The organism is Ruegeria sp. P8 (assembly GCF_056534665.1).
In genome coordinates, this window is the sequence record NZ_JBQERC010000012.1 from 1 (window position 1) to 53,937 (window position 53,937).

General features: G+C 58.0%; 60 protein-coding genes (1 of these 60 only partly in view). 39 read left to right on the forward strand and 21 right to left on the reverse strand.

Going from position 1 to position 53,937, the window contains the following annotated elements; genetic code table 11:
- The first annotated feature begins 314 nt into the window (after window positions 1–314).
- The 7 genes from ACR0BZ_RS13885 (at window position 315) to ACR0BZ_RS13915 (ending at window position 6,055) form a co-directional block, all read left to right on the forward strand.
- The gene (locus ACR0BZ_RS13885) at window positions 315–1,469 is read left to right on the forward strand and encodes a phosphoserine transaminase (RefSeq protein ID WP_480920504.1); all 1,155 of its coding nucleotides are present in this window, start codon (window positions 315–317) and stop codon (window positions 1,467–1,469) included.
- A gap of 97 nt (window positions 1,470–1,566) precedes the next feature.
- The gene (gene serA / locus ACR0BZ_RS13890) at window positions 1,567–3,162 is read left to right on the forward strand and encodes a phosphoglycerate dehydrogenase (protein WP_480920505.1); all 1,596 of its coding nucleotides are present in this window, start codon (window positions 1,567–1,569) and stop codon (window positions 3,160–3,162) included.
- A gap of 120 nt (window positions 3,163–3,282) precedes the next feature.
- Window positions 3,283–4,011, forward strand: a complete 729-nt coding sequence (locus tag ACR0BZ_RS13895; RefSeq protein WP_480914615.1) for a metallophosphoesterase family protein — start codon at window positions 3,283–3,285, stop codon at window positions 4,009–4,011.
- Between the two features lie 35 nt (window positions 4,012–4,046).
- Window positions 4,047–4,925, forward strand: coding sequence for a phosphoserine phosphatase SerB (serB, locus tag ACR0BZ_RS13900; RefSeq protein WP_480920506.1), 879 nt, complete (start codon window positions 4,047–4,049; stop codon window positions 4,923–4,925).
- A 41-nt stretch (window positions 4,926–4,966) separates the two neighbouring features.
- A complete protein-coding gene (locus ACR0BZ_RS13905) occupies window positions 4,967–5,296 on the forward strand; it encodes an ArsR/SmtB family transcription factor (RefSeq protein WP_480506475.1) in 330 nt (109 codons plus the stop codon).
- Window positions 5,284–5,712, forward strand: a complete 429-nt coding sequence (locus ACR0BZ_RS13910; RefSeq protein WP_480833068.1) for an SRPBCC family protein — start codon at window positions 5,284–5,286, stop codon at window positions 5,710–5,712. Before ACR0BZ_RS13905 ends, ACR0BZ_RS13910 begins: the two co-directional genes overlap by 13 nt.
- Before the next feature lie 22 nt (window positions 5,713–5,734).
- The gene (locus ACR0BZ_RS13915) at window positions 5,735–6,055 is read left to right on the forward strand and encodes a YciI family protein (protein ID WP_267364302.1); all 321 of its coding nucleotides are present in this window, start codon (window positions 5,735–5,737) and stop codon (window positions 6,053–6,055) included.
- A 5-nt stretch (window positions 6,056–6,060) separates the two neighbouring features.
- Here ACR0BZ_RS13915 and ACR0BZ_RS13920 read toward each other — a convergent pair whose 3' ends face one another.
- The gene (locus ACR0BZ_RS13920; protein WP_480920507.1) at window positions 6,061–7,059 is read right to left on the reverse strand and encodes an asparaginase; all 999 of its coding nucleotides are present in this window, start codon (window positions 7,057–7,059) and stop codon (window positions 6,061–6,063) included.
- A gap of 179 nt (window positions 7,060–7,238) precedes the next feature.
- On the opposite strand from ACR0BZ_RS13920, the gene ACR0BZ_RS13925 reads away from it, so the two are divergent.
- From ACR0BZ_RS13925 to ACR0BZ_RS13945, 5 genes are all read left to right on the forward strand, one after another.
- Window positions 7,239–7,775: an invasion associated locus B family protein gene (locus tag ACR0BZ_RS13925; RefSeq protein ID WP_480474205.1), complete on the forward strand. Its 537-nt coding sequence runs from the start codon at window positions 7,239–7,241 to the stop codon at window positions 7,773–7,775.
- 164 nt (window positions 7,776–7,939) lie between these two features.
- A complete protein-coding gene (locus tag ACR0BZ_RS13930; protein WP_209598391.1) occupies window positions 7,940–8,107 on the forward strand; it encodes a hypothetical protein in 168 nt (55 codons plus the stop codon).
- Between the two features lie 108 nt (window positions 8,108–8,215).
- Window positions 8,216–8,593: a lysozyme inhibitor LprI family protein gene (locus tag ACR0BZ_RS13935; RefSeq protein ID WP_480920508.1), complete on the forward strand. Its 378-nt coding sequence runs from the start codon at window positions 8,216–8,218 to the stop codon at window positions 8,591–8,593.
- 93 nt (window positions 8,594–8,686) lie between these two features.
- Entirely contained in the window at window positions 8,687–9,874 is a 1,188-nt protein-coding gene (rlmN, locus tag ACR0BZ_RS13940; RefSeq protein ID WP_480871169.1) for a dual-specificity RNA methyltransferase RlmN, read from the forward strand.
- Window positions 9,875–10,160: 286 nt separating this feature from the next.
- Window positions 10,161–10,781 (forward strand): cytochrome P460 family protein, encoded by a 621-nt coding sequence (locus tag ACR0BZ_RS13945; protein WP_480920509.1) that lies wholly within the window; start codon window positions 10,161–10,163, stop codon window positions 10,779–10,781.
- Here ACR0BZ_RS13945 and ACR0BZ_RS13950 read toward each other — a convergent pair.
- From ACR0BZ_RS13950 to ACR0BZ_RS13960, 3 genes are all read right to left on the reverse strand, one after another.
- The gene (locus tag ACR0BZ_RS13950; protein ID WP_480920510.1) at window positions 10,778–12,436 is read right to left on the reverse strand and encodes a U32 family peptidase; all 1,659 of its coding nucleotides are present in this window, start codon (window positions 12,434–12,436) and stop codon (window positions 10,778–10,780) included. The genes ACR0BZ_RS13945 and ACR0BZ_RS13950 overlap by 4 nt on opposite strands.
- 64 nt (window positions 12,437–12,500) lie before the next feature.
- On the reverse strand, window positions 12,501–12,839 hold the full coding sequence (locus ACR0BZ_RS13955; protein WP_267363720.1) for a hypothetical protein: 339 nt from the start codon (window positions 12,837–12,839) through the stop codon (window positions 12,501–12,503).
- Window positions 12,836–13,756 (reverse strand): DnaJ C-terminal domain-containing protein, encoded by a 921-nt coding sequence (locus tag ACR0BZ_RS13960; RefSeq protein ID WP_480506463.1) that lies wholly within the window; start codon window positions 13,754–13,756, stop codon window positions 12,836–12,838. The genes ACR0BZ_RS13955 and ACR0BZ_RS13960 overlap by 4 nt, the downstream gene beginning before the upstream one ends.
- A 160-nt stretch (window positions 13,757–13,916) precedes the next feature.
- Between ACR0BZ_RS13960 and ACR0BZ_RS13965 the strand changes: the two genes are divergently transcribed.
- Window positions 13,917–14,300, forward strand: a complete 384-nt coding sequence (locus tag ACR0BZ_RS13965; protein WP_267363718.1) for a hypothetical protein — start codon at window positions 13,917–13,919, stop codon at window positions 14,298–14,300.
- Here the strand turns inward: ACR0BZ_RS13965 and ACR0BZ_RS13970 are convergent, their stop codons facing one another.
- Both ACR0BZ_RS13970 and ACR0BZ_RS13975 read right to left on the reverse strand, forming a co-directional pair.
- A complete protein-coding gene (locus tag ACR0BZ_RS13970) occupies window positions 14,301–15,401 on the reverse strand; it encodes a cystathionine gamma-lyase (RefSeq protein ID WP_480920511.1) in 1,101 nt (366 codons plus the stop codon). It abuts the gene before it with no gap.
- A gap of 3 nt (window positions 15,402–15,404) precedes the next feature.
- Window positions 15,405–16,247: an LOG family protein gene (locus tag ACR0BZ_RS13975; protein ID WP_480920512.1), complete on the reverse strand. Its 843-nt coding sequence runs from the start codon at window positions 16,245–16,247 to the stop codon at window positions 15,405–15,407.
- A gap of 79 nt (window positions 16,248–16,326) precedes the next feature.
- Between ACR0BZ_RS13975 and ACR0BZ_RS13980 the strand changes: the two genes are divergently transcribed.
- From ACR0BZ_RS13980 to dapD, 3 genes are all read left to right on the forward strand, one after another.
- Window positions 16,327–17,238, forward strand: a complete 912-nt coding sequence (locus tag ACR0BZ_RS13980; RefSeq protein WP_480920513.1) for a threonine/serine dehydratase — start codon at window positions 16,327–16,329, stop codon at window positions 17,236–17,238.
- 44 nt (window positions 17,239–17,282) lie between these two features.
- Window positions 17,283–17,882 carry a GntR family transcriptional regulator gene (locus ACR0BZ_RS13985; protein ID WP_209598385.1) on the forward strand — a complete coding sequence of 200 codons (600 nt, stop codon included), beginning with the start codon at window positions 17,283–17,285 and terminating at the stop codon, window positions 17,880–17,882.
- A 109-nt stretch (window positions 17,883–17,991) separates the two neighbouring features.
- Window positions 17,992–18,819, forward strand: coding sequence for a 2,3,4,5-tetrahydropyridine-2,6-dicarboxylate N-succinyltransferase (gene dapD, locus ACR0BZ_RS13990; RefSeq protein WP_480920514.1), 828 nt, complete (start codon window positions 17,992–17,994; stop codon window positions 18,817–18,819).
- A 302-nt stretch (window positions 18,820–19,121) separates the two neighbouring features.
- Here dapD and ACR0BZ_RS13995 read toward each other — a convergent pair whose 3' ends face one another.
- Window positions 19,122–19,457, reverse strand: a complete 336-nt coding sequence (locus ACR0BZ_RS13995; protein WP_209598382.1) for a cupin domain-containing protein — start codon at window positions 19,455–19,457, stop codon at window positions 19,122–19,124.
- A 115-nt stretch (window positions 19,458–19,572) separates the two neighbouring features.
- On the opposite strand from ACR0BZ_RS13995, the gene ACR0BZ_RS14000 reads away from it, so the two are divergent.
- A complete protein-coding gene (locus ACR0BZ_RS14000; RefSeq protein ID WP_209598381.1) occupies window positions 19,573–19,917 on the forward strand; it encodes a hypothetical protein in 345 nt (114 codons plus the stop codon).
- Here ACR0BZ_RS14000 and ACR0BZ_RS14005 read toward each other — a convergent pair.
- A complete protein-coding gene (locus ACR0BZ_RS14005; RefSeq protein ID WP_480484152.1) occupies window positions 19,914–20,972 on the reverse strand; it encodes a transporter substrate-binding domain-containing protein in 1,059 nt (352 codons plus the stop codon). The two genes, ACR0BZ_RS14000 and ACR0BZ_RS14005, sit on opposite strands and share 4 nt — an antisense overlap.
- 209 nt (window positions 20,973–21,181) lie before the next feature.
- Between ACR0BZ_RS14005 and dapE the strand changes: the two genes are divergently transcribed.
- Genes dapE through rnr form a run of 3 tightly spaced genes read left to right on the forward strand, consistent with a single transcriptional unit; the run spans window position 21,182 to window position 25,206 of the window.
- Window positions 21,182–22,321, forward strand: coding sequence for a succinyl-diaminopimelate desuccinylase (gene dapE, locus ACR0BZ_RS14010; protein ID WP_480920515.1), 1,140 nt, complete (start codon window positions 21,182–21,184; stop codon window positions 22,319–22,321).
- Window positions 22,322–22,324: 3 nt separating this feature from the next.
- On the forward strand, window positions 22,325–22,900 hold the full coding sequence (locus ACR0BZ_RS14015; RefSeq protein ID WP_480920516.1) for a TIGR04282 family arsenosugar biosynthesis glycosyltransferase: 576 nt from the start codon (window positions 22,325–22,327) through the stop codon (window positions 22,898–22,900).
- Window positions 22,901–22,947: 47 nt separating this feature from the next.
- Entirely contained in the window at window positions 22,948–25,206 is a 2,259-nt protein-coding gene (rnr, locus tag ACR0BZ_RS14020) for a ribonuclease R (protein WP_480920517.1), read from the forward strand.
- On the opposite strand, the gene ACR0BZ_RS14025 is transcribed toward rnr, so the two are convergent.
- The gene (locus ACR0BZ_RS14025; protein WP_480920518.1) at window positions 25,197–25,583 is read right to left on the reverse strand and encodes a DUF1801 domain-containing protein; all 387 of its coding nucleotides are present in this window, start codon (window positions 25,581–25,583) and stop codon (window positions 25,197–25,199) included. The genes rnr and ACR0BZ_RS14025 overlap by 10 nt on opposite strands.
- Entirely contained in the window at window positions 25,580–26,278 is a 699-nt protein-coding gene (locus tag ACR0BZ_RS14030; protein ID WP_480920519.1) for a glutathione S-transferase family protein, read from the reverse strand. Before ACR0BZ_RS14030 ends, ACR0BZ_RS14025 begins: the two co-directional genes overlap by 4 nt.
- A gap of 84 nt (window positions 26,279–26,362) precedes the next feature.
- Here ACR0BZ_RS14030 and ACR0BZ_RS14035 point away from each other — a divergent pair, with 84 nt between their 5' ends.
- Both ACR0BZ_RS14035 and ACR0BZ_RS14040 read left to right on the forward strand, forming a co-directional pair.
- A complete protein-coding gene (locus ACR0BZ_RS14035; RefSeq protein WP_480920520.1) occupies window positions 26,363–27,076 on the forward strand; it encodes a helix-turn-helix transcriptional regulator in 714 nt (237 codons plus the stop codon).
- Window positions 27,077–27,163: 87 nt separating this feature from the next.
- Window positions 27,164–28,456 (forward strand): lytic murein transglycosylase, encoded by a 1,293-nt coding sequence (locus ACR0BZ_RS14040; RefSeq protein WP_480920521.1) that lies wholly within the window; start codon window positions 27,164–27,166, stop codon window positions 28,454–28,456.
- Between the two features lie 50 nt (window positions 28,457–28,506).
- Here the strand turns inward: ACR0BZ_RS14040 and ACR0BZ_RS14045 are convergent, their stop codons facing one another.
- Window positions 28,507–29,904 carry an aspartate aminotransferase family protein gene (locus ACR0BZ_RS14045; RefSeq protein WP_480488565.1) on the reverse strand — a complete coding sequence of 466 codons (1,398 nt, stop codon included), beginning with the start codon at window positions 29,902–29,904 and terminating at the stop codon, window positions 28,507–28,509.
- 77 nt (window positions 29,905–29,981) lie between these two features.
- The gene (locus ACR0BZ_RS14050) at window positions 29,982–30,665 is read right to left on the reverse strand and encodes a GntR family transcriptional regulator (RefSeq protein WP_209505019.1); all 684 of its coding nucleotides are present in this window, start codon (window positions 30,663–30,665) and stop codon (window positions 29,982–29,984) included.
- Window positions 30,666–30,805: 140 nt separating this feature from the next.
- Here ACR0BZ_RS14050 and ACR0BZ_RS14055 point away from each other — a divergent pair, with 140 nt between their 5' ends.
- The 5 genes from ACR0BZ_RS14055 to ACR0BZ_RS14075 all read left to right on the forward strand — a co-directional run bounded on the left by ACR0BZ_RS14055 (window position 30,806) and on the right by ACR0BZ_RS14075 (window position 36,094).
- Complete coding sequence (locus ACR0BZ_RS14055; protein ID WP_267363696.1) at window positions 30,806–31,891, forward strand: polyamine ABC transporter substrate-binding protein; 1,086 nt, start codon at window positions 30,806–30,808, stop codon at window positions 31,889–31,891.
- Between the two features lie 69 nt (window positions 31,892–31,960).
- Window positions 31,961–33,088, forward strand: coding sequence for an ABC transporter ATP-binding protein (locus ACR0BZ_RS14060; RefSeq protein WP_267363695.1), 1,128 nt, complete (start codon window positions 31,961–31,963; stop codon window positions 33,086–33,088).
- Window positions 33,088–33,978 (forward strand): ABC transporter permease subunit, encoded by an 891-nt coding sequence (locus ACR0BZ_RS14065; protein WP_480484141.1) that lies wholly within the window; start codon window positions 33,088–33,090, stop codon window positions 33,976–33,978. The genes ACR0BZ_RS14060 and ACR0BZ_RS14065 overlap by 1 nt, the downstream gene beginning before the upstream one ends.
- Window positions 33,975–34,793 carry an ABC transporter permease gene (locus ACR0BZ_RS14070; RefSeq protein ID WP_480474178.1) on the forward strand — a complete coding sequence of 273 codons (819 nt, stop codon included), beginning with the start codon at window positions 33,975–33,977 and terminating at the stop codon, window positions 34,791–34,793. Before ACR0BZ_RS14065 ends, ACR0BZ_RS14070 begins: the two co-directional genes overlap by 4 nt.
- Window positions 34,790–36,094 (forward strand): NAD(P)/FAD-dependent oxidoreductase, encoded by a 1,305-nt coding sequence (locus tag ACR0BZ_RS14075; RefSeq protein ID WP_480920522.1) that lies wholly within the window; start codon window positions 34,790–34,792, stop codon window positions 36,092–36,094. Before ACR0BZ_RS14070 ends, ACR0BZ_RS14075 begins: the two co-directional genes overlap by 4 nt.
- Here the strand turns inward: ACR0BZ_RS14075 and ACR0BZ_RS14080 are convergent.
- From ACR0BZ_RS14080 to ACR0BZ_RS14090, 3 genes are read right to left on the reverse strand one after another with little or no spacing between them, the layout of a single operon-like run.
- Window positions 36,087–36,974: a phosphotransferase gene (locus ACR0BZ_RS14080; RefSeq protein WP_480484139.1), complete on the reverse strand. Its 888-nt coding sequence runs from the start codon at window positions 36,972–36,974 to the stop codon at window positions 36,087–36,089. The genes ACR0BZ_RS14075 and ACR0BZ_RS14080 overlap by 8 nt on opposite strands.
- Window positions 36,975–37,024: 50 nt before the next feature.
- The gene (locus ACR0BZ_RS14085; RefSeq protein WP_480833082.1) at window positions 37,025–37,687 is read right to left on the reverse strand and encodes a flagellar hook capping FlgD N-terminal domain-containing protein; all 663 of its coding nucleotides are present in this window, start codon (window positions 37,685–37,687) and stop codon (window positions 37,025–37,027) included.
- Between the two features lie 2 nt (window positions 37,688–37,689).
- Window positions 37,690–38,934, reverse strand: a complete 1,245-nt coding sequence (locus tag ACR0BZ_RS14090) for a flagellar hook-length control protein FliK (protein ID WP_480920523.1) — start codon at window positions 38,932–38,934, stop codon at window positions 37,690–37,692.
- Window positions 38,935–39,044: 110 nt separating this feature from the next.
- Between ACR0BZ_RS14090 and ACR0BZ_RS14095 the strand changes: the two genes are divergently transcribed.
- From ACR0BZ_RS14095 to ACR0BZ_RS14120, 6 genes are all read left to right on the forward strand, one after another.
- The gene (locus ACR0BZ_RS14095; RefSeq protein WP_480920524.1) at window positions 39,045–39,320 is read left to right on the forward strand and encodes a rod-binding protein; all 276 of its coding nucleotides are present in this window, start codon (window positions 39,045–39,047) and stop codon (window positions 39,318–39,320) included.
- The gene (locus ACR0BZ_RS14100) at window positions 39,310–39,669 is read left to right on the forward strand and encodes a flagellar biosynthesis protein FlgN (protein ID WP_480920525.1); all 360 of its coding nucleotides are present in this window, start codon (window positions 39,310–39,312) and stop codon (window positions 39,667–39,669) included. The genes ACR0BZ_RS14095 and ACR0BZ_RS14100 overlap by 11 nt, the downstream gene beginning before the upstream one ends.
- 210 nt (window positions 39,670–39,879) lie before the next feature.
- Window positions 39,880–41,091 carry a flagellin N-terminal helical domain-containing protein gene (locus tag ACR0BZ_RS14105; protein WP_209505009.1) on the forward strand — a complete coding sequence of 404 codons (1,212 nt, stop codon included), beginning with the start codon at window positions 39,880–39,882 and terminating at the stop codon, window positions 41,089–41,091.
- A gap of 77 nt (window positions 41,092–41,168) precedes the next feature.
- Window positions 41,169–41,543: a flagellar biosynthesis regulator FlaF gene (gene flaF, locus ACR0BZ_RS14110; protein WP_480920526.1), complete on the forward strand. Its 375-nt coding sequence runs from the start codon at window positions 41,169–41,171 to the stop codon at window positions 41,541–41,543.
- Window positions 41,543–41,944, forward strand: coding sequence for a flagellar biosynthesis repressor FlbT (flbT, locus tag ACR0BZ_RS14115; RefSeq protein WP_480625257.1), 402 nt, complete (start codon window positions 41,543–41,545; stop codon window positions 41,942–41,944). Before flaF ends, flbT begins: the two co-directional genes overlap by 1 nt.
- Window positions 41,941–42,735, forward strand: coding sequence for a DUF1217 domain-containing protein (locus ACR0BZ_RS14120; protein ID WP_480606330.1), 795 nt, complete (start codon window positions 41,941–41,943; stop codon window positions 42,733–42,735). The genes flbT and ACR0BZ_RS14120 overlap by 4 nt, the downstream gene beginning before the upstream one ends.
- A 76-nt stretch (window positions 42,736–42,811) precedes the next feature.
- Here ACR0BZ_RS14120 and ACR0BZ_RS14125 read toward each other — a convergent pair whose 3' ends face one another.
- From ACR0BZ_RS14125 to ACR0BZ_RS14135, 3 genes are all read right to left on the reverse strand, one after another.
- On the reverse strand, window positions 42,812–44,386 hold the full coding sequence (locus ACR0BZ_RS14125) for a DUF427 domain-containing protein (protein ID WP_480920527.1): 1,575 nt from the start codon (window positions 44,384–44,386) through the stop codon (window positions 42,812–42,814).
- A gap of 104 nt (window positions 44,387–44,490) precedes the next feature.
- Window positions 44,491–45,192, reverse strand: a complete 702-nt coding sequence (locus ACR0BZ_RS14130; protein ID WP_480506439.1) for a winged helix-turn-helix domain-containing protein — start codon at window positions 45,190–45,192, stop codon at window positions 44,491–44,493.
- Window positions 45,164–45,451, reverse strand: coding sequence for a hypothetical protein (locus ACR0BZ_RS14135; protein ID WP_480484131.1), 288 nt, complete (start codon window positions 45,449–45,451; stop codon window positions 45,164–45,166). Before ACR0BZ_RS14135 ends, ACR0BZ_RS14130 begins: the two co-directional genes overlap by 29 nt.
- Before the next feature lie 176 nt (window positions 45,452–45,627).
- On the opposite strand from ACR0BZ_RS14135, the gene ACR0BZ_RS14140 reads away from it, so the two are divergent.
- From ACR0BZ_RS14140 to ACR0BZ_RS14155, 4 genes are all read left to right on the forward strand, one after another.
- Window positions 45,628–46,086: a hypothetical protein gene (locus ACR0BZ_RS14140; RefSeq protein ID WP_480920528.1), complete on the forward strand. Its 459-nt coding sequence runs from the start codon at window positions 45,628–45,630 to the stop codon at window positions 46,084–46,086.
- A 110-nt stretch (window positions 46,087–46,196) separates the two neighbouring features.
- Window positions 46,197–46,814, forward strand: coding sequence for a ribonuclease HII (locus tag ACR0BZ_RS14145; protein ID WP_480920529.1), 618 nt, complete (start codon window positions 46,197–46,199; stop codon window positions 46,812–46,814).
- Between the two features lie 107 nt (window positions 46,815–46,921).
- Window positions 46,922–48,025, forward strand: a complete 1,104-nt coding sequence (locus ACR0BZ_RS14150; RefSeq protein WP_480920530.1) for a DNA methyltransferase — start codon at window positions 46,922–46,924, stop codon at window positions 48,023–48,025.
- 139 nt (window positions 48,026–48,164) lie between these two features.
- Window positions 48,165–49,547: an adenylate/guanylate cyclase domain-containing protein gene (locus ACR0BZ_RS14155; protein ID WP_480920531.1), complete on the forward strand. Its 1,383-nt coding sequence runs from the start codon at window positions 48,165–48,167 to the stop codon at window positions 49,545–49,547.
- Between the two features lie 65 nt (window positions 49,548–49,612).
- On the opposite strand, the gene ACR0BZ_RS14160 is transcribed toward ACR0BZ_RS14155, so the two are convergent.
- The gene (locus tag ACR0BZ_RS14160; protein WP_480920532.1) at window positions 49,613–50,749 is read right to left on the reverse strand and encodes an alkane 1-monooxygenase; all 1,137 of its coding nucleotides are present in this window, start codon (window positions 50,747–50,749) and stop codon (window positions 49,613–49,615) included.
- 61 nt (window positions 50,750–50,810) lie between these two features.
- Window positions 50,811–51,866: an A/G-specific adenine glycosylase gene (gene mutY, locus ACR0BZ_RS14165; protein ID WP_480920533.1), complete on the reverse strand. Its 1,056-nt coding sequence runs from the start codon at window positions 51,864–51,866 to the stop codon at window positions 50,811–50,813.
- A gap of 81 nt (window positions 51,867–51,947) precedes the next feature.
- Between mutY and ACR0BZ_RS14170 the strand changes: the two genes are divergently transcribed.
- On the forward strand, window positions 51,948–52,454 hold the full coding sequence (locus tag ACR0BZ_RS14170) for a DUF721 domain-containing protein (RefSeq protein ID WP_480484125.1): 507 nt from the start codon (window positions 51,948–51,950) through the stop codon (window positions 52,452–52,454).
- Window positions 52,455–52,467: 13 nt separating this feature from the next.
- Entirely contained in the window at window positions 52,468–53,130 is a 663-nt protein-coding gene (locus ACR0BZ_RS14175) for a DsbA family protein (RefSeq protein ID WP_267365070.1), read from the forward strand.
- Window positions 53,131–53,167: 37 nt separating this feature from the next.
- Here ACR0BZ_RS14175 and lpxK read toward each other — a convergent pair whose 3' ends face one another.
- Window positions 53,168–53,937: the 3' portion of a tetraacyldisaccharide 4'-kinase gene (gene lpxK, locus ACR0BZ_RS14180; protein WP_480920534.1), read on the reverse strand. 232 nt of this gene lie beyond the right edge of the window; only the last 770 of its 1,002 coding nucleotides appear in the window; its start codon lies off the right edge, out of view; the stop codon is at window positions 53,168–53,170.

Below are 53,937 nucleotides of genomic sequence, written 5' to 3' on the forward strand. Positions count from 1 at the left end.
CTCCATGGGCGTCGACAAATACTGGTCCCCCGTCAACCGCGTCGACAACGCATACGGCGACCGAAACCTCGTATGCACATGCCCACCAATGGACGCATACGAAGACGCCGCAGAGTAACACAGACAAACCCCGCCGAAACATCGGCGGGGTTTTTCGCCAATCGGAAACGCGTGTTCTGATTTGTGCCCGTTTCAGATGTCGTTTTTACCCGGTAAAGCGTCTTTTCCGCTTGCTGCAGATGCGAAGGCCCCCTAGGTCTGTCCGTGGGACACCCCTCCCCAACGAGGGGCGTGTATCTGGAAGGGTAATACACATGACGATCGAACAACCGGCGACGCGGCCGGCCAATCCGCGCTTTTCTTCGGGCCCCTGTGCCAAACCCCCCACATTTGACCTGACAAAACTGGCCGATGCCGCATTGGGCCGGTCGCACCGCGCCGCTGTCGGCAAGGACAAGCTGAAGGCGGCCATCGAAGGCACGCGCGAGATTCTGGGCATTCCGGCGGATTACCGCGTTGGCATCGTTCCCGCCTCGGACACTGGCGCGGTTGAAATGGCGCTGTGGTCTTTGCTGGGTGCGCGCAAGGTCGAGATGCTGGCCTGGGAAAGCTTTGGGTCCGGCTGGGTGACCGATGTGGTCAAGCAGTTGAAAATCGACGCCGAGGTGAAAACCGCGGATTACGGGCAGATCGTTGATCTGGCCTCGGTCGATTTCGCAAATGACGTGGTCTTTACGTGGAACGGCACCACCTCGGGTGTTCGGGTGCCCAATGGCGACTGGATTGCCGATGATCGCCAGGGCCTGACGATCTGTGATGCAACCTCGGCGGCCTTTGCGATGGATCTGCCCTGGGACAAGCTGGATGTAACGACCTTCAGCTGGCAGAAAGTGCTGGGCGGCGAAGCAGCCCACGGGATGCTGATCCTTAGCCCGCGTGCGGTTGAACGGCTGGAAAGCTATATCCCCGCATGGCCGCTGCCCAAGATTTTCCGCCTGACCAAGGGTGGCAAGCTGATCGAGGGCATCTTTACCGGGGCAACGATCAACACACCGTCAATGCTGGCGGTTGAGGATTATCTGTTTGCGCTGGACTGGGCCCGCTCGGTGGGCGGATTGCAGGGGCTGATCGCGCGGGCGGATGCCAATACGGGTGCGGTACACGCGTTCTGCGACCAGAACGGCTGGATTGCCAATCTGGCCGAGGATGAGGCGACGCGTTCGAACACATCCGTCTGCCTGAAGTTCACCGATGCCCGTATTCAGGACGGTGCAGCCTTTGCCAAGGCAGTCGCCAAGCGGCTTGAGACCGAGAATATCGCGCTGGATATCGGTGCCTATCGCGACGCGCCAGCAGGTCTGCGCATCTGGTGCGGCGGTACGGTTGAAACCTCGGATATCGAGGCGATGCTGCCCTGGCTGGCCTGGGCCTTTGCGACCGAGATCAAAGCGCAGGCGCAGGCTGCCTGAGTTTCATGTGCCGGGCTGAAGCCCGGCCTACCCCATCACCGTTATAGGGCGGGCGTCAGCCCGCTATCCCCCTGAAGAATTCAAAGGACCAAGCAAAATGGCTCCCAAAGTACTGGTATCCGACAAGCTCAGCGAAACCGCAGTGCAGATTTTCCGCGACCGTGGCATCGACGTGGATTTCATGCCCGAGCTGGGCAAAGACAAGGACAAGCTGGCCGAGGTGATCGGTCAATATGACGGTCTTGCCATCCGTTCGGCCACCAAGGTCACACCGACCCTGCTGGAAAAAGCCGACAGGCTGAAGGTCATCGGCCGCGCCGGGATCGGCACTGACAATGTCGACAAAGAGGCGGCCTCGAAAAAAGGTGTGATCGTGATGAACACGCCCTTCGGCAACATGATCACAACCGCCGAGCACGCCATCGCGATGATGTTCGCCGTGGCGCGGCAGATCCCCGAGGCCAGCACCTCGACCCATGCGGGCAAGTGGGAAAAGTCCAAGTTCATGGGGATCGAGCTGACGAACAAGACACTGGGCGTGATCGGTGCGGGGAACATCGGTGGCATCGTGTGCGAGCGCGCGCTTGGCCTGAAGATGAAAGTCATCGCTTATGATCCTTATCTGGGCGAAGAGAAAGCCTCCAAGATGGGCGTCGAAAAGGTCGAACTGGACGAACTGCTGGCACGCGCCGATTTCATCACCCTGCATGTGCCGCTGACGGATCAGACTCGCAACATCCTGAGCCGCGAGAATCTGGCCAAAACCAAAAAGGGTGTACGGATCATCAACTGTGCCCGTGGCGGTCTGGTCGATGAAGTGGCGCTGGCCGAGATGCTGCAATCCGGCCATGTTGCCGGAGCGGCCTTTGACGTGTTCAGCGAGGAACCCGCCAAGGACAACGCATTGTTCAACCTGCCCAACGTGGTCTGCACGCCCCATCTGGGCGCGGCGACGACCGAGGCGCAGGAGAACGTGGCCTTGCAGGTGGCTGAACAGATTTCGAACTACCTGCTGACAGGCGCGGTCGAGAACGCGCTGAACATGCCCAGCGTGACCGCGGAAGAAGCCAAGCTGATGGGGCCGTGGATCAAGCTGGCAGGTCATCTGGGCAGCTTCATCGGCCAGATGACGGATGAGCCGGTCAAGGCGATCAACATCCTTTATGACGGTGTGGCCGCTGAAATGAACCTGGCCGCGCTGAACTGTTCGGTGGTCGCGGGGATCATGAAAAAGTTCAACCCCGAGGTGAACATGGTCTCGGCCCCTGTGGTCGCGAAAGAGCGCGGGATCAAAATCTCGACCACCAATCAGGACAAGTCGGGTGTTTTTGATGGCTATATCAAAGTCACGGTCGTAACGGACAAGCGTGAACGGTCGATCGCTGGCACGGTGTTCAGCGATGGCAAGCCGCGCTTTATCCAGATCAAGGGCATCAATATTGATGCCGAGGTCGGCGCTCATATGCTGTACACCACCAACGAAGACGTGCCCGGCATCATCGGCACGCTGGGTCAAACCATGGGTGAAAACAACGTCAACATCGCCAACTTTACCCTCGGCCGATCCGAGGCCGGAGGCGAAGCGATTGCATTGCTCTATGTCGACGAACCGGTCCCGGCCGAAGCGCGGGCGAAGCTTGCCGAAACAGGCCTGTTCACGCAGATCAAGCCGCTGGAATTCGACGTCGCCTGATTGGGGCTGTTGAGTTTGAGGAACAGTTCACGACCCGGTTGCACCTGCGATCGGGTCAATTGTTCTCTCCGATAGCGATCTGGGGCAAAAGCAAGCGAAAATTACATCCGGAGTATTTCTATGACACAGCCTGTCTATGTTATTGGTGATCTGCACGGGCAGGTGGCCGAGCTGGAGCGCGCGCTGTCCCTGATCCAAAGCGATGGCGGCCCCGACGCTCAGATCGTGTTTCTGGGTGATTACGTGGATCGCGGCCCTGACAGTCGCGGGCTGATCGACCGCCTGATTGCCGGGCGTGATGCTGGCCGAAACTGGATCACTCTGCTGGGCAATCACGACCGCATGTTTGCCTGGTTTATGGAGGACACTCCGCGCCACGATCCGCATTTGTTGGTGGGATACCACTGGCTGCATGACAGGTTGGGCGGGATCGACACCCTGCGCAGCTATGGGGTGGAATTCGAAGGTCAGATTCGCCTTGAAAACCTGCACCGGATGGCACAGGCAGCCGTGCCGAAATCGCACCTGACCTTTCTGCGCGATCTGGTGGTGATGCATCAGACGCCCGAGATTGCCTTTGTTCACGCGGGTATCCGTCCGGGTGTGCCACTGAATGAACAGCAGGCAAGTGATCTGATCTGGATCAGACAGGACTTCCACGACTACCAAGGCCCGCATCCCAAACTGATCGTTCATGGACACACGCCTGTGGATCAGGCGACGCATTATGGCAACCGGATCAATCTGGACACGGGGGCCGGGTACGGACGCCCGACGGGCGTCGCCGCATTCGAGGGACAGAATTGCTGGGAACTGACCGAACAGGGTCGAACACCGTTGACGCCCTGAGTCTGCTCGCCTGGGTATGACATTGGAGATTTAATATGTATGTCGCCACTTTGCTGACCAACCCGGCTGCACCCTCACTGGACCGTGCCTTGCCGGAATCGCTGCGCAACGCGTGGGGCGGTGGGGATGTCCTGTGGCTCAGCCCGGACGAGGCGGTCGAGTTTGACCTGCGCGACATGCCCGCCAATCGCTGGGACGTTTGGGCAGACTTGCAGGGCATGGGCGTGGACCTGATTGTGCAGCCCGCACAGGGGCGGCGCAAACAGATGCTGCTGGCCGATATGGACAGCACCATGATCCAGCAGGAATGCATTGATGAACTGGCGGATGAGGCTGGCGTCGGCGAAAGGGTCAAGGACATCACCGCCCGCGCCATGAACGGAGAGTTGGATTTCGAAGGTGCCCTGATCGAACGGGTTGGTCTGCTGAAGGATCTGGATGAAAGCGTCATTGGCAAAGTCCTGCGCGAACGGATCACCCTGATGCCCGGCGGACAGGCGTTGCTGGCAACGATGCGGGCTAACGGAGCCTATGCTGCGCTGGTGTCCGGTGGCTTTACCGCCTTCACCGCGCGGGTGGCAGAGCTGCTGGGGTTCGATGAAAACCGCGCCAATACTCTGCTGGCCGCAGATGGCAAACTGACGGGCGATGTGGCGCGTCCTATTCTGGGACGTCAGGCCAAGATCGAAGCGCTTGAACAGATCTCCACACGCCTTGGCCTGTCCGAAAGTGACGTGATCGCCGTGGGCGACGGGGCAAATGATCTGGGCATGCTGGGGCGGGCCGGGACCGGGGTTGCGCTTCATGCCAAGCCGTCGGTGGCCGCAAAATGCGACGTGCGGGTGAATCACGGCGACCTGACGGCACTGCTTTATCTGCAAGGGTATAGTCGCGCGGATTTTGCCGAATCCTGACAGGGCTTTCCATTATTTAACATTTGTGTTAAATAGAGGTCATGAGCACGCTTCTGACCACCTTTTCCGCTTTGTCCGATGCCACCCGGTTCTCGATTGTCGAGCAACTGATGGAGCAGGGCGAACTGCCCGCCGGTGACCTGATCGAAGGGCGCGGAATGTCCGGCGCTGCGATTTCGCGCCATCTGAAAGTATTGCGCGAAGCCGGGCTGGTTGAACAGCGCGTGCGGGGCACCCAACGGATGTACTCCATCCGGCCCGACGGGCTGCGGATGATTGCCGACTGGACGATCTCCAAACGGCAATTCTGGGAAAGCAGCCTCGATCGCCTCAGTGATATCATCGAAAGGGAGAATTCATGGCCGACCTGAAACTGGAACGGGACTTCCCCGTCAGCCCAGAAGACCTGTTTGCATGGATCAGCGACGGCAGCCGGTTGTTGCAATGGTGGGGGCCCGAAGGGATGCACGTGCCTGAACACAATCTGGATTTCTCGCGCACCGGCCCGTGGTATTCGGTCATGGAAAACGGCGAGGGCCAGCAATACAAGGTCTCGGGCCACGTCACGCATGTCGACCCGCCAAACTCGGTGGGGTTTACCTGGGGCTGGCATGACGATCAGGATCAGCGCGGGGCCGAAAGCCACGTCATCTTTACAGTCACAGCGACAGGCACGGGGTCACGCCTGGTTTTGGACCACCGCGAACTGGCCGATGCCGAAGCAGCCGCGAACCACAATCAGGGCTGGACGTCTTCGCTGCGCAAACTCGAAGCGAAGTGCAAATAACGTTTCATCAGGGAGGAGCGATATGCCCCAATATTTGTTTGTCTATCACGGGGGACACACCCCGACCGACCCCGCCGAGATCGAGGCGACCATGGCCGCTTGGGGCGCATGGTTTCAGGGTATGGCCGAAGCGTTAGAGATCCCCGGCAACCCGGTCGGACAATCCTATACGGTCAGCAGCAGCGGGGTTGTCGACAATGGCGGTGCGAACCCGGCTTCGGGCTTTACCGTGATTAAGGCCGACAGCATCGAAGCCGCGACCGAGATGGCCAAGGGTTGTCCGATGGTCGTCAACGGTTCGGGCTCGGTCGAGGTTGCCGAGGTGCACGAGATCGAGATGTAGCGGCCTTAGCCGGGGAAACCCGGCGCAGGTTTGATCACGCCGCATTCCAGCCCCCGGCGGCTGTATTGCGTGGCGTTCATGAATTTGCGGGTGGCCGGGTGATCGGCCTCCAGCACACCAAGGCTCACCAGAATGGCGGCGATGGCACATTCGCTGGCCCGTGTGGTGCCATCGGTGATCTTCAACGCAACGCCCATGCGTTTTTCCGGGATGATGGCCACAAACACCGCCTCGGCCCCGGTCTTGATGGCGACGCGCCCGTTCATGGCGCGCATCAGTTCGGTGCAGGCACGGGTCTCACCGGCAACCAGTTCCGGATGCTTCACCATCGCTGCCACCAATTGAACCGCCGCCTCGCTGGAACGGTCGGACCGATCCGAGGCGCTTGCGAACCACGCCATCGACCGGGCCAGCCCGGCCAGTGACACGGCGAAATTCGGGGCGGAACAGCCGTCAATACCGTAACCGGGGCTGGTTTCGCCTGACGTCTCTTCGATGGCAGACAGGCAGGCCTGCTGCACCGGGTGGTCGATTTCCAGATATTCCGGTCCTGCGCCCATATGCTGACCCAGTGTCAGGAAACCACAATGCTTGCCGGAACAATTGTTGTGGATCTGGCACGGGGTGTCATCCGCCAGAATCAGCCGATCCCGCGCGGCAGTGTCCGCTGGCTCCTGTGGCCCGCAGCGCAAGTCGTGCTCGCTCAGCCCCAGATGATCAAGCCACGCTGTCACGCGGTCGGTATGGATCGCGGCCCCATTGTGGGACGCGCAGGCCAACGCAAGATGTTCGCTGTTCAATCCGTATTTTGCAGCGGCTCCCGACGTGACCAGCGGAAGCGCCTGAATCATCTTGGCGGAAGAGCGCGGATAGATAACCGCCTGCGGGTCGCCCCAGCTGCGCACGATCTGGCCGGAGTCGTCGCAGATGACCGCGTGGCCCAGATGCAGGCTTTCCAGCAAGTTGCCACGCCACAGTTCTGTCATTGCTACGGGCTGCGTCATCTGGACCTCCGAAATTAATGCGCAAAATTCTGCCAATCGCCCTTTCGCCTGTGGCGAAACCTGCGTTAGTGTGTGTATGTCGGCAATCATCGGAATGCGCAACGGAATAGACGGGCCGGAAGGGTTCGCAGCCATGTCCGATGGATTTGAGGTATCGGTCGAGCTAGGAGGCTGGACAAATGGGATCAATGCTCGTTCGTACGATTGCGGGCCTGTGTGTGGCAGGCATCGCCGCGACTTCTGCAATCGCCCAGCAGGCGACAAGCACAAACCGGGTTGCTGCAAAAACGGACTGGAGCGTTTTTGTCGAAGATGATCCCACCGAATGCTGGAGCGTTTCGGCCCCCAAGGAAACCGTGAACACCCGGGGCGGGCGCGTCGTATCCGTGCGGCGCAGCGACATCCTGTTGTTTGTGTTCTATCGGCCCAATGCCGAGGTCAAAGGACAAGTGACCTTTACCGGCGGCTATCCGTTTGCACCGGGATCGACAGTGAACCTGAATGTCGACGGGTCCGAGTTTGAACTGTTCACCGAAGGTGAGTGGGCCTGGCCTGCGTCAGATGCAGATGACGCCAAGATCGTCACCGCGCTGAAACGCGGAACCGAGGCTGTTCTGACCGCCCGGTCCGAACGCGGCACGCAAACCAAGGACACCTTCTCGCTGCTGGGCTTTACCGCAGCAATCGAAGACGCCGAAAAGCGCTGCACCAAGTAAGCACCCCGACCTAAGCAAATGGTCCCGTCTTTGGCGGGGCTTTTATTGTTTTTACGCTCCCCTGTACCTTTACGCAGGATCAACCCGTTTACTTGATCCGTATCAATGTGAGCTCTGACGGTTTCTGAACTAATCAGTTCAAGAGAAACCAAGGAGTTGCCACCATGCTGAACAAATCTCTTGCCGCGCTGATGATGATATCGGCCATGCTGCTGAGCGCCTGTGAAAACAAGGGCGAGACTTACCCTGTAACAGGCGAACAATGCGGGCCGAATGATCCGGTCAAGACCCTGGATGCCGAAGATTGCTATGTCCCACCCGCGGGTGTCTGACGCGGAACTGCATTTCCGTTGGTTCAGGGGGCCAACCTGCATCTAAACCTTTCTGGCAAAACATGTTACTCTGGCCTGACCCCTGCCGAATATTTGAATGAGGCGGCCATGCGTCTGATCTTGATCGCGCTGCTTTTGCCAGCCACCGCAACCGCCGACCCGGCGTTGGAATGTTCCGACGCCGGATCACAAGTCGAAATCGGATCCTGCGTCGGAGAGATGGACACACGGGTCTCGAGCGCTCTGCGGGTGAGTTTTGATTTGGCGGTACAATCTGCCAAGGAGTTGGATGAGGTCACCGGGCGGATAGTGGCTGAACCTGCCCTCATAGCGGCGCAACAAGCCTGGGAAACCTATCGCGATACGCATTGCACCGCCGTCGGCGCGTCGTTTGGTGGCGGTTCGGGTACAGGTATCGCAATCACATCATGCCGGGTGAATTTAGGGCGGGCACGCGTTGAAGAACTGTTGAGTTTTGCCAACTGACTGAAACGATTCCTTTTGATCTTTGTACAGGTTCCTATATAGAGGCGCATCCCAAGCCAGAATCCTCGAAGATACGCCTCAGCAGGTACCACAATGTCGCCCAAAGCGCCGATCACTCAAGACGTCATGACCCTCCCTCGCAAATTGCCCGAGGGGAAGGTGAACCTTGTCGGTCTCACCCGCGACCGTTTGCGCGAGGTCCTGATCGAACATGGTACGCCCGAAAAGCAGGCAAAGATGCGCACCGGTCAGATCTGGCAGTGGATCTATCAATGGGGCGTGCGCGATTTTTCCCAGATGACGAATCTCGCCAAAGCCTACCGTGCGCAACTGGCCGACAACTTTGTGGTCGAGATACCCGAGGTGGTGACCCGACAGGTATCCGAGGACGGGACCCGCAAATATCTGTGCCGTATCGCGGGCGGGCACGAGGTCGAGGTGGTCTACATCCCCGAGGAAGATCGCGGAACGCTGTGCATATCATCTCAGGTCGGATGTACACTGACATGTTCGTTTTGTCATACGGGCACCCAGAAGCTTGTACGTAATTTAACATCTGCCGAAATTGTCGGGCAGATCATGATGGCGCGCGACGATCTTGACGAATGGCCGACCCCCGGTGCGCCAAAGGATGAAACGCGCCTTCTGTCAAACATCGTTCTGATGGGAATGGGCGAGCCGCTTTACAATTTCGAAAACGTCCGCGATGCGATGAAGATCGCGATGGACCCCGAGGGGATTTCCCTGTCGCGCCGCCGCATTACGCTGTCGACCAGTGGAGTGGTACCCGAAATTGCGCGCACGGCTGAGGAAATCGGCTGTCTGCTGGCGATCTCGTTCCATGCAACCACGGATGAAACCCGCGACGTTCTGGTTCCAATCAATAAACGCTGGAATATCGAGGAGTTGTTGCAGGCGCTGGCCAGCTATCCCAATGCCTCGAACTCCGAGCGGATCACGTTCGAATACGTGATGCTGGACGGTGTGAATGACAGCGACGCGGATGCCCATCGTTTGATCGACCACATCAAGCGTCACAAAATTCCGGCCAAGATCAACCTGATCCCGTTTAACGAATGGCCCGGCGCGCCGTACAAGCGCAGCTCGAACAACCGCATCCGCGCTTTTGCCAACATCATCTATCAGGCAGGCTACGCCTCTCCCATTCGCAAGACACGGGGCGAGGATATCATGGCGGCGTGCGGTCAGTTGAAATCGGCAACCGAACGTGCCCGCAAATCACGCAAACAGATTGAGTCCGAAGCCGGTTTAACCCGGTAGTTTTCCTGTCCGGTTCATCATGGATCGGGTGGTCGTGCTTTGATTGTCCAAGATGACCGCCTGCACGCATGAAGTGTGCCTGTAAACTTAATGTTTCAGATGCTGATTCAATATGCATAATTTGCTATATTTTAATGATTCAATGCCGCAGGATGCAGGTTCAAATCGATGCACAAGGCGGTGAGATTCCGGGACCTGAGCTGGTAAGAGTTCTCGGAGCCGCTAGAATAAGAACACTGTCGTCACGTGGCGCTCAGGCGAACTGATTTTCAGGTGGGTCGTAATAATGGACTCGTATCTTCGAATTATTCTCCAGCACAAGGCCATTGCGTGCGCGATACTTCTGGTTTCAGCAGGGCTGGCAACGGCGGATGGCCACAACGCTCATATCGCGATCGAAAATCCGGCAGAGCTGAGCAAGGATGAAGCCGCGGCTCACTACCATTCACTGCGCCGCCGCATGGCACGGGGGTATGCTGCGGCGCAACTGGATCTGGTTCTAAACTATCAAAGCTGGCCGCTTTTCAACGACGCGCCATATATCTCGGCCACACACGGGCAGCGTTACGTAAACACGTATGCCAACCGAATGGCGCACAACTATGGGACATTGCAACAGGGCGAAGAACTGCCCGTGGGATCGGTGCTTGCCAAGGACAGCATGACGGTGACCGATGAAGGTCACATACACCCCGGCGCCATGTTCATAATGGAAAAACTGCCAGAAGGCACCAGCCCGAACACTGCTGACTGGCGTTATATCATGGTGCTGCCGGACGGGTCCTTGTTTGGCGATACCATGGGCGCCCGTGCCAGCGAAGTTGCCTATTGCCACGTCTGTCACGAACAAGTGGCGGATCGCGACTATACGTTCTTTATCCCCGAAGAATATCGGGTGGGAAACTAAGCCGGTTCACCCGGCAGCTTGAGTTCTGTCGCCTCGCGGCGACTGAGTTGCTCGCCTTGCTTCCGTTTGGACAGTACCTCGCGGGCCAACGCGTATTTGTCATCTTGCCAGAAGATCAGGCATCCGTTGCAGCCCTTGCCGCAGCATCCTTCCGTGCCGATGCGGTTTGTCTTGAACCGGCGTTCGTTACCGTCTAGGCCAATCTTTTCAATCAGATCATCGCGACGGCCTGCATAGGCAGTTGTGTTGTCGCGACCGGTGGTTTCCAATCCCTGCACGAGCTTGTCAAAGCGAATGCGGCTCCAGTGTTCGTCGGTCAGGGCGCGTTCCTTGCGCAGCACTGAATAGACCGGAAAACGGGCGCGCAGATCGTCGATATCCTCGTGATCAAACAGGGTGAAAGGCATCCGAATGATGGTTTTTGTGCTGCCATGCACGACGTCCAGCCGTGCGCCATCATGGGCGCGTTCGAAATCATAAACCCGCAGCAGAACCGTGTCGCGCGCAACTGGCGAGACGCAATCCAGCACATCACCCGGTTCCAGCTTGTTCTTCACCTCGACCAGAAAGGCATCCTCGGTCACTTCGGTGACGATCCCGGCATATTCCCATTGCGCGATGGATGCGGTGTGTTCGTAATCATGGGCGTAATTGGTCAGCCGCCCTTCGTGGAAGGCCAGCGTATAGCCGCGATTCCCGACGGTTTCGAGCTCACGCATGTAAGGCTTGGGGTCCCAGTTTTCGGGGTCCGCGAAATAGTCATCTATCGCCATACGATAGGCTCGTGCGACGATCGCGGCGTAGTATTCCGATTTGCCGCGCCCTTCGACCTTGAGGCTGTCGACACCGATTTTCAGGTACTCGTTCAGCTTCGGCATGATGCAGAGGTCGCGTGAGTTGAGGATGTACGAGCCGCGATCATCCTCTTCGATGGGCATCAGGTCACCGGGGCGGCAGCCTTCTTCCAGCAGGAATTCGAACAGGTCGGCGTTTTCCTCGGTGATACGCAGCTCCTGATGTGTGCCATCCTTGAGGCGCAGTTTCAGACCATAGTTCCAGCGACAGGAATTGGCGCAGTTGCCCTGGTTGGCCCCGCGTTCGGCCATGAAATTCGACAGCAGACAGCGGCCCGAGTAGGTCATGCACATAGCACCGTGCACGAAGGCTTCTAGCTTTATATCAGGGCATTTCTCACGGATCTCGACCAGTTCAGGATAGGAAACCTCACGCGCCAGAACCACCAGCTCGGCCCCCTGATCCTGCCAGAACTTCACCGACAGCCACGAACAGATATTAGCCTGGGTCGAGATATGCAGCGGCAGTTCGGGCGCGCGCTCGCGGACGTATTGGAACACGCCTGGATCGGCGATGATCAACCCGTCGGGCTGCACCTTGCGCACCGTGTCGATATATTCGTCCAGCTTCGGGATGTCTTTGTTATGCGAGAACAGGTTCAGTGTCAGGTAGGCGCGCCGGCCATGGCTGTGACAGAACTCGACCCCTTCAATCACCTCGTCCAGCGAAAACTCCGACTTGGTGCGCAGCGACATATCCGGCGTGCCCAAATACACGGCGTCTGCCCCATAGAGGATGGCGAGCTTAAGTTTGCGCAGATTGCCCGCAGGCATCAGCAATTCGGATCTGGGCTGGGTCATGGAAGCTACCTGACAAAGGATCAAGGCGGCCTTCTACGCCAAAATCATTGCGCCCAAAACCCTGTTATCTGCGACGGAACCGCGCTGTGCCAATGACCTCGATCAGTTGTTTGCGCACCGGCTCGGGTTGCGCCTCGACTGCGTTCAGAACCTCACGCAGTTCAGCGCGCAGCCCATGCATCTGATCGATCAATGAGATCATCATCGACAGCGCATCGGCCTCCATGTCGTATTGCTCGTGCAACTCGCAAGCCAGTTCCAGCCGGGCAACGTCGATACTGTGATAGACCAGCCCCTGCTCCGATTGTTCAGGGATCACGATTTCGGCCGCAAGATACTCGGTCAGGCGGTCCGAGGTCAGGCGCGAGACGGTTTCGATCAGTTCCTTTTCGGTCAGGGTCATGACGGCATTCCTTTCCGCGGATCGTAGCGGTGCGTTTCGCGCCATGTCTCCATGAACTGCCTGAGATCATCATCGATCTTGTCGGGCATCGAGACAGTCAATTCGATCAGTTGGTCGCCGCGCAGGGACGAGCCGCGTTTCTTCACCCCCTTGCCGCGCAGGCGAAGGGTTTTGCCGCTGCTTGTGCCCGCCGGAACATTGACGTTCACACCGCCATCGATGGTGGGGGCGGCGACTTTCCCGCCCAGAATGGCCTCATCGATACTGATCGGCAGGGTGATATGGATGTCGTCGCCTTGACGGTCAAACACCGGATGTTTGGCGACCGTGACGGTCACCAACGCATCCCCCGGAGGGCCTTCGCCATAACCCGGAGCACCCTTGCCGCGCAGACGGATGGTCTGACCTTCTGTTATGCCGGCGGGGATCTTGACCTCGATCCGGTTGCCGTCTGGTAGGGTCAATTTCTGGCTGGCGCCAAACACGGCATCCAGAAAGCTGATTTGCAGGGAATAATTCAGGTTATGCCCCGGCGCATGAAACTCATGCCTTTGCTGGCCGCCAAATCCACCGCGGCCGCGCATGAATTCGGCAAAGATGTCCGACATGTCGTCCGGGTCCGCCTGACGCCCGCGATAGGGGTTTCCAGCGGCCTCGGCATAGTCCCGGTAATAGTGTTGTTGCGGGCGTTCCTGACCCGATGCGTCGATTTCGCCATTGTCGTAACGGGCGCGGGTTTCAGGATCTTTCAGCAAGTCATACGCAGCAGCTGCGGCCTTGAATTTGGCCTCGGCCTTGGCATCGCCGGGTTTCAGGTCCGGGTGGCACTCCTTGGCAATACGTCTGTAGGCTTTCTTGATTTCGTCGGCGCTGGCGTCCTTCGGTACGCCAAGGACGGAATAGGGATCGTCGCTCATCTCACACTCGCGGGTCAGGGACAGGTCTGATCTTGATGAATGTGTTCTACCACGTGTTTTCAACGGGTCAAAAGGAAGAGGCGATTGAATTGTCTCGAAAAAACTCAGAAGCCTGCTAATATCTTCATATTTCTGATTGTAGATTGACGGAGGCCATCCCATGTCGCGCAGAATCAAATCCGCTTTGGCCCTGCTGGCCGGCAATGCCATCGGGTTGTTGCTGGCTTCGCTGATACTGTCCGGTTTCGCGATCAAACCGATCTCATTTATCGTGGTTGTGATTGTTTTCACCGTCGTTCAGGTGATCGCCGAGCCCTTGATACTGAAGCTTGGCGAAAAGAAAGCGCCCGCATTGAAAGGCGGGATCGCCCTGGTCGTGACATTTGTGGGCCTGCTGGTGACCGACCTCATCGCGTCGGGGCTGACAGTTGGTGGTATCTCGAACCTGCTGGCGGCGACGCTGCTTGTCTGGCTGGGAGCGCTGATCGCCAGCGTGGTACTGCCGATCTACGTTTTCAAGGACCTGCGTGCCGCGAAGAAGTAATCACAGCGCGTTCAGGCTGGCCTCGATCGCTTGCCACAGTTCGTCCACCGGTTCGCATCCAACGGACAGTCGGATGAAGGCCGGGTCGACACTATCGCCCCAGCGCGCGCGGCGCTCGGCCGAGCTGTGAACACCACCGAATGAGGTGGCGGGGCGCAAAAGCGGGCAAGTGTTGATGAAGGCTTCGGCCTTGTCTTCGCTTTCCAAAGTCAAGGATAGCAGAAATCCGAACCGTGCCGTTTGTGCCTGCGCCAGTACGTGTGACGGATCATCGGCCAGCCCAGGATAGCGGACCTGCTTGACCGCTGGGTGACCTGCCAACCGTTCTGCTACTACCTGAGCCGAGCTGCACATCCGGTCGAACCGGACGTCCAGCGTTTCCAACCCGCGATGCAACAGCCATGCTTCATGCGGTCCGGGGATCGAGCCGGAGACTCTCCGCCATTCCTCGACCCGTTCCATGATGTCACTGTTGCGGCTGGCCAAGTGACCCATCAGCATGTCGGAATGCCCGCCCATCGCCTTGGTGTCGGACGACACGACCACGTCGATGCCCAAATCCAACGGGCGCTGACCCAGCGGTGTTATCGTCGTATTGTCGGCAACCGTCACCCCGCCAGCAGACCGCACCTGATCAGCTACGGCTGTCAGGTCAATCATGTCCAGACCGGGGTTCGAAGGGCTTTCGACGAACACAACGTCAAACCCGTCAAAACCACCTTCGGCAAACGCAGTGGTCGGGCGCTCTTCAACTGTCACGCCAAGACGCGAAAGGAACCGGTCCGCCAGCAGACGGGTGACATAGTACCCGTCCGAAGGGATCAGAAGGCGTGATCCGGCTTGCACCGTTGCAAACAGAGCCGCAGAAATCGCGGCCATGCCGGACGGGAAGCTGAGGCAGGGTGCGTCTTCCAGATGCGACAAAACATGCTCAAGATGTACCCAGGTGGGGTTATCGACACGGCCATAGGTCGGGTGACCGTCCGGCGCGCCGGGCAGATGGAACATGCTGCTTTGCGTCAGCGGAAGGGCGACGGGTTCGCCTTTTGACAGCGCGTTGCCACGCAGGTGGAGCATTTCGCCGGCCTTTGGGAATTTCATCGCTCAGCGCCCCGGAATTTCGTCGCGGGGCGGGGCGGGTTCCCAGTTCTCGATGATCTCGGCCGCCTCCTGCGCGGTATCGACAAAGCGGAACAGGTCCAGATCCTCGTCCGAGATCGTACCGGCATCCGCCAGTGCGTCCCAGTTGATGACCTTTTCCCAGAACGCGCGGCCAAACAGCAGGAATGGCACGCGATCCATTCTGCCGGTCTGGATCAGGGTCAGGGATTCGAACAGTTCATCCAGAGTCCCAAACCCACCGGGAAAGATGGTGATGGCGCGGGCGCGCATCAGGAAATGCATCTTGCGGATCGCAAAATAGTGAAAGTTAAAGCTGAGCGCTGGCGTCACGAAACTGTTTGGCGCCTGTTCGTGCGGAAGCACGATATTCAGCCCGATCGAGCACCCGCCCGCTTCGTGTGCCCCGCGATTGCCGGCTTCCATCACACCGGGGCCGCCGCCAGTGACGATCACATTCTCGCGGCATCCGGTTTCTTTCGATTTCACGGTCATCAGTCGCGCGAATTCGCGTGCCTCATCATAATATTTCGACAGACCGGCCAGGGTTTCTGTCCGCGCGGTGTGCTTTTGCGAGGGTTCGGGAATGCGGGCGCCGCCGAACATGACGATGGTCGACGTGATCTCCCGCTCGGTCATGATCATTTCGGGTTTCAGCAACTCAAGCTGCAACCGTACAGGGCGCAGCTCGTCCCGGCACAGAAACTCGTCATCCGCGAAAGCCAGACGGTAGGCCGGAGAGCGTGTTTGCGGTGTGTCCGGAACCTCTTTTGCGGTCGAGCGGTCGGTCTGCGCATCGCGAAACGGACTGTGGCGGTCTTCTCTCATCGGTGATCGATCCCTGCTTGCGTGTTTGACAAACAGCTATAGGGTTCGCGGGCAGAGTGCCAGTCACGGAAAGACGAGAATGAATTGGAAAAGTGAAATATCGGCAGCACGGGACCGCATCGCGGGATATGCGCAGGTGACCCCGGTTATGGAAAGCAACATTCCCGGCTATCCGGTTGAACTGAAACTCGAGCACATGCAGCATACTGGCAGTTTCAAGGCGCGGGGTGCGTTCAATACGCTGCTCAGCTCGGATGTGCCACCCGCGGGTGTGGTCGCCGCATCCGGTGGCAATCATGGTGCGGCGGCGGCCTATGCCGCGCAGACGTTGGGGTATCCTGCAAAGATATTTGTGCCGGAACTGGCGGGCCCGTCCAAGATCGCACTGATCCGGCAAACCGGTGCCGACCTGAGCGTTGTTTCCGGTGAATACGCGAACGCGCTGACCGCAGCGCAAGAGCATGAGGCAACGACGGGTGCAATGCAGATCCATGCTTATGACGCCCCGGCCACGGTGGCGGGGCAAGGGACCTGTTTTGCCGAATGGGACGCCCAGGGCTTGCAGGCGGATACGGTACTGGTCGCTGTTGGCGGCGGCGGGCTGATCGCAGGGGCGCTGGCCTGGTTCGGTGGCGCGCGCAAGGTTGTGGCGGTCGAGCCGGAAACGTCCTGTGCGTTGAATGCAGCGTTGCGCGCTGGTGAACCGGTCGATGTTTCCGTGTCGGGGATCGCCGCAAACGCGCTGGGCGCGCGGCGGATCGGCGAAATCTGTTTTGAACTGGCACAGGGTATGAGTTCGGTTCTGGTGTCTGACGATGCCATCGCTGCGGCACAACTGGCGCTTTGGCGCGCGCATCGCATTCTGGTAGAACCTGCGGGCGCGACCGCATTGGCAGCCTTGACCTCGGGTGCGTATCGGCCTGAACCGGGTGAACGCGTGGCCGTTCTGGTGTGCGGTGCAAATATCGCGCCGGACCCGTTCGCTGGGTAAATTATCGGGTTGTGGATGTGGATGGTGGATTTTATCTATAATCCATGACTGCAATGATTTCCGACACGATTTACCAAAGCCTCAGCCAGCGGATCATCACCGGAGAGCTGGCAGCCGGTGAAAAGCTGCGGCAGGATCATATTGCCCGAACCTTCGATACCAGCCATGTTCCGGTGCGCGAAGCCTTGTTGCGGCTTGAGGCGCATGGGTTGGCCCGGCATGAACCACGCAAGGGAATGCGGGTTACGGCGCTGGACCCGGCAGAGGTTCGGGAGGTGATCGAAATGCGCGTGGCGTTGGAAACGCTGGCGTTGCAGCAATCGATGCAAAACATGTCTCCGGTCGCGCTGGAGAAGATCGAAAACGCACGCATCGCCTGTGACGAGGCGCAGTCGATGCCGCAATGGGAGGCTCTGAACAGAACGTTTCATCGCGCCATCCTGACACCTTGCGGGTTGCCTCGGCTTTTGCACGCAATCGACGATCTGCATATCGCAAGCGCACGCCATTTGTTCGCGCAATGGCGGTTGAAATGGGTGCAACGGGCTGACACGGATCATGCGGCCATCGTGCGGGCGTTGAAGCGCAAGGAAATGGCCACAGCAACGGCGATCCTGACCCGCCATATCCGGCGCGCAAGCTGATGACCCTTTGCCTCAGACGCAATTGGGCCCGTCTACGTCGCATTGCGCCATGGGTCGGGCTTGCGTATAGGCCAAATCAACGTGAACAGATTCTGTAGGGAGACACCCCATGTCCAACGCGCAACTGGAAGCCGCCATCGAAGCCGCCTGGGAGGCACGCGAGACAATCACGCCCGCCACCGCAGGCGAGCAGCGCGAGGCGATCGAGGATACGCTGAATGCGCTGGACAGTGGCTCGCTGCGCGTGGCGGAAAAGCTGGAAACCGGTGACTGGCACGTGAATCAATGGGCCAAAAAGGCGGTTCTGCTGGGCTTCCGTATCAAGGACATGGAAATCCAGCCGGGCGGTCCGCAGGACGGCGGCTGGTGGGACAAGGTAGACAGCAAGTTCGCCGGTTGGGGTGAAAACCAGTGGCGGTCTGCCGGGTTCCGCGCGGTTCCAAACTGTGTGGTTCGCAAGTCGGCATATATTGCACCGGGCGTGGTGCTGATGCCGTCTTTCGTGAACCTCGGGGCCTATGTTGACGAAGGCACGATGGTTGATACCTGGGCCACCGTCGGATCCTGCGCGCAGATTGGCAAGAATGTGCACCTGTCGGGCGGCGTTGGCATTGGCGGAGTGCTTGAGCCGATGCAGGCTGGCCCAACCATCATTGAAGACAATTGCTTTATCGGCGCGCGCTCGGAAGTGGTCGAGGGATGTATCGTCCGCGAAGGCTCGGTTCTGGGGATGGGAGTGTTCATTGGTAAGTCCACCAAAATCGTGGACCGCGAAACCGGAGAAGTCGTATATGGCGAGGTTCCGCCCTATTCGGTTGTGGTCGCGGGTTCCATGCCGTCAAAGAACAATGTCAGTCTCTATTGCGCGGTGATCGTGAAGCGGGTTGACGAAAAGACCCGCTCGAAAACGGGCATCAACGAATTGCTGCGGGACTGATCGTTCTGGGAATGTCATAAGGCCGGAGCAGTTACGCTCCGGCCTTATTTGTTCTTTGGGTCAGGTCGGCTAAGGCAGATACCAAGCTTGTGGCCCTAGCCTGCCTTGAAGTGCTGCTTAGCGGCTCTCACCCTGCATGGCTTCCACTTCTGTGCTTCCTGTATTTATTTCAGCTCTATCGGATTTGCCACCACCTTCGGTTTCACCATAGCCGCCGGATTCAACTCAACAGCTTTTCAGGCCGGAGGCCTTCAATCAATGAGGGAGGTCGAGACTCGCGTTCACTGAGTCTCTCTCCCAGCTTATCCCTTGATCGGATATCGGTCCGGTTCCTCGAAAACATCGATGACTCGCGTGCCAGCCTTGATTTTGCCGCCATGTTCCACGCCTGACGGGATCGAATAACTGTCGCCCGAGCGGTAGGTCCGGGTCTGCCCGTCGATGGTCAATTCAATCTCACCCTCGACCACTGTGCCCCATTGGGCTTTGTGAGAATGTAAGGGCAATTCGAAATCCTGAAGAAACGTAAAGAACGCCACCAACCCTGCATCCGACCGGATCACGGCCGTTTGCACCACGTCGTCGGGGAACGGTACGTCGAGGCTGGGAAAACTCGCTATGAAATCTGGGTAGGGCATGAAGACGTCCTTTGTATTCGGGATCGGTTTATTCCGGGTACTATGGGGGCAAGGCGGGGCTCCTGCAATTGTTGGCTGCTTGACCGCGAACCGGCGCGGGGCTATGGCCCGGTGCATGGAGAAGCAAAAGAAACCCTCGCGTCAGCAAGTCTATACCCTTCTGGTCCAGATTGGCCGCAAGGAGGGCGACGGGCTGCCTGATGGGGCGACCGGTGCGGCGCTGATGTGCTATGCCAGCGGCGTGGATGAGGCCGAGGCCGTGCGTGAGACGGTCGCGATCCTGAAGCAGGCCGACACCGCACCGCTGGATGTCACCGGATACGGCACATTGGCCGAGCGTGAAGCGCAAGGTCACGATATCGAGGCGGACGAACGTGCGCTGATGCAAAGAGCATTGGATGAAAACGCAGTGATCGTCGCGCAGATGACACCGTTTTTCGGAGACGAGGCGCAGGCCTAGTTCCGCGATCCGAACCACTTGCGATAGATTTCGTCATAGGTTCCGTCTTCGCGCAAGCCAAGCAATGCCTGGTTTACATCCTCGACCAGAGGTGATCCGGTCGGGAAAGCGATGCCGTAGTTTTCGCGCAGGAAAACACCACCTGTCATCGACGCAATGCGCCGCCCTTCATGGGCCGCAAAATAGGACAGGATCGGCGCGTCGAATACGACGGCATCCAGATCTTCGGCCTTGAAAGCGTCCAGCATCTCATTCAGCCCCGGATAGCTGGTAAACTCGATCTCGCGCCGGTTCAGAAAACTTGCCGCAGTCGACCCTGATATTGTCCCGACAGTCTTGCCGTACAGGTCGTTCACCGAATTCACGCTGCCGGTAATGGCGTCCACAGTCATGACCGAGGTGATGCGGGCGGTGAACACCGAAACGATGAACAAGGATGACACCACCAGCACGACACCCAACATTCGACCGAACGGAGTGCGCGGCATTCGCTCTTCGAACCCGCCATTCACAACCAAGTTCAGCGCCCACCAGAACGATGGGAACCACGCTTCGTTCAAGTCGCGGTCGAAATAGGGTTGGGCGCGGCGTTCAAAGCTCCACATCAACATGCCGCCACCGAGGAGAATGGCAAAGGCCAGCCCTATGGCGATGAACAGTTCTTTCGAGAGCAGGGCCTGCAACAGCGATGGTTTTCGTACCGCGTCCGAGGGTACCATGATCTGAAGACCCGCTTCGAAGATCGGCTGAGAGAAATCCATTTGCGTTTCACGCAGGGCGGTGATCGAGATATTGGCGATGGCAAGGTCTGCAGATCCGCTCTGCACGGCACCCAACATGTCAGAAAACGCCTCGACGCGGTTGACCGTGTAGTCCCAGTTCAGAGCCTCGGCCAAAGCCGCCAGCAAATCCATAGAGAAGCCGGTTTCGTCGCCATCCTCGACATAGGAAAATGGCGGGCGGGTCACGGTTGTGACCGAAAGGGACTGTGCCAGGCTTTGCTGTGCGATGACGGCGAAAGTCAGGCAGATCAGTGCGAAGAAGGCGCGCTTCATATTCAATTCACCTGTTTCGCGGCCCTGTAACGCGAATTTGTGGCGGGCGGCAAGGTGGTCGCAGGGTAAAGTGTCATGTTTTATTGGGGTGTCGCTTTGATATCTAAATATTCGGATGACCGTTTTTTTACGGATTGGGGTTGGAAAACCGGCCAAATCGTTGAATCTGTGCGCGAACCCGCGTCAGACACAGTTCCAGAGGCCCCCGCATGACTGATCCCGTCCAATTGACAGCCGAACTGATCCGTTGCCCTTCGGTCACACCCTCAGAAGGCGGAGCACTTGTTTTGCTTGAGACGGTGCTGTTGGAGGCAGGTTTCGATTGCACGCGCGTCGATCGCGGCGGTATCAGCAACCTTTTCGCGCGTTGGGGGCAGAAAGGTCATGCGCGCAGTTTCGGATTCAATGGTCACACGGACGTCGTCCCTGTCGGAGACGAAGCTGCCTGGACTGCGCCGCCCTTCGGGGCCGAAGTGCGGGATGGGGTGATGTATGGGCGCGGCACTACCGATATGAAATCCGGAGTTGCGGCTTTTGCGGCTGCCGCAATGGATTTCGTGCGTGACACCCCTCCGGATGGGGCAATTGTCCTGACAATTACTGGTGATGAGGAAGGCGATGCGTTGGACGGCACCACTGCGCTTCTCGATTACATGAAAGGCGCGGGTGAGTGTATGTCGGTCTGTCTGGTAGGTGAGCCAACATGCCCGAACAAAATGGGTGAGATGATCAAGATCGGTCGCCGGGGTTCAATGACTGCGTGGTTTAAGATTACAGGTGTGCAGGGGCATTCGGCTTATCCCCATCGGGCCAAAAACCCGCTGCCCGCAATGGCGCGGCTGATGGACCGGCTTGCCAGCCATGAACTGGACCAGGGCACGGACCATTTCGACGCCTCCACGCTGGCTGTTGTCACCATCGACACTGGAAACGCCGCGACCAACGTGATCCCGGCGCAATGTAGCGGCGCGGTCAATATCCGCTTTAACGATCTGCATTCCGGAGCCAGCCTGAGTGACTGGTTGCAGTCAGAGGCGGATCAGGTGGCAGCTCAGTACGGTGTCGAAATCGGTGTCACGATCAGTATTTCGGGTGAAAGTTTTCTGACCCCACCAGGGCCTTTGTCGGATCTGGTGGCCAAAGCGGTCGAAGCCGAGACCGGCGTAACACCCGAACTGTCGACAACCGGGGGCACTTCGGATGCGCGCTTTGTCAAAGACCATTGTCCGGTGGTGGAGTTCGGCTTGGTCGGGCGCACGATGCATCAGGTGGACGAGTGCGTTGAGGTCGCGCAGATCGAGCAGCTCAAATCGATCTATACCCGTATCCTGACGGATTATTTTGCCTGATCCATGCAGCGCACATTGGTGATCATGGTCAAGGAACCCAGACCGGGTCGTGTCAAGACGCGGCTGGGGCGCGATATCGGCATGGTTGGTGCCGCGTGGTGGTTTCGGCATCAGACCCGCGCCTTGATCCGCAGGCTACGTGATCCCCGTTGGCAGAATGTGCTGGCCGTGTCGCCCGATGCAGAAGGCCTTGTAAGCCGTGTCTGGCCCGTTGACCTGCCACGCGCGCCGCAGGGTTCCGGCGATCTGGGGGACCGGATGAAGCGGATGTTGCGCGGAATGCCCAAGGGGCCGGTTTGCCTGATTGGTGCGGATATTCCGGGTATTTCGCGTGCACATATTGCCCGTGCATTTGGTGCGCTTGGGCGATCCCAGATGGTGTTCGGCCCCGCGCCGGATGGCGGCTATTGGCTGGTCGGTGCGCAGCGTTATAGCGCGCTGCCCGCAGGTCTGTTCCGGGATGTGCGCTGGTCGACAGAACATGCTTTGGCCGACACACTTGCCTCAATCCCAAACTGCCGTGTGACCCTGCTGGACCAACTGCGCGATGTGGATACGGTTGCTGATCTGAAACCCTGAGGTTTTTTGGTCATGACGCGGTCGCAAACGCATGCTACGCCGGAAGCATGACTCGCATCCCCACCAAGCAGGAGGTCCTTGACTGGATCTCGGCGAACCCCACCCTGACCTCGAAACGCGACATCGCCAAAGCCTTTGGTATCAAGGGCGCGGATCGCATTGACCTCAAGCGCATCCTCAAAGAGCTTGAGGCCGAAGGACACCTTGAAAAACGCAAGCGCAGCTATCGCGATCCAGACCGTCTCCCACCTGTCAGTGTCTTGCAGGTGAAGGCCCCGAATACCGATGGTGATCTGTTTGCCCGTCCACTGGAATGGCATGGCGAAGGCGTCGAGCCCATCGTTCTCGTCATCGCGCGGGCCAGCGACCCGGCTCTGGGTGAGGGTGACCGCATTCTGGCCCGCCTGACCGTCGTGCACGAAGAAGATCACAATTACGAAGCCCGCCTGATCCGCCGAATCGGGACCAACCCGCGCAAGATCGTGGGCATATTCCGCAAAGGGGCCGAAGGGGGCAGAATCGTTCCTATCGACAAGGCAGGCCAGACTGAATGGCTGGTTGCCGATGGCGCGGTGCATGGTGCCAAAGACGGCGAATTGGTCGAGGCCGAACAGGCCGGGCCAAAAAACCGCATGGGCCTGCCGCGCGCGCGCATTGTTGAACGGTTGGGTGATCCGACCGCGCCCAAGGCTGTTTCGCTGATCGCGATCCACCAGCACGGTATCCCGGATGACTTTCCCGACAAGGTCATTGCCGAGGCAGACAATGCCAAACCCGTTGGCCTGAAGGGCCGCGAGGACCTGCGGGATATGCCGCTGCTGACCATCGACCCTTCGGATGCGCGCGATCGTGATGATGCCTGTTACGCGCACGCGGATGAAGACCCCAAGAACCCGTGTGGACATGTGATCTGGGTCGCTATCGCCGATGTTGCTGCTTATGTGTTGCCCGGCTCGGCCCTGGACCGCGAGGCGCGCAAGCGGGGCAACTCAAGTTATTTCCCCGACCGCGTGGTGCCGATGCTGCCTGATCGGCTGTCGGGTGATCTGTGTTCCCTGCATGAAGGCGTCCCGCGTGCCTGTGTCGCTGTGCGGATGCAGATTGACGCGAACGGTAACAAGATTGGTCATCGTTTCGTGCGGGGGTTGATGCGTTCGGTTGCGTCGCTGAACTATGCCGAAGTGCAAGAGGCCATCGACGGCAACCCGAACGACCGCACCGGGCCATTGGTGGAAACGGTCTTGAAACCGCTTTATGCCGCTTATGCCGCGCTAAAGAAAGCGCGGGCTGTGCGACAGCCCCTGGAACTGGACCTGCCCGAGCGTAAGATCGTGCTCAGCGAGACGGGTCATGTTGAAAGCGTGGCGTTCCGCGACCGGTTGGATGCGCATCGGTTGATCGAAGAGTTCATGATCCTCGCCAATGTTTCGGCTGCCGAGACACTGATCGCCAAGCGCCGTCCGCTGCTGTTTCGCGTGCACGAGGAACCCGCGCCCGAGAAGCTGGAAAGCCTGCGTGAAACGGCGCAGGCCGCCGGATTGAACCTTGCCAAGGGGCAGGTGCTGCAAACCCGACACCTGAATGCGCTGCTGAACGCCGCCGCCGGGACCGAGGATGCGGAACTGATCAACTTGACCACCCTGCGGTCGATGGCACAGGCCTATTACAACCCTGAAAACTTCGGCCATTTCGGGCTGGCGCTGCGGAACTACGCGCATTTCACCTCGCCGATCCGGCGCTATGCCGACTTGGTCGTGCATCGGTCGCTGATCTCAGCCCACGGTTGGGGCACGGACGGTTTGACCGAAGACGAGATTACCCGGCTCGAAGAAACGGCGACTCATATTTCAGATACCGAACGCCGATCCATGATGGCTGAACGGGACACGACTGATCGCTATCTGGCCGCGTATCTGAGCGAGCGTGTCGGCAATGAATTCACGGGCCGGATCAGCGGCATTGCCCGGTTTGGTGCATTTGTCAAAATGGACGAAACCGGCGCGGATGGCTTGGTTCCGGTGCGATCATTGGGGCGCGAGTTCTTCCATTTCGACCGCGAGGCCGGGACACTTATGGGGGCGGACACGGGGCTGATTATCGCCATCGGCCAACGTGTCACCGTTCGACTGACCGAAGCGACACCTGTGACCGGTGGGTTGGAGCTGGAGCTGCTGTCCATTGACGACCAGGCCCTGCCGCGCGGACAAGGGCCAAAAGGGCGATCATCCCGGCGCAAAGCGATCAGCACCAAGCGCAAGAAAGACAAGATCAAGCGCAAGGTCGAACGCAAACGCCGTCAGAGGTGATAGGTCAACGCCCGGGCAATCAGCCATCCGTGGCGTGTTGGATCGATTTGTGCGGTGTCATCAAACAGAACGGCACGGGTCCCATCTATCCGGTCCTCGCCCGGAAAGGCGGAAGTGAAATCGCTTATCAACCGGCTCTGACAGTGCACAAACAAGGCGAAACTTGCCGATTTGTGCGCGCCCAGCCGGATCGTTGACCCTTTGGGCGCAAGATAGGCGGGCTGACCCCAGCGCAGTTCCTCTTGCACCGTGGGGACAGCAGGCAGAGAGGCTGCCGTGTCAAACACAAGCGCCCGCAAGGCCAGAGCCCCCGCACGGGAATGCGGGGGCAGGGCTTCAAAGGCCGAAGCGACCAAAGGATTCTCAAAGGGTTTCATGCAATTGGTATCGCCTGTTCCAACCGATCAACGTAACTGTTCAGCAGGTTATCCTGTTTGATCCGGCGGGTCAGGGGGGTGTCCGCAGGTGTGGCGCGCATTGCGGCAAGCATTGGACCAACGCTCATGTCAGCCGATGTCGGCCGGTCCCCAAGCAGGAAAGAGGATTGCCACAGATAGGCTGAGATCGCCTCGAGGTCACGTTCGATCCGGTCCAGCCGTTCGGACAACGAAAACCGCCCGATTCCCTGTGACGTAATCCCCTTCAGAACGGATTTCCGGATCGCATTGGATGCCGGTTTCCGGATCAACGCCGGAATTCCGGTAAAGAACGTATCACGCAAGATCGGCCAGACTTCGTCATTGCCCCAACGATCCAGAACGATGTGAAAATACAGATGCTCTTCGGCCATGCGCACCAGGGCGCGGGACTGCGCCTTTTCGACATCTGTCAACCCTTTGTCGAAATCCGCGCCCTGCTGTTCCAACCATTCGCGGATCAGGTCGCTGTCCGGAACCAGGCGTTCCGGCGTCCGCAAAACGGGCAGCTTCTGGTGGGGCATCTTGCGGGGGTCAAGCATATCCGAGCGTTGCCAGGTCTGGCCGGACTGCTGAAGCATCAATGCTGTCTTGACGCAGAAGGGGCTGGCACTGAACAGGCCGAAGGCGGAGGGGAAGGTGAGAAGGGTCAGCATTATGAGGCTCCGTGTCATTGTGTGCTGACTGAGTATCGGGACCTAATGACAGTTTCTGTCATTAGGGGTAAGCTATTGTACATCATGTCCCGCACCGCCCGATTGTTCCAACTTATGCAAGCCCTGCGTTCTGGCCCTTCGCCCAGAACATCCGAACAGCTGGCGCAGGATTTGGGTGTTTCGGCCCGAACAATTCATCGGGATATTGATGCATTGCGCGGACTGGGTGCCGTGATCGATGGCGAAGCGGGGTTTGGCTTTACCCTGGTCGAGGACGCAACCCTGCCCCCATTGGGGTTCACTGATGATGAGCTTGAAGCGTTGGTTCTGGGCCTGCGCGAAGTTCAGGTGATTGGCGATCCGGCTTTGTCGGGCGCAGCGGGTACGGCCCTGCGGAAACTTCAGGGACGCTTGCCGCAACGCCAGTCCCATCGGCTCAGCCACGCGGTTCTGGCTGCTACGCGGTTCAACCGCCCGCCTGAACCCACGATTGACGTGGCCACTCTGCGTCAGGCGACGTGGGATGAGCGCGCGGTTGAGTTTTTCTATACGGACGCGAAAGGCGATGCCACGCACAGGCGCGTCAACCCTTTGAGCATCGTCTATCTGGATCACTCGAACGTGTTGTTGGGCTGGTGCCACCTGCGACAGGATTTTCGCGTTTTCCGGTTGGATCGCTTGCAGGACATGTCAGTGACCGAACAAAGTTTCAGGCCGAACCGCGTGCCCCTGCTGCGCGAGGCATTGGAACGCATTCGGGCAGAGCGTGCCGCGCAGGAGCGTGAGGCGAACGTCTGAGCACTTTGTGAATTTCCGATTTTGCGCTACCCTGTGGTCGAGCAGTAATCAGGAAAAAACGGAATGCGAAAATGCGTAGGCGGCGTCATGACCGTCGCATTGTGGGCATCCATAGTGCAGGCGGAACCAATAGAAAACTCCAGATGGGCAGGCGGCGGGAAATCGCGCGATGTGCTGCAACTGGCTTCGGCGGATGTAACCGTTTCGATCCGCCCGGTCTCGCGCCCGTTGATTGAGGCCTTGCCCGTGGCTTCCGCGACAACGGCACGGTTTCAGTCCTGGCTCGGCGCCTTTCAGGGCCGTGCGCGACGGCAGGGCATTTCGCAGGGAACACTGACTCAGGTGTTTTCGGGGATGAGCTATGACGAAGATGTCCTGGAACGGGATCGCCATCAGGCCGAGTTTTCGAAACCCATCTGGGAGTATATTGAAGCCGCAGTGTCAGAAACGCGCCTGTCGAACGGGCGCGCCGCCCTGCAGCTACATCGGCAGGTGTTGAACCGGATCGAGGCTGAATACGGTGTCGAAAAAGAGGTGGTCGCTGCCATCTGGGGGCTTGAAACCTCGTTCGGGTCCTATCGCGGCAGCAGTCCAACGCTTCGTTCATTGGCAACGCTAGCCTTTGATGCGCGGCGGGCACAATTCTTTGAAACGCAGCTGGTCGCTGCCCTGCGGATCGTGCAGGCTGGCGATATCAGCGCCGGCAACATGCTTGGCAGTTGGGCGGGCGCAATGGGGCATACGCAATTCATGCCCACGTCATATCTGGATCACGCGGTGGACTTCGACGGTGATGGCCGACGGGATATCTGGTCGGATGACCCGACGGATGCGCTGGCTTCGGCGGCGTCTTATCTGGCGCGGCATGGTTGGACCAGGGGTCAGCCATGGGGCGTGGAGGTGCGTTTGCCCGCCGATTTCGATTACGCCTCAGCCCGTCGTGATTTTACGCTGATGCCGACCGAATGGGCTGCAAGGGGTGTCGTGGCGCGGGATGGCACCGTCGTGCCGGATCATGGGAAGGCCGCGATCCTGCTTCCGGCCGGAAGTCAGGGCGTTGCGCTGATGATTTTCGAAAATTTCAACGTGATCGAGGCGTATAACGGGGCCGATGCCTATGTGATCGGCATCGGGCATCTGTCTGACCGGCTTGCAGGGGGCGCACCGTTTCAATCCGGCTGGCCGCGCGGCAATCGGGTGCTGAGCTTTACCGAGAAAAAGGAATTGCAGACCCGTCTGACGGATGCGGGCTTTGACACAAAGGGTGTCGACGGGCGCACCGGGCCAAATACGATCAACGCGGTTCGGGCGTATCAACTGGCGCAGGGGCTGGTCTCGGACGGATACCCCACGCCAAACCTGTTGGAGAGGTTGCGGTAAAGAAAAGGCGGCCCGAATGGGCCGCCTTTGAAGACGCATAAGTCGCTAAATCAAGATGCGGCTTTCATCAGCCCTTGCGCAATGATCTCGGCCTGCGCTTCGTCCAGCGACTTGTAGATCCGCACGAACATCTCGTCGATATCCGCAGGTGTCAGGATCAGCGGGGGTGAGATGATCATCCGGTCGCCGACATGGCGCATGATCAGGTTATTGGCAAAGCACCGATCACGGCAGATATAGCCGACCGTGCCGGGTTCGGATGCGAATTTGGCGCGGCTGGCTTTGTCCGGGGTCAGCGCGATGGATGCCATCATGCCAACGATCTTGGCCTCACCCACCAGCGGATGATCTGCCAGTGCCTCCCATTTCTCTTTCAGATAGGGGGCTGCAACGTCGCGCACATGCTCAACGATCTTCTCTTCTTCGAGGATGCGCAGGTTCTCCAACGCCACGGCGGCCGCGACCGGGTGGCCGGAATAGGTATAGCCGTGGTTGAATTCGGTACCGCCGATTACTTCGGCAATTTCGTCGTTTACGATGGACCCGCCGATGGGCGCATAGCCCGAGCTAAGGCCCTTGGCGATGGTCATGATATGCGGCTTGATGCCAACGGTTTGCGACCCGAACCAGTTGCCTGTCCGGCCAAATCCGCAGATGACCTCGTCAGCTATCAGCAGGATATCGTACTTGTCGCAGATACGCTGAATTTCCGGCCAGTATGTATCGGGCGCCACGATTACACCGCCTGCGCCCTGAACCGGCTCGGCGATAAAGGCGGCGACCCGGTCTTCGCCCAACTCTTCGATCGCCTCTTCCAGCTCGCGCGCGCGGGCCAGACCGAATTCTTCGGGCGACATATCGCCGCCTTCGGCCCACCAATTGGGTTGGTTAATGTGGTGGATATTCGGGATCGGAATGCCGCCCTGCGCGTGCATCCCGGCCATACCACCCAGCGAGGCCGAACCCACGGATGAGCCGTGATAGGCGTTCTTGCGGCTGATGATGATGTTCTTGTCAGGCTGGCCTTTCTGGGCCCAGTAGGTGCGCACGAGGCGGATATTGGTATCGTTTGCCTCGGACCCGCCTGCTGCGAAAAAGACATGGTTCAGATCGCCCGGTGCCAGTTCGGCAATCTTGGCGGCTAAAGCAATCGCGGGGACGTGGGTCGTTTTGAAGAAGGTGTTGTAATAGGGCAGCTCGCGCATCTGGCGCGCGGCAACATCGGCCAGCTCATCACGCCCATATCCGATATTGACGCACCACAGGCCTGCCATTGCATCCAGAATTTCCTCGCCTTCGCTGTCGGTCAGATAAACACCATTGGCACGTGTGATCACGCGCGCCCCTTCCTTCCCCAGCGCACCATTGGCCGAGAAAGGGTGAATGTGATGCGCGGCATCCAGCGCCTGCAATTCGGCGGTCGGCATGTGGTTGGTGATGGTAGACATCGGAGAATCTCCTACAAGAACGCAGTTGGCGAACACAATATGATCAAATTTTTTCCTGTCAATCGAATCAAGTTAGATCAGACAGACGTCAATGCTTCTGCCATCAGGTCCATACCTTGTTCGATGTCCTGAGCGGTTGCCTTTGCGGTCATTTCAGCGTCACCGACACGCAAAGCAGCAATAATGTCCTTGTGGCGATCCGGAAGGCTCTGAGTGCCGAAGCGCCCGCAGACAACACGCAAAGAAGGGCCAAACCGCAACCAAAGTCTTTCGGCCAGGTCACTGAGGATCGGCGCGTTTGCAAAAGAATACAGCGTTTCGTGAAAAGCCTGGTTCAAACGCAGATAGCCACCGACATCGCCATCTGCGATCATGCGATCCAAATGCCTGTCCAAACGTTCCAGTTGATCAATGTCCTGTGTTTTCAGGTTGGCGGTTGCACGTCTTGAAAGCTCTGATTCTATTGAAATTCTGGCGAAGATCATCTCTTCGATATCGTTGGAGTTCAGCAGCGGTACACTGACGCGCCGATTGCCCTGGAAAACCAACCCTCCATCCGAGATCAACCGGCGAATCGCTTCGCGGACCGGAGTCATGCCAACACCCAGCGAATCAGTCAGACCCTGGATTGTGACGGGCTGACCTGGGACCAGTTCACCGAACAGGATCTGTGATCTGAGCGTTTGATAAACCTGCTCATGTGCGGGCTGTTTCCCTTTGTCGAATGTCGACGCAGATGCCTTATTTTTGATCAAATCCAATTGGTTCTTCCCATTTCGACTAAGCCTGACTTGTCAGGTGACAGGCCACGTGAAACCATACGCTGGATCGAGGGAAAACGCAAAACTTGATCAAATCCAAAAAAACGGGAAAATACCCGTACACTTGCAGGGAGAAGAATATGACAATCAAAACGCTGACCATGACAGCGGTCATCGCATTGGGGACTTCGGCGGCATTTGCCGAAGAGGTGCGTGTTTACAACTGGTCCGATTACATCGACGAAGAACTGCTGAGCAAGTTCGAAGCAGAAACAGGTCTGACCCTGATCTATGACGTGTTCGACAGCAACGAGGTTCTGGAAACCAAAATGCTGGCTGGTGGCTCGGGCTATGATGTGGTGGTGCCGTCAGGAACATTCCTTCAGCGCCAGATCCAGGCCGGCGCGTTTCAGCAGCTGGACCAAAGCAAGCTTTCGAACGCCGGAAACCTTTGGGATGTAATCGAAGAGCGAACCGCCGGTTATGACCCGGACAACGCGTATTCGATCAACTACATGTGGGGAACAACCGGGATCGGCGTGAATGTCGGTAAGGTCAAAGAGGTTCTGGGCGACGACGTTGCTCTGAACAGCATGGATCTGGTCTTGAAGCCCGAGAACATGGAAAAGCTGGCCACTTGCGGCGTGCATTTCCTGGATGCCCCGGCCGAGATCATTCCCATGGTGCTGCAATACCTTGGTGAAAACCCCGACAGCCACGACGCGGACGTGATTGGCAAGACCGAAGCGGTTCTGACGGCGGTCCGCCCGCATATCCAGAAATTCCACAGCTCGGAATACATCAATGCACTGGCGAACGGCGATATCTGCGTTGCTGTGGGCTGGTCGGGTGACATCCTTCAGGCACGCGACCGTGCTGCAGAAGCAGATAACGGTGTAGAGATTGAATACCACCCCTTCGCCGAAGGGTCGCTGATGTGGTTCGACCAGATGGCAATTCCTGTCGATGCTCCAAATCCCGAAGGCGCACACACGTTCCTCAACTTCATTCTGGACGCCAACAACATGGCGGCGGCATCGAACTATGTGTATTACGCCAATGGCAACAAAGCGTCTCAGGAATTTCTGGAAGAGGACGTGATCGGCGATCCGGCCATCTATCCGGATGATGCCACGATGCAGAACCTGTACATCACGACACCTTATCCGGCGAAAACACAGCGGGTCGTGACGCGTCTGTGGACCAAGGTCAAATCGGGCACCTGATCCGAATTGCACCGGCAGGGCGGCGCCGCCGCCTTGCCTCTCTTTCCAGCTATTCGAACGAGGGCCGTAGTGAATTCTGACGTCTTTGCGCCATGGGATGACCCGCAGGCGAAACCCTTGATCCAGTTCCGAAACGTGACCAAGCGTTTTGGTGAATTTACTGCCATCGACAACCTGTCTTTGGATATCTTCGAGCGAGAGTTCTTTGCCCTGCTTGGTCCGTCGGGATGTGGAAAAACGACGATGATGCGGATGCTGGCCGGGTTCGAAACACCGACCGAAGGCCAAATCCTGCTTGGGGGGAAGGATATCGACCCGATCCCGCCCAACAAGCGGGCCGTGAACATGATGTTCCAGTCCTATGCCCTTTTTCCGCATCTTAGCGTCTGGGAAAACATCGCCTTTGGCTTGCGCCGGGACAGAATGCCCAAACACGATCTGGAAGACCGGGTCGAAGAGATGCTGCGCCTGACCCGGCTTGAACAGTTCGCCCGCCGCAAACCGCATCAGATTTCAGGTGGGCAGAGGCAGCGTGTGGCACTGGCGCGCTCGCTTGCCAAGGCACCCAAGCTTTTGCTGCTGGATGAACCGCTGGGCGCGCTGGACAAGAAATTGCGCCAGGACACCCAATTCGAACTGATGGATATTCAGGAAAAAACCGGCACTACATTCGTGATCGTTACGCACGATCAGGAAGAGGCCATGACAGTCGCCAGCCGTGTGGCGGTGATGGATCAGGGTCAGCTTATGCAGGTAGCCACTCCGGACCGGATTTATGAGAACCCCGCCTCGGTCTATGTCGCTGATTTCATCGGGGACGTGAACATCATCGAAGGGCGCGCGACATCTGTCGGAGAGGAAACCTATCAGGTAGACTGGGCCGAAGGGCAAGCGCCGCTGACCTCCGCATCAGCAAAGAACTTTGAAAACGGTCAGTTGTGCCATCTGGCGATCCGGCCGGAAAAAGTGACAATCTCGGCCGAGCGTCCGGCAGATGCAGTGAATGCGGTGCAAGGCAAGGTTCATGACATCGCGTATCTGGGCAATCTGTCCACTTATCACGTTGAACTTGCAAACGGCACAATCATCAAGGCACAGACGGCCAACACCCGCCGCATCTCGCGCCGTTCATTCACCTGGGAAGACCCGGTCTGGCTGTCCTGGACGGCCACGGCTGCGGTTCTGCTGGCCGACTGATGCGCCGCGCTGTTCTGATCGCCATACCTTATGTCTGGCTGTTGGCGCTGTTCATGGTGCCATTTTTCATCGTTCTGAAGATTTCGCTGTCGGATACCGCGCTTGCGATCCCGCCCTATACACCGACACTGGATTTTTCAGCTGGTTGGTCGGGGATCAAAGAGTTCTTCAGCCAGCTTGATCTTGAAAACTTCATCTGGCTGACCGAGGACGACCTGTACTGGAAAGCGTATCTGTCCAGCGTCAAGATCGCTTTGATCTCAACCTTCCTGACTTTGCTGGTTGGCTACCCCATCGCCTATGGCATGGCCCGTGCACCCGAGGAATGGCGGCCAACGCTGATGATGCTGGTGATCCTGCCTTTCTGGACGTCATTCCTGATCCGGGTCTATGCGTGGATGGGCATTCTGTCGAATGAAGGGTACCTTAACCAACTGCTTCTGTGGACGGGCATCATTTCGACGCCTTTGACGATCCTGAACACTTCGACCGCCGTCTATATCGGTATTGTCTACACTTATCTTCCGTTCATGATCCTGCCGATTTATTCGTCATTGGAACGCATGGATGGTTCGCTGATCGAGGCGGCCGAGGATTTGGGCTGCTCGAGGGCACAAGCCTTCTGGCTGGTCACCATTCCACTGTCCAGACCGGGCATCATCGCAGGTTGTTTTCTGGTGATGATCCCCGTGATCGGCGAGTTTGTGATCCCGTCACTATTGGGTGGGTCCGGCACGTTGATGATCGGCAAGGTGTTGTGGGAAGAGTTTTTCTCGAACCGAGACTGGCCCGTGGCAAGTGCTGTCGCGATCGTGCTGTTGCTTATTCTGGTCGTTCCCATTGTGCTGTTCCAGCGCAACCAGCAGAAACAGGCGGAGGCTGACGGATGAACAGATTAAGCTGGTTCAATACGGTTTCGCTGACGCTGGGTTTTGCGTTCCTGTATATTCCGATGATCATCCTGATCATCTTCAGCTTTAACGAAAGCAAGCTGGTCACGGTCTGGGCCGGATTTTCGACCAAGTGGTATGGTGAACTGGTTCAGAACGAGGCATTTCTGGATGCTGCATGGGTCACGGTCCGGGTTGCGGTGTTTTCCTCGACACTGGCGACGATTCTGGGGACTGCGGCCGCTTATGTGCTGGTTCGGGGCAAGCGGTTCTTTGGCCGGACATTGTTTTCCGGCATGATCTATGCACCGCTTGTGATGCCCGAGGTGATCACCGGCCTGTCCCTGCTGTTGCTGTTTATCGGGATCGGGCTGGACCGGGGTATCCTGACCATCGTGCTGGCCCACACGACCTTTTCGATGTGTTTTGTCTCGGTTGTCGTCTCGTCACGGCTTGTGACATTCGACAAATCGCTGGAAGAGGCCGCTTTGGATCTGGGTTGCTCACCCGCGCAGGCCTTTGGTCTGGTCACCCTGCCGATCATCGCGCCTGCGGTAATCTCGGGCTGGCTGTTGGCTTTCACATTGTCGCTGGATGATCTGGTTATTGCCTCGTTCACATCGGGCCCGTCGGCGACGACCCTGCCGATCAAGATCTTTTCGGCCGTGCGGCTGGGCGTCAGCCCCGAGATAAACGCGCTGTCGACGATTATGATCGCGGTCGTGACGGTTGGGGTGATTACGGCCTCACTTGTGACCAAACGCGCGATGATGCGCCAACGGCAGGACGAGCAGGCCGCTGCGCGCACCGAATGAAACGGATATTTCCCGAATACACCTATGGCGCAGGTCCTCGTGGTGGTTGCTGGTGGGACGAAACCATTGCAAACCCGAACTGGCCAGAGTTTCAGGGCGATCTGAACGTTGATGTCGCCATCGTCGGTGGCGGCTTTACAGGGGTCTCAGCGGCTTTGCATCTGGCTGAAAACGCTACCTCGGTTGCTGTGCTCGAGGCAGGCCCACCGGGGTGGGGCGCATCAGGTCGCAATGGCGGTTTCTGCTGTCTTGGCGGATCGAAGCTAGGGCAAAAGTCCATGGTGCGCCGCTATGGCCGCGAAGCGGCGCAGGCCTATGAGACGGCTGAACAGGACGCGGTCCAGCTGGTTGCCGATCTGCTGGCGCGGCATCGGATAGATGCGGATACGCATTCCAATGGTGAGACCCAACTGGCCCATTCGCGACATGCGATGGATGTCCTGCGCCGACACGCGGACGAGACCGGCATTCTGCACCAAGCTGCTGAATTACCAGCGCTTGGAATGGGTGGTGCATTCTTCGGAGGGTATACTCTGCCGGTCGGCTTTGGGCTCAATCCCCGGAAATACCTGTTCGGGTTGGCAAGCGCTGCGGCGGCTTCGGGTGCGAATTTCTTCCAGAACAGCCCCGTTTTGAACATTGAAAAAACAACGTCCGGCTTCAGACTGCAAACAAGCGCAGGGCAGGTTAACGCTCAGGTCGTGCTGATTTGTACCAACGGGTATTCTAGCGAAGACATCCCGGATTGGATGTCCGGACGCTACTTGCCTGCGCAATCGACGGTGATGGTAACACGCCCGCTTAGCCAGGCAGAACTATCGGCGCAGGGCTGGAACTCGGACCAGATATGTTACGACACGCGCAATCTTCTGCACTATTTTCGCCTGATGCCGGATGGGCGCTTTTTGTTCGGAATGAGAGGCGGCTTGTTGTCGTCGCCCCGGTCCGAGGCCGCGATCCGGGCAAAGGTTCAACAGGATTTCAAACGCATGTTCCCGGCCTGGGCAGCAGTTGAGGCGACTCATATCTGGTCGGGGATGGTGTGCCTTTCGCGAAGCCTGATGCCTTATGTCGGTGCCGTGCCTAAGCAGCCAGGCATGTTTGCCGGATTTGCGTATCATGGCAACGGCGTCGCTATGGGGACTTACAGCGGGCGCGCATTGGCGCGGCTGGCATTGGGCAAAGAGGCCCACTTGCCAGCCCCGATGAGGCAAACTCCTGAACGGTTTCCGTTGGGTCGCTGGCGTCGCGCATTGATGCCACCGGCATACGCCCTGTTTGCGCTTTCCGACCTCAGGTAAACTCAATCGGTTTCAGGATTTCGATTTCCAGTTTCAACCCTTCGGAATAGTCGGGTGCACCGTTTTCTGCGCGCCACAGGCAATAAGCGGCCATGCGCCAAGCATACCATGGCTTGAGCCGTTGATAACGGGCAACAATCTCGGGTCTGCGATAGGCGGACAGAAACTGAACTTCTTCCGCGTCCGACAATGGTGAGCCCCGGTACAACCTTTGCATTGCCGGGGACAGAAACAGCGCAAGGTCTTCGCACGGGTCGCCAAAGGCCGGGCATTGCCAGTCGATCAAGGTCAGGCCGCGGGACGCGACCAGAATATTTCCAGCGACCGGATCGCCATGGATCAGGCAAGTCTTGGTCGTGGGGGGGACGGATATCGAAGGTTGCAGTTTTGCCAGTTCGTTTCGGGTTTCTGACCTGCACCCTTGCAGAATTCTGTGCCCATGGGCCATCAGGTCCGCGCTGCCGTTACACCCGGCGGGCGCTGGAATGGTGTTGGGCAGCGAGTGCAACCTGCGCAGCAGTTCACCAACCTTGTCCGACCCATTCCGCCAAGGTGTTCCGGGTGCGTGGTCGTAAAACACCCAATGCGCGTTCCTGTGCTGTCCTGCGGCGCGAAGCCTTGGTACAAATCCGGTCGGACCAAGCGCCTTGAGGCAGAGGGCTTCCAGCTTTGCATCATTTCGAAACAGGGGGTTGCGTAAGGTCGGGCTGTAGAGCTTCAGTACTTTGTCGCCGTTGTCCCCCAGCACTTTCCACACCCTGTTGGTCCGACCACCATACAGGATTTCGAACTGCGCGTACATGTTGACCAACCCCATAGTGCTGAGGTGTTCAACCAGATCATGAGGGGGGGCAGGCAGGTCGGGCAGAGGTCTTTTCACTTCTTCTAGCGAGTCGAGTTGCCAACCTTTGGCCCGTACTGCCTGACAGATCAAGCGCCCGTTCGGACCGCAGTGACCAGATCTGCGGAAATCACTTGACCACCTTGCAGGGTCAGCAGAACAGCATCCTCTCCCACCTGCGCTTCGACAACGCGGTTATAGGCAGCGACCGGTTTCTCGGAAATCAGCCGGTCATTCTTGTAGCTTTCCAGCGTCGCGGTGTAGTTGCCAGTAGCCATCGGATCGCCTGAGGAACTCACACCTGCCCAAGCAAACTCCGTCGCTGTTGTGGGAACAGAAACCGTGTCGACGACTGTGCCTTCATGATCACGGATCACCAGTCTGGTTGCGTCCGCGTCAGAATCCGCGTTCGAGAACAGGGTCACCGGCTGGCCGTTGAAATGGAAACCCGAGGCAGATCGGACGTCCATTCCGACCCAGCTTGCAAGGTCGTTCAGATTGACACTGCCAAGCGTGCTGGTCAGGGCGGAAAGCAGGTCATTGGTTTGAACCTGTTGTTCAACCATCGAAAATTGCGCAAGTTGCGATGCGTATTCGGTTGAATCCATCGGCTCCAGCGGGTCCTGATTCTGGGCCTGCGCGGTCAGCATCAGCAGAAACGTTTCGAAATCCGAGGTGATCGCAGAACTCCGGGACGGACCGGCAGTTTGCTGAGAGGTGGCAGCCTGTGTGGCGGTGACGGGTGTGATCATTTTCAATATCTCATATCGATGCCCCTGACCGGAGCAGGAGTTTGTGGAAGCGGCGTGGCTTGAGCGAGGTGTACGTTCTGAACCGGTTCGGATTCCGGTGCGGCCTGAGCGTCGAATTCATCTGTCCACTGATCCCGTGCACCTGAATCCGACGGAGTCCCCAGATCAATGCTCAGGTTTCCATAGCCCAGTTTCTGAAACTCCTCCGTAAGAACGGACAGGTGGCGGCGCAAAAGTTCCATCGTGTCCGGGCGTTCGGTTGCGATTGTCATCTGTAGCCCGTCATCCCGACCGTTCAGCACAATGGATACGCGCCCCAATTCTTCGGGGCTTAGCGAGATTTCCATGATGCCGGTTCCCGGTCGGGTCTGAATCGTTGCCGCCAATTGCCCGGCTATGGCACGGGCAATTTCAGCACGGGCGAACGGAGAGGGCATCGCCGAGTGTTGTGCCACCTCGCGGGGGGCTTGCTGAACGGGTTCGTCTAAGGCGATGGGCACAGAGTCAACCTCATGAACCGGTGCCGCCTGTTCCGCTTCGATTGAGTTGAGGATCAGTTGAAGCTGCGCAACGGGTGTCGCGCGGTTTGGATTTGTCGGATTGGGCGTGGCAGCGACTTCCGCTGTCTCGGGCGCCGTCTTTGCGCTTTCAAGGAGGGGTTCGGCTTTCAACCCGCCTGTCTGGTCCTTTGATCGGGTTGGCTGGCTCAGCACAGGCAAAGCCTCTGAGGGTTTTTGGGCTGGCGTGACCTGGGTCGAAGCGGTGTGAACCTGCTCTTCGATTGGTTGCCCGGGCACAAAGGGTTGAATGTCGGTCTGACGGGGCAAACCCGTTGACGCAACGGTTTGTTCCGGTTCTGTCGTACCCGTTGCGGGGATATCCGCTGCGGCAGGAACAAACGGCGCGGGATGCACTGTATCTGCCCCAGGCGTTTCGGATGTCCCGGCCATTTCGGTCTGCGATGAAATGTTGTTTGCCAACTCTGGTGCCCGAGGTGAAATCTCCTCGACAGATGCCTCAGCCGTGTTTGACAGAACGGCCTCAACCTCAATCTCGGCAGTTTCGTCGGTGGTTTCGATAGAAGTGGCCAAAGTCGTGGTGCCGGGGAGAGGATGTGTTTGGTTTCCCTGTTCAAGGATGTCCTCGAAACTTTCCGCCCCGGCAGTACGACCCGGTTCTTTGGCGGGCGAATTGGGTTTCGCAGTTGCTGTTGGCGCTGCGGCCGCCAGCGTTAGTGGGTTGGGCATTTTGCTCTGGCTCCGTGTGATTGATCAGAACTCTGCCCGCAGGAAGTTACGTTTATTTTAACCGCTTTCACCTTTGATCGAGAAAGTTCGAAGCATTTTCGGAGAAAACTATGCACGTCTCAACAATTCCCCAGGTGGCTCAAACGCCATTGGCCCAGACCCGACTGAAAGACGCGGCCATCGAGTTGGAGGCCGCATTCCTCAGCGAAATGATGAAGTCGGCCGGATTGGGCAAAACGCGCCAGTCTTTTGGAGGAGGAGCCGGTGAAGATCAGTTTTCTTCGTTTCTTGTTCAGCATCAGGCACGCGAACTGGCCCGGGCTGGAGGGGTGGGTTTGTCAGAAATTCTGCTGAAATCGCTGATGGAGAAAACCGATGGCATCTGAGGTCGACATGGCACTGATCAAATCTCTGGAAGAAGTTCTGGATCTGGAGCGTGCGGCGCTTATCCAGGGCGATTTGGACCGCCTGACGCATATGGTGCCGGAAAAAGAAAAACTGATCGGCGCGATCAACGACCTTCAGGTGCTGGACAGCGATGCATTGGTTCGGGTGCAGCAGAAAGTCGAACGCAATCAGGCATTGCTGAACAGTGCCGCCGACGGGATTCGGGCCGTCGCCAGCCGCATGGCTGAACTGCGACGGGTTCGGCAGGAATTCAGCACGTACGGCGCGGATGGGCAACGAAGTGAGTTTTCCGTTCGAAATACGGCAAAGCTGGAAAAACGCGCATAGGCCTGGGTTTGATTCAAATCTGAAACACCTGGTTCGGGCGTTTTAGCACTCCGTTAGGGGATCGGGCTCAAAAGTGATGCTGCACCTGGAAACATCAGGTGGCGCGAACAGCCACGCGGCGCGTCGCACAAGTCAGAAAGACACCAATGCCCGCAGATATTGTGGGGTGAACATGGGCGAAAATCGCCCGAAGGCAAAAGGATAAAAGCTATGTCCAGCATTCTGACAAACAATGGCGCGATGGTTGCGCTGCAAACTCTCAAGTCGGTCAACAAGAACCTGGCGATGACCCAGAACGCGATTTCGACCGGTAAGGACGTCGCGACAGCCAAGGACAACTCGGCGGTTTGGGCGATCTCGAAAGTGATGGAGTCCGACGTCAAGGGCTTTAACGCGATCAAAGACAGCCTCGCGCTGGGCGAATCGACTGTTGCGGTTGCGCGAAATGCGTCTGAAACTGTCACCGACCTGTTGACCCAGATGAAAAGCAAGATCGTCGCGGCGCAGGAAGACAACGTTGATCGCGGTAAGATCAATGACGATGTGACCGCACTGAAGGATCAGATCGCATCGGTTGTCAGCGCGGCCCAGTTCAACGGTCTGAACCTTGTTGACGGCTCAACCGGCTCTGCATCGATCCTCGCATCGCTGGATCGGGACAACACCGGGGCGGTGACTGCGTCGTCAATCTCAGTCTCGGGGCAGAACCTGTCGACCGGTGGATATGTCACCAAACAGGTTTTCGACGGCTCTACCGGCGCATCGACCGGCAATGACCGCGTGGGGGCAACCATTGACAATGGTGCAACGGCCGCGACGGCGTTGGTGACCGATGAATCCAGCGGTGCTTTCGCGGCCGGAGATAAGGTTGTCGTCGCCATTAACGATCAGGTTGTTTCCTATACCGTTTCCGCGGAAGACGCTGCCGCGACGACGACCGGTGACCTTGTTGCTGTCGGATTGAAATCGAAGATCGAAGAGCTGGGAATTACCGGTCTGACTGTCGATTACGACTCCGGCACTGCGGGTACGTTGTCGGTTACAAACGGCACAGGATCTGACATCTCGTTCTCGGCTCAGTTCGTGAATGCGGGTGCCGGTGGTTTGGGCGCGCTGGCAGGTATTGATGTGTCGACAGGTGCGGGGGCGACCGCTGCGTTGGCGGCTGTCGAATCGCTTATCGACACGTCGATTGATGCCTCGGCCGCCTTTGGCTCGGCGCAGGGTCGTATCGAGACCCAGAAAGAGTTCATTTCGAATCTCTCTGACTCGTTCAAATCCGGTATCGGCGCGCTGGTCGACGCTGACATGGAAGAAACCTCGGCGCGTTTGCAGGCCCTTCAGGTACAGCAGCAGCTGGCAACACAGTCGCTCTCGATCGCCAATCAGGCTCCGCAGTCGATCCTGTCGCTGTTCCGCTAATACGCAACGCGGTCCGGGGCGCGGTTATCGCGCCCCGGTCGTGACCACCTGACGACGGCTTTTTGGAAGGAATTCAAGTGACCCCGCAAACCCTCGCTCAATACACTTATGCGCAAGCCGCCGCGCCGACGCGAACGCCCCGTGATACTGAATATGAGGCAATTTCCAGGATTACACGGCATCTCAAGGCAGCTAAAGCGCGCAAGGCAACGGATTTCTCAGCGTTTGTTCAGGCCGTGCACGAAAACCGCCGGTTATGGGGCGTGTTGGCGACGGGTGTCGCGGATTCGGCAAACGCGTTGCCAAACGATATTCGCGCCAGGATCTTCTACCTTGCCGAGTTTACGGAACTGCACAGCAGCCGCATTTTAGCGGACGGCGCGTCCATCGAACCATTGCTTGAAATAAATACGGCGATTTTGCGCGGGTTGCGCCAGATGAGGGCAACTTGATGAGCGGGCTGGTTCTGAAACTCGCCCCGAAGGAAAGGGTGCTGATCAATGGTGTTGTGATTGAAAACGGCGACCGCCGTGGCCGGTTTTCAATCATGACGCCGCAGGCCAATGTCCTGCGGCTGCGCGATGCGATACATCCGGATGAAGTAAATACTCCAGTGCGCCGTGTCTGCTATGCCGCACAGCTTGTTCTGTCCGGAGACATGGATCCGGTTCGGGCACGTCAACACCTGTTGCGCAGCGTGGAAGAGCTGAGCCAGGTTTTTACAGATACAGACAGCCGCCGTGTGTTGTCCGAGGCAACAGACGCGCTGGTGGCCGAGCAATACTATAAATGCCTCAAGTCACTTCGCTCGCTTCTTCCGCGCGAAGAACGGTTGATGGCCTATCAGCAATGAGCTTTCAACCGGTCATCCCCACTGGCGGGATCGTCGGCTGGCGGTTTCTGCAACGTACTTATCAAGGTCAGTTTCAAAGTTTCTCGTCTTCGGCAGTGAATGAGAGGGAGACGAAGTATTTCCTGGACAACATTGGGAAAGTGAAGACCGCCGAACAGTTGGTTTCGAACCGCAGATTGTTGCAGGTCGCTTTGGGTGCCTTTGGGTTGGAGGCGGATGTGGACAACCGGTTCTTTATCCGGAAAATTCTGGAGGATGGAACACAGGCGGAGGACGCTTTGTCCAATCGTTTGGCAGATAAACGGTACCGGGAATTTTCGGATGCTTTCGGGTTTGGCCCGGGGGCTGTTCGAAAAACGGTGCTGGTTACCAATATGGAAAAGATAGCCCAGGCCAATCTGTCTGCGCGGTTTGAGGTTGCGGTTGGACAGTCGGATGAGACGATGCGTATTTCGCTCTATGCCCAGCGTGAGCTGTCTGATCTGGCGAAAAGCGGAAGCAGTACAGATACGAAATGGTTCGATCTTATGGGATTGCCCCCGCTGCGCAAAATGATGGAAACGGCACTTGGGCTACCGCAGTCATTCGCCCAACTGGATATCGACAAACAATTGGTCGAGTTCAAAAGCCGGCTATTCCATCTGACTGGATCGGATGATCTGGCACAGTTTTCGGACCAGAAAGCAGTTGAGAAACTGACCGACACCTATCTGGCCAGAAGTCAAATCGCGGGTCTTCAGAGTACGATATCGCCAGCGCAGACCGCTTTGATCTTGCTTGGGGCTGTGTGATCAGAAGACGCGGGGCAAAAGTCCGGGCCGCAATCAAGTATCCGACGTCTCTCGTTTAACCTGCACAAACCACATGTTAACCGTTCAAAATCTCGTCGGCCGTGGTGTGCAAAGCGTAGCATACAACGGGTCGAGACACGTTGTGCAGGTTGACCGCGCCCAATGGCAAGGCGTTGGAACAGGCAGGCTCGATATCTTCGGAAACGACTATGCGATGGCCTTCGGTTTTCCCATATTCGCCCAACCGCGCTGCTATGTTGGCCGCTTGTCCAATAACCGTAAAATCAAGTCGTTCACGAGAGCCCACATTGCCATAGGTGACGCGCCCATAAGCCACGCCAATAGAACAGTCGCAATGTATGCCGGTACCTGCTTTACGCAACTCTCCCAACGTTTCGACGATTTTGATTGCCGAGCGCTGGGCATTGGCACGGGCCGCGCTGGCGTTTTCATTGGCTGCCGGGAATACCGCCAGAACAGCGTCACCAATGAATTTCAGAACTTCACCTTCGTTTTCGTGAACGATACCCGAGACGGTTTCAAAGAACTCGTTCAAAACACTGATATATGTGCCCCGCCCCAGTTTCTCTTCGAGGCTTGTCGAGTTGCGGAGGTCACAGAACATGATTGCAGCGTCGATTTCATCCCCGTCACCGCGCCGGATCTCACCCCCCAACACGCGTGCGCCAGAGCGTTTTCCAACATATGTTTCCAGCAAAACCTGTGCATTCTCGCGTTGCATGAACACTTCGTAAAAGCGTGCGATTACCGAAGAGCATTCGAATACAAGGCCCAGATTCTCGGTGGTGAACCCGTTGGGATGGTCACAGGTCAGGGTCAGAACGTTGGTCCGACCGTCAGAGAAGGGCAACGGCATCGCGACATAGTCGGTGGCACCCTTTGCCCGCAACTCCTCCATGATTGGGAAGCTGTAATGCGGGTTATCGTCGTTCAGTCTTTGCCGTACGCCGCCCAACCCGTTCGAGACATGGCGCAACGGGCTGTTGATGAAAGCCGGGTGATCATAGATTTCGTAGGTCGGGGCGCGGGTCAGAATCTCGTCCTGATCCTTTTCCCAGATATAGTGTTTGCCCGCGATCAGGGGGTGCAAGGACCATGCCAGAATGCTCAGCCGCTGGATGGCGATGCCGTGCTCCAGCATCTTCTCGGCCAATGCCTGGGTAAAGCTTTCGGGCGTGGTCGCGGCGGAAGCACCGCGCATCAGCCAGTCGATCAGTGGTCCGCTGATATTGCCGTCGTCAGGCTCGCGCAGGCGATTGTTGCCCAGGTCAATCCGGGTGTAGGCGCCGGACACAAACCCGATACAGCCCCGGATGTCCGCGCTTTCCGGCAGGGCTTGTTCATAAGCCCAGACGGAATTGGTCAGGGGCCCCGAGGCCAGTTGGATGTCGTGGTAAGTGGCGGTGCCTTTGAACGGGCAGAATGTTTGCAGGTCTGTTTCTTCGCTCAGATCCACACATACATCTGCGCGGGGAACGTAAATCGTTGGCGGCAAACGCGTTTCATACATCACCTTTGCGTTTGTGCTTTCAGCCAGAAGAATGTCGTTCCGGTAAATGGCAATCCTGCCTTCCAGCGGCTCAACTGAGATTCCATATCCATTCATCTGTGGCGCGGCGTGGACGTTCATAAGCGACCTCCTCTGCCTGGGGTTTGTTTAGAATGGGGCTTTCCACCTGACATTCCAAGAGGCTGCAACGGGAATTTACCGGGCGCGAGCGACGCGCCAAAACGTCAGACCATTTGAATGACGTCCTTCTCGATCGACAGCATATACCCCTTCTTGGCAATATTCTTGACCAGCAGTTCGCTGACCATCTGGTTGCCAAGCGCGTCGCGCAACCGCTTGATCCGTGTTGCGCCCGCGGCTTCGTCACAATCGGCGGCATCGCGACCGGAAATCATGGCCTCGATCTGGGCGCCGGACAATACCTCGTCATCCAACCGGGATTCCGCAAGAATCGACAAGGTTTCCATCGCGGCGGGCGTCAGTTTGAAATCCATGTTGTTAAGGTAGACAGTGTTTTCTTCGCGACTGATCAGCAGCGACGTTACCTGAATGCCGGTACGTTCGATCTGTGCCATGCGCCGGTTCAACAAGACCAGCATCACCAGAAAGACCAGTGCCGAGATCATCATCGCACTGGCAAAAACCAGCAGCACATAGATTACCATCCGGTAACCGGACAGGGTGTCAGCAAAGGCGGTGCCAGACTGGGCCAGAATTTCAAGCAGGCGAATCTCGGTCTGTGACGTCAGATCGGCCTCGACAAACAGCCGCTCGACACGTGCGTTGAACGCATTTGCGTCCGGCAAGGTCCAGAACAGGAAAACGGCAGCGGTGATCAGAATGACGACAATGGCCGCGATGCCCAGCACAACCAGACGGACACCCGACCGGCGTGCATCAGAAACGGAGATAGAATTGTCCGGCATTGCCTTTCCTCTGATCCAACCCTTCCGGCCCGAAAACGGACTGCACTTCAAGCAAGGTCCAACCCGACGCGTTCAGGCGCTGGGCGATTTCTGCCCGGGCCTGCCCCTTGTCGCAACTTGTGACCTGCATGACGCCGTAATGCAAACGCAGCGGGTTGTCCTTCTTGGCTTTGTAGTCCGCATAACAATCTGCCGCTGTCGCAGCAGAACCAAGCGATAACAGGGCCGCAAAGGTCAGAGAAGAGAGGATCTGTTTCATAGGCCGCATCCTGCGCATGAGTTGCCGCGATATTCAATAACCCAAGGGGTTTGCTGCCCCTGATATCCGATAACACCGGGCCGTTATTGCTTGTCTGGGGCAGGTGCCCCCAATTTCAGGGCAATCAGCACGCGGTCCGTCATACGGTCGCACGAACATCCGAAAGGACAGGCATCATGCATAAGAAATTCATCGCTTTGATCATTGCGACCGCGGTTGCGATTACCGGTGTGTCGGCTTCTCAGGCGAAGGCGGCCGACGCAAAGGACATTCTTGGGGGGCTGGCGGCCATCGCTATTATCGGTGCCGGCGTTCATTACTATAACAAGGAAAAGAAAAAGGATCGGGCGACGCGTCATCAGACCTATACCCATACACCACATGTGACGCAGCCGGTGCGTCCGTTGCCGCCGCATGTGGCGCGTTACGACCTGCCCCAGCGCTGCCTGCGCACGTATGATGGGTATTCGCAGGACCATCCGCTGCTTGGGCCGAAATGCCTCGAGAAACATTACAAACATGCCAATAGCCTGCCGCAAGAGTGCAAGGTCGGTTTCTGGAATGGCAAAAAGGTCAGGCGGGCCTATGAACCTGCATGCCTGCGCCAGAAGGGATACCGCGTCGTTTATCAGTAGTTCGGGTTGAGCAGGAACGGCGCCAAAGAAGTGCCGTGAGAGAGAGGGTGGTGTGGGCCGCCCTCTCTTTTCTTCTTGCGGTGCTACGCGAAACGCGGTTTGCCAAGGGCATGACAATGCCAAACTTCGAACTTGAGCAGGCGCTGCTGGACATGGGCCACATCCGTATCGCCGGTGTGGATGAGGTCGGGCGCGGCCCATTGGCCGGGCCGGTTGTGGCTGCCGCCGTGATTCTGAACCCGAAGCACTTTCCCGAAGGGTTGAATGACTCAAAAAAGCTGACCGCAAAACGCCGGGCCGTGCTGGACGCCGAGATTCGGGACGCTGCTGAGTTCGCGGTGGCCGAAGCCTCTGTCGCCGAAATTGATGAGGTCAATATCCTGAGGGCGTCGCACTTGGCGATGATGCGCGCGGTGGAGGCGTTGACCCCGGCACCTGATTTCCTGTTGATCGATGGCAACCTGATTCCGCAGGGTCTGAGATTTCCGTCACAGGCAGTTGTGAAGGGCGATGCACGATCGGTGTCGATCGCGGCTGCTTCGATCCTGGCGAAAAACTGGCGCGATCAGGTGATGGTGGATTTAGCGCAACAGCATCCGGGTTATGGGTGGGAAACCAACGCAGGCTATCCGTCAAAACAACACAAGGAAGCGCTGCGAAATCTTGGCGTGACCCCACACCATAGGCGTTCGTTCAAACCGGTGCACAATATCTTGTATCAAGAGTAAATCGTAAGCCGCTGATTCAAAAAAGAATTTGACGGCGAATCGACTTTGACTCATCCTTGTCTCAACCAAATGAGCGCAAAAGCGCCGTGGACACTTGAGGCAGTGATATGACAACAACCACCAAAAAGGGCGCAAAAGCGCTCCCTTTAAACACGATTCTATCCGGGGACTGCATCGATGTGATGAACAGTCTGCCCGAGGCGTCAGTGGATCTGATTTTTGCGGATCCGCCGTATAACCTGCAATTGAAAGGTCAGTTGCATCGCCCGGATAATTCGCAGGTCGATGCGGTGGATGATCACTGGGATCAGTTCGCAAGTTTTGGTGCGTATGACCAGTTTACACGCGAATGGCTGAACGCGGCGCATCGTCTGCTGAAACCCAATGGTGCGATCTGGGTGATCGGGTCTTATCACAACATTTTCCGCGTGGGGTCAGCGCTGCAGGATGCCGGATACTGGATTCTGAACGACGTTGTGTGGCGTAAGTCGAACCCGATGCCGAATTTCCGCGGCAAACGGTTCACCAACGCGCATGAGACGATGATCTGGGCGTCCAAGCGCGAAGGCGCGAAATACACCTTCAACTATGAGGCGCTGAAAGCTCTGAACGAAGGTGTGCAGATGCGCAGCGACTGGGTGCTGCCGATCTGCACCGGGCATGAGCGGCTCAAGGATGAAAATGGTGACAAGGCGCATCCGACGCAAAAACCGGAATCGCTTTTGCACCGCGTGCTGGTCGGCTCGACCAACCCCGGCGATGTGGTGCTGGACCCGTTCTTTGGCACCGGCACCACCGGGGCCGTCGCCAAGATGTTGGGGCGCGAATTCATTGGTATCGAGCGAGAGGAAAGCTATCGCAAGGTGGCTGAGAAACGCATCGCCAAGGTCCGCAAATTCGACCGCGAGGCGCTGGAGGTCAGCGCAAGCAAACGTGCCGAGCCACGTGTGCCATTCGGTCAGCTGGTTGAACGCGGGATGTTGCGCCCGGGTGAAGAGCTTTATTCCATGAACCAGCGCCACAAGGCGAAGGTGCGTGCAGATGGAACGCTGGTGGGCGACAATGTCAAAGGGTCGATTCATCAGGTTGGCGCGCATCTGGAAAATGCCCCGTCCTGCAACGGCTGGACATACTGGTGCTTCAAACGGGACGGCAAGACCGTGCCGATTGACATCTTGCGGCAACAGATCCGCGCAGAGATGCACAACTGAATTCACGAACACCGCCGGTGCCTGTGGCCTGACACATGGCACTATGCCTTGCCCCGCCGATCAACCGGCGGGGTCTTTTGTTTTGCCTTCAACAGTGATTGCATAAGGCTGCCAAGCCTCCGCAAGAAAGACCACGGCCATGACCGAGACGACCGCACAGCCCCGCCGAAGCCTGTTTTTCACCCAGCCCGATGCGTTTGATCTGGACAACAAATATACCGAGGCTGCGTTGGAACGGCACAAGCGCGAGGGTCTGGAACTGGCTGTGCGTGCGCGATGGGTGGCGATGGCGCTGACTGCGGTGCTGCTCATTTTTCTGAACCCGCAATGGGAGGTGCTTTGGTATCACTTCATTCTGCTGCTGATCTGCGCCAACGGATGGTTGATCCGCAGAGCAGGTCGTGTCGGGCAATCGCGGGGCGAGTTATTTTTGATTTTCGTCGACCTGCTGATCATGACGCTCGGGATGATCGTACCCAATCCCTTCAGCGATGATGTCAGGCCATTGGCCATGCAATACCGGTTCGACAACTTTCAGTACTTCTTCATCATTCTGGCCGCGGGCACATTGGCTTATTCCTGGCGGACCGTGATCGCCATCGGGTCCTGGACGGCGATGATGTGGTCGATCGGGTGGATCGTTGCCTGGTGGGTCGCAACGCCTATTCCCGGGATCAGCGAAAAAGTTGCAGCCGCCTTGCAAGGCTACCCGGATGTTGCCGAGCTTCTGGATCCGAACAGTTTCATGGCGCCTCAGCGCATCCAGCAGGTGATCGTGTTCATGATGGTGGCCGTGACTTTGGGCCTTTCGATGCAGCGGCTGAACCGGCTATTGATGAGCAATGCAGGGCTGGAACGGGAACGGGCCAACCTGTCACGCTATTTTTCGCCCAACGTGGTAGAGGAGCTGAGCCAGAATGACGAGCCGCTGAAACAGGTCCGAAAAGAGAATGTGGCCGTTCTGTTCATCGACATCGTCGGGTTTACGAAATACGCCGCCGGTCGTGACCCCTATGATGTGATCGAAGTGCTGCGGGGCTTTCACGCCCGCATGGAAACCGAGGTTTTTCGTCACCACGGGACCCTGGACAAGTATCTGGGGGATGGGCTGATGGCGACCTTTGGCACCCCGGTGCCCACGCCGTTGGACGCAAGCAACGCGCTGGGATGTGCGCGCGCGATGGTCAGCGTGATCGACCGATGGAATCTGGACCGCCGCCGGGCGGGAGAGCCTGAAATCCGCGTCGGGATCGGGGTGCACTATGGCTCGGTCGTGCTGGGCGACATTGGTGCGAACCGGCTTGAATTCGCGGTCATCGGGAATGCCGTCAACGTCGCGGCCAAGCTCGAGGCGCTGACGCGTGATTTGCAGGCGCGTATCGTGGTCAGTGACGCTGTGCGCGCGCGGATTGCAGAGGAAAACCAGTCTGCGTCTGTCGCCATGACTGGTTTTGCAGAGCTTACCGATCAATCCGTGCGCGGCGTGGAAACACCGATGGATATCTGGGTTATGAAAGGCTGAAGACCTTACACCTCGCCAGAACAGTACCCAAAGCGCCGAGCCTGATGGGCCGGGCGGTGCATCGGTTACGCATCAGGTGCGGGGTTCAGGGCCTTGTTATAGGCGTGCCAATCGGTGATCTCGGGGTAGTACTGGCGCCGCCATTCCCGGACCCGTGGGTTCATGACCCGCCGCCACAGCGGTGGGATCATCGCAGCCACAGTCATGACGGGATAGCCATAGGGCAGTTGCGGTGCCGTTTCGGGCGTGTGGTGTTGAAGCAGCGGGAACCGGCGGTTTGGTTTGTAATGGTGATCCGAATGGCGTTGCAGATTGATCAGCAACCAGTTTGAAGCTTTCTGCGAGGCATTCCAGGAATGTCTGGGCAGGACGTGCTCATACCGCCCGTCGCCCAGATATTTCCGGGTCAACCCGTAATGTTCAACGTAGTTGACCAGTTCCAGCTGCCAGATCGCGACACCGGCTTGCAAAAGAAAAAGGGCCAGACCGGACCATCCTCCGATCAGCGCCGCCAGTGCCAGCATCCCCCCTTGCAACGCCCAGTACCGCCAGAACGGGTTGGAGCGGTCGATCCAGGGGCGGTCCTTGCGGGCCAGTTTTCCGCGTTCAGCGTTGAAGGCCGAGATCAAACTTTGCCGCAACACCCTAGGGTAAAAGCGGTGAAACCCTTCGTTGTATCGCGCCGTCACCGGATCGCGTGGCGTTCCCACATGACGGTGATGGACCAGCAGATGCTCGGACCGGAAATGAGAATACAGCACCATGGCAAGAAGGATATCGCCCAGCCAGCGTTCCCAACGGCTTTTCTGATGCATCAGCTCGTGGCTGTAATTGATACCGACCGTACCCGTGATAACACCCATGCCAAAGAACAGGCCGATTTTCTCAGGCGTCGAAAGCTGACTGCCGTGGCTCGCGTACCAGATCAGGCCAAACAGGGTAAGGAACTGAAGGGGTGCCCAAAGCTTGGTCAGCAGGATATACCGTTGCAGAGCATCGTCTGGCGTCTCAGGGTCCGCATTTCCCACGTTGAGCCCGGTGATCCGGTCCAGCACGGCAAAGACCCACCAGGTCGAGATCGGGATCAGCAGAACCCACCATCCGCCCGCGAAAGCAGTGAACCAGATCAGTGGGATCAACAGCAGGGACACCCAGAAGGGTGATGCCGATTGCCAGCGTGCCATCGAGACTGTTGCGCTCATCTCTGGTGCTCCTACTAGATGGGGACAGCCTAGCCGCGAGGCCAGGGAATGCACAGCGGTCTTATTGTCCTTTCCACAGATCATAGGCTTTGCGCATCACCGTGGGCAGGTCGCTGGGTTTGAAGCTGTGCTTTCCCACTGCGATTAGATGATCGGGAGCATCTTGACCGGTGGTTTCTGCGGTCCAGATTCTTAAAATCAGATGAAAATGCGTAAAAGTGTGGCGCACCTCGCCCGACACCATCTTCCAATCTGCCGCAAGCGGGGGGTGCTCGACCGGATCGTCAGCCCACTCCGATCCGGGCCAGCCCAGCATTCCGCCCAGCAGACCCTTGTCCGGTCGGCGCTCGAGCAGCAAGGCCCCATCTGGCATGCGCGCGATGTAAACGTGACCGTGACGGGTGGGTTTGGGCTTTTTCGGTGTTTTTCGGGGAAGATCAGCCTGTGTTCCCGCAAGCCGCGCTTGGCATGGATCGCGCAGCGGGCAAATGCCACATGCCGGGGATTTCGGTGTACAAATTGTGGCCCCCAAGTCCATGACCGCCTGAGCGTAATCACCGGGCCGATTAGAAGGTGTCAGCGCCGAGGCTTTTTCCTTCAGCAAGGGTTTCGAGCCGGGCAGCGGCGCGTGGATGTCGTAAAATCGGGCCATGACGCGTTCGACATTGCCGTCCAGAACCGTTTCAGGCTGATCGAAGGCGATGGCCGAGATTGCCGCAGCTGTATAAGGGCCGATGCCGGGTAAATTCAGCAGCGCACCATAAGTTTCGGGGAACTGACCATTGTGATCCCGCGTCACAACGCGGGCGCACTTCAAGAGGTTGCGCGCACGCGCGTAATACCCAAGGCCGGCCCATTCCCCCATGACCTGCTCATCCGGCGCGGCGGCCAGCGCCTGAACCGTAGGCCAACGTGTCACGAAGCGCAGAAAGTAATCCCGCACCGCTGCTACAGTCGTCTGTTGCAACATCACTTCGGATAACCAGACCCGATAGGGGTCAGGGCGTACCCCGGCGGCGCGCTCTGCCGGTCCTGTGCGCCATGGCAGGGCGCGAGCGTTGTGGTCATACCACTCCAGAAGCGCAGCGCTGACGGTGAATTCAAAGGAATCACGCAAGTTTTATTCGTCTCCCTGTCAGGTTTCGCTGGCACCTGGTGTTCTGCCTACTACAATAGCGGTGCAGGAGTTGGAAACCAGATGCAACGCAGACGTTCGTCAACCCGCGGGTTCAAGCGCACCGCGTCTTTGCTGAATGACCAGATCAGGCGCGCCGGGGAAAGCCGGGGCTTTGCTGTGTCACGTCTGTTGACCCATTGGGCCGAGATCGTGGGTCAGGATACCGCCGCCATCGCGCGCCCAGTCAGTGTCGGTTATGGCAAAGGTGGTTTCGGCGCGACTCTGACCGTTCTGACCACAGGTCCGCAGGCCCCGATGCTGGAAATGCAGAAGGAACAGCTGCGTGGTAAAGTGAACGCGGTTTACGGTTACAATGCCATCAGCCGTGTCCGCATTACTCAGACCGCTCCGACCGGATTTGCCGAGGGGCAGGCCAGTTTCGACCATAAACCGAAGCAAGCAAAACCCGAGATTGCACCTGAAATTGCTGCCGAGGCAGACAAAGTGTCACGCAGTGTAAATGATGAAGATTTGCGCGCGGCCCTTGAACGTCTTGGGCGCAACGTTTTATCCAAACAGAAACGCTGAGAAAGGGCTGAGAATGAGCCGTATTGCAACCGTAATCTGTGCGGCCGTCGCCGTGGCCGCTGGCGGCTATTGGGTGTCGCTGTCAAATTCCAATACAAGTTTTCCGCTGGTCAGTGCCGCCGAGGCGCAAGAGGCGGACCTGGATACATCCACCATCATTGACATGGTTCAGGGCGCCGAGGGCGCGCCTGTCGAAATCATCGAATACGCATCCTACACCTGCCCGCATTGCGCGAATTTCCACAAGAGCGCGTATAAACAGCTCAAGAAGGATTTCATTGATACTGGTAAGGTCAAGTTCACCTATCGTGAGGTCTATTTTGATCGCTACGGACTGTGGGCGTCGATGGTGGCCCGCTGCGCCGGTCCCGAGAAATTCTTTGGCATCACCGATCTGATCTATGAAGGTCAGGCAGAATGGACGCGCGCAGGAGGTCCGGCCGAGATCGTCGATGAACTGCGCAAGATCGGTCGTCTGGCAGGTATTGATGGCGACCAGCTTGAGGCCTGTTTGCAGGATGGCACCAAGGCGCGAACATTGGCCGCATGGTATCAGGAAAACGCTGAACGCGATGGAATTCAGGCGACCCCGTCCTTCATCGTGAATGGCAAGAAAGTCGACAATCAGTCCTACGCGGACTTCAAAAAGCTGATTGAAGCTGAGCTCGGCAGCTGACTCGACCCCAGCTGGCCCCGCCGGGGGCCAGCCTGGTTTACTTTGGTGAAGGGGCGGCTTTCAAAAGCATGTCCCTGACCCTGTCGGCGTCTGAAATCTGAAGCCGAACCGGCAAAGTGATCACCTTGCTTCGGAAAGCGGGGGGCAGGCGAACGGCGTCTTTTTCGGTGGTGACCATCTGAGCGCCCAGCAAACGCGCCTCGTTTTCCAGTCGGGTCATTAGGGCTTGTGTCAACGGCTGGTGATCGTCCAACGCCTCGGCCCGTACCAGATCCACACCCAGCCGCCGCAGGGTTTGGAAGAACTTTTCGGGATAGCCGATGCCTGCAAACGCCAACGCACGCGTTTCCGACCAATCCATACCGGTTTGCAGGGGTTCGACTGCCCCGGTGACATGAGGAACGGTCAACCGGCCTTTCCAGTTGTTGGCAAATACCTTTTGTGCCGCCTCTTCCCCCAAGGACAGTACAAGATCGGCCCGTTGCAGGCCGGTATCGACGGGCTCTCGCAATGGACCGGCTGGCAGGCATAAGCCGTTTCCAAATCCGCGCTGGGCGTCCACAACGATAATCGAGAAATCCTTGGCGACCGAAGGGTTCTGAAAGCCATCATCCAGAACGATCACTGTTGCCCCCGCTGCGGCCGCTGCACGCGCGCCCGCCGCCCGATCCTTGGCAACCCAGACCTCGGCAAACATCGCCAGCAACAGCGGCTCGTCCCCCACCTCGGCGGCGGTGTGCCTGCCCGGATCGACCTGCACCGGGCCTTCCAGTGACCCGCCATGTCCTCGCGTCACGACATGCGGTT

Excerpts from the sequence above, each read along its gene's own strand:
- ACR0BZ_RS13975 (WP_480920512.1), bottom strand. The coding sequence starts at position 16,247 with ATGAGAGAAGACCGCCACAGTCCGTTTCGCGATGCGCAGACCGACCGC.
- serB (WP_480920506.1), top strand. The coding sequence starts at position 4,047 with ATGTATGTCGCCACTTTGCTGACCAACCCGGCTGCACCCTCACTGGAC.
- ACR0BZ_RS14100 (WP_480920525.1), top strand. The coding sequence starts at position 39,310 with ATGGCATCTGAGGTCGACATGGCACTGATCAAATCTCTGGAAGAAGTT.
- dapD (WP_480920514.1), top strand. The coding sequence starts at position 17,992 with ATGTCCAACGCGCAACTGGAAGCCGCCATCGAAGCCGCCTGGGAGGCA.
- ACR0BZ_RS13895 (WP_480914615.1), top strand. The coding sequence starts at position 3,283 with ATGACACAGCCTGTCTATGTTATTGGTGATCTGCACGGGCAGGTGGCC.
- ACR0BZ_RS13945 (WP_480920509.1), top strand. The coding sequence starts at position 10,161 with ATGGACTCGTATCTTCGAATTATTCTCCAGCACAAGGCCATTGCGTGC.
- ACR0BZ_RS13965 (WP_267363718.1), top strand. The coding sequence starts at position 13,917 with ATGTCGCGCAGAATCAAATCCGCTTTGGCCCTGCTGGCCGGCAATGCC.
- ACR0BZ_RS14015 (WP_480920516.1), top strand. The coding sequence starts at position 22,325 with ATGCAGCGCACATTGGTGATCATGGTCAAGGAACCCAGACCGGGTCGT.
- ACR0BZ_RS14055 (WP_267363696.1), top strand. The coding sequence starts at position 30,806 with ATGACAATCAAAACGCTGACCATGACAGCGGTCATCGCATTGGGGACT.
- ACR0BZ_RS14035 (WP_480920520.1), top strand. The coding sequence starts at position 26,363 with ATGTCCCGCACCGCCCGATTGTTCCAACTTATGCAAGCCCTGCGTTCT.
- ACR0BZ_RS13970 (WP_480920511.1), bottom strand. The coding sequence starts at position 15,401 with ATGAAATTCCCAAAGGCCGGCGAAATGCTCCACCTGCGTGGCAACGCG.
- ACR0BZ_RS14045 (WP_480488565.1), bottom strand. The coding sequence starts at position 29,904 with ATGTCTACCATCACCAACCACATGCCGACCGCCGAATTGCAGGCGCTG.
- ACR0BZ_RS13920 (WP_480920507.1), bottom strand. The coding sequence starts at position 7,059 with ATGACGCAGCCCGTAGCAATGACAGAACTGTGGCGTGGCAACTTGCTG.
- rnr (WP_480920517.1), top strand. The coding sequence starts at position 22,948 with ATGACTCGCATCCCCACCAAGCAGGAGGTCCTTGACTGGATCTCGGCG.
- ACR0BZ_RS13910 (WP_480833068.1), top strand. The coding sequence starts at position 5,284 with ATGGCCGACCTGAAACTGGAACGGGACTTCCCCGTCAGCCCAGAAGAC.
- ACR0BZ_RS13905 (WP_480506475.1), top strand. The coding sequence starts at position 4,967 with ATGAGCACGCTTCTGACCACCTTTTCCGCTTTGTCCGATGCCACCCGG.
- ACR0BZ_RS14130 (WP_480506439.1), bottom strand. The coding sequence starts at position 45,192 with ATGCCGGACAATTCTATCTCCGTTTCTGATGCACGCCGGTCGGGTGTC.
- ACR0BZ_RS13935 (WP_480920508.1), top strand. The coding sequence starts at position 8,216 with ATGCGTCTGATCTTGATCGCGCTGCTTTTGCCAGCCACCGCAACCGCC.
- ACR0BZ_RS14070 (WP_480474178.1), top strand. The coding sequence starts at position 33,975 with ATGAACAGATTAAGCTGGTTCAATACGGTTTCGCTGACGCTGGGTTTT.
- ACR0BZ_RS14155 (WP_480920531.1), top strand. The coding sequence starts at position 48,165 with ATGACCGAGACGACCGCACAGCCCCGCCGAAGCCTGTTTTTCACCCAG.
- ACR0BZ_RS14135 (WP_480484131.1), bottom strand. The coding sequence starts at position 45,451 with ATGAAACAGATCCTCTCTTCTCTGACCTTTGCGGCCCTGTTATCGCTT.
- ACR0BZ_RS13955 (WP_267363720.1), bottom strand. The coding sequence starts at position 12,839 with ATGACCCTGACCGAAAAGGAACTGATCGAAACCGTCTCGCGCCTGACC.
- ACR0BZ_RS13980 (WP_480920513.1), top strand. The coding sequence starts at position 16,327 with ATGAATTGGAAAAGTGAAATATCGGCAGCACGGGACCGCATCGCGGGA.
- ACR0BZ_RS14025 (WP_480920518.1), bottom strand. The coding sequence starts at position 25,583 with ATGAAACCCTTTGAGAATCCTTTGGTCGCTTCGGCCTTTGAAGCCCTG.
- serA (WP_480920505.1), top strand. The coding sequence starts at position 1,567 with ATGGCTCCCAAAGTACTGGTATCCGACAAGCTCAGCGAAACCGCAGTG.
- ACR0BZ_RS13915 (WP_267364302.1), top strand. The coding sequence starts at position 5,735 with ATGCCCCAATATTTGTTTGTCTATCACGGGGGACACACCCCGACCGAC.
- ACR0BZ_RS14090 (WP_480920523.1), bottom strand. The coding sequence starts at position 38,934 with ATGCCCAACCCACTAACGCTGGCGGCCGCAGCGCCAACAGCAACTGCG.
- ACR0BZ_RS14150 (WP_480920530.1), top strand. The coding sequence starts at position 46,922 with ATGACAACAACCACCAAAAAGGGCGCAAAAGCGCTCCCTTTAAACACG.
- ACR0BZ_RS14085 (WP_480833082.1), bottom strand. The coding sequence starts at position 37,687 with ATGATCACACCCGTCACCGCCACACAGGCTGCCACCTCTCAGCAAACT.
- ACR0BZ_RS14030 (WP_480920519.1), bottom strand. The coding sequence starts at position 26,278 with ATGCTGACCCTTCTCACCTTCCCCTCCGCCTTCGGCCTGTTCAGTGCC.
- ACR0BZ_RS14065 (WP_480484141.1), top strand. The coding sequence starts at position 33,088 with ATGCGCCGCGCTGTTCTGATCGCCATACCTTATGTCTGGCTGTTGGCG.
- ACR0BZ_RS14005 (WP_480484152.1), bottom strand. The coding sequence starts at position 20,972 with ATGAAGCGCGCCTTCTTCGCACTGATCTGCCTGACTTTCGCCGTCATC.
- ACR0BZ_RS13950 (WP_480920510.1), bottom strand. The coding sequence starts at position 12,436 with ATGACCCAGCCCAGATCCGAATTGCTGATGCCTGCGGGCAATCTGCGC.
- ACR0BZ_RS14125 (WP_480920527.1), bottom strand. The coding sequence starts at position 44,386 with ATGAACGTCCACGCCGCGCCACAGATGAATGGATATGGAATCTCAGTT.
- ACR0BZ_RS14075 (WP_480920522.1), top strand. The coding sequence starts at position 34,790 with ATGAAACGGATATTTCCCGAATACACCTATGGCGCAGGTCCTCGTGGT.
- ACR0BZ_RS14160 (WP_480920532.1), bottom strand. The coding sequence starts at position 50,749 with ATGAGCGCAACAGTCTCGATGGCACGCTGGCAATCGGCATCACCCTTC.
- ACR0BZ_RS14145 (WP_480920529.1), top strand. The coding sequence starts at position 46,197 with ATGACAATGCCAAACTTCGAACTTGAGCAGGCGCTGCTGGACATGGGC.
- ACR0BZ_RS14000 (WP_209598381.1), top strand. The coding sequence starts at position 19,573 with ATGGAGAAGCAAAAGAAACCCTCGCGTCAGCAAGTCTATACCCTTCTG.
- ACR0BZ_RS13930 (WP_209598391.1), top strand. The coding sequence starts at position 7,940 with ATGCTGAACAAATCTCTTGCCGCGCTGATGATGATATCGGCCATGCTG.
- flbT (WP_480625257.1), top strand. The coding sequence starts at position 41,543 with ATGAGCGGGCTGGTTCTGAAACTCGCCCCGAAGGAAAGGGTGCTGATC.
- ACR0BZ_RS14120 (WP_480606330.1), top strand. The coding sequence starts at position 41,941 with ATGAGCTTTCAACCGGTCATCCCCACTGGCGGGATCGTCGGCTGGCGG.
- rlmN (WP_480871169.1), top strand. The coding sequence starts at position 8,687 with ATGTCGCCCAAAGCGCCGATCACTCAAGACGTCATGACCCTCCCTCGC.
- ACR0BZ_RS13995 (WP_209598382.1), bottom strand. The coding sequence starts at position 19,457 with ATGCCCTACCCAGATTTCATAGCGAGTTTTCCCAGCCTCGACGTACCG.
- ACR0BZ_RS14040 (WP_480920521.1), top strand. The coding sequence starts at position 27,164 with ATGACCGTCGCATTGTGGGCATCCATAGTGCAGGCGGAACCAATAGAA.
- ACR0BZ_RS14175 (WP_267365070.1), top strand. The coding sequence starts at position 52,468 with ATGAGCCGTATTGCAACCGTAATCTGTGCGGCCGTCGCCGTGGCCGCT.
- ACR0BZ_RS13925 (WP_480474205.1), top strand. The coding sequence starts at position 7,239 with ATGGGATCAATGCTCGTTCGTACGATTGCGGGCCTGTGTGTGGCAGGC.
- dapE (WP_480920515.1), top strand. The coding sequence starts at position 21,182 with ATGACTGATCCCGTCCAATTGACAGCCGAACTGATCCGTTGCCCTTCG.
- ACR0BZ_RS14105 (WP_209505009.1), top strand. The coding sequence starts at position 39,880 with ATGTCCAGCATTCTGACAAACAATGGCGCGATGGTTGCGCTGCAAACT.
- ACR0BZ_RS13885 (WP_480920504.1), top strand. The coding sequence starts at position 315 with ATGACGATCGAACAACCGGCGACGCGGCCGGCCAATCCGCGCTTTTCT.
- ACR0BZ_RS13960 (WP_480506463.1), bottom strand. The coding sequence starts at position 13,756 with ATGAGCGACGATCCCTATTCCGTCCTTGGCGTACCGAAGGACGCCAGC.
- ACR0BZ_RS14140 (WP_480920528.1), top strand. The coding sequence starts at position 45,628 with ATGCATAAGAAATTCATCGCTTTGATCATTGCGACCGCGGTTGCGATT.
- ACR0BZ_RS14170 (WP_480484125.1), top strand. The coding sequence starts at position 51,948 with ATGCAACGCAGACGTTCGTCAACCCGCGGGTTCAAGCGCACCGCGTCT.
- ACR0BZ_RS14095 (WP_480920524.1), top strand. The coding sequence starts at position 39,045 with ATGCACGTCTCAACAATTCCCCAGGTGGCTCAAACGCCATTGGCCCAG.
- ACR0BZ_RS13985 (WP_209598385.1), top strand. The coding sequence starts at position 17,283 with ATGACTGCAATGATTTCCGACACGATTTACCAAAGCCTCAGCCAGCGG.